Source organism: Streptomyces sp. NPDC006450 (assembly GCF_040612195.1).
GTDB lineage: Bacteria > Actinomycetota > Actinomycetes > Streptomycetales > Streptomycetaceae > Streptomyces.
This window is the reverse complement of the sequence record NZ_JBEXPT010000037.1, coordinates 1-50,852: the sequence shown is the minus strand read 5'-3', so window position 1 is coordinate 50,852 and position 50,852 is coordinate 1. Positions and strand designations below refer to the sequence as shown.

General features: G+C 72.5%; 40 protein-coding genes, 1 tRNA gene, 1 rRNA gene and 1 pseudogene. 26 read left to right on the top strand and 17 right to left on the bottom strand.

What is annotated here, in order from left to right; genetic code table 11:
• From rrf to ABZY57_RS14595, 4 genes are all read left to right on the top strand, one after another.
• Positions 1-93 (top strand): 5S ribosomal RNA (gene rrf, locus ABZY57_RS14610); the annotation flags it as partial.
• A gap of 5 nt (positions 94-98) precedes the next feature.
• A tRNA-Thr gene (locus ABZY57_RS14605) sits at positions 99-174 on the top strand.
• Positions 175-272: 98 nt separating this feature from the next.
• Positions 273-911: a hypothetical protein gene (locus ABZY57_RS14600; RefSeq protein ID WP_356511703.1), complete on the top strand. Its 639-nt coding sequence runs from the start codon at positions 273-275 to the stop codon at positions 909-911.
• A gap of 183 nt (positions 912-1,094) precedes the next feature.
• Positions 1,095-1,295: a hypothetical protein gene (locus ABZY57_RS14595; RefSeq protein WP_356511701.1), complete on the top strand. Its 201-nt coding sequence runs from the start codon at positions 1,095-1,097 to the stop codon at positions 1,293-1,295.
• Between the two features lie 20 nt (positions 1,296-1,315).
• Here the strand turns inward: ABZY57_RS14595 and ABZY57_RS14590 are convergent, their stop codons facing one another.
• Positions 1,316-3,838 carry a SpoIIE family protein phosphatase gene (locus ABZY57_RS14590; RefSeq protein WP_356511699.1) on the bottom strand — a complete coding sequence of 841 codons (2,523 nt, stop codon included), beginning with the start codon at positions 3,836-3,838 and terminating at the stop codon, positions 1,316-1,318.
• A gap of 212 nt (positions 3,839-4,050) precedes the next feature.
• Between ABZY57_RS14590 and ABZY57_RS14585 the strand changes: the two genes are divergently transcribed.
• From ABZY57_RS14585 to ABZY57_RS14545, 9 genes are all read left to right on the top strand, one after another.
• Complete coding sequence (locus ABZY57_RS14585) at positions 4,051-9,603, top strand: HAMP domain-containing protein (RefSeq protein WP_356511698.1); 5,553 nt, start codon at positions 4,051-4,053, stop codon at positions 9,601-9,603.
• Between the two features lie 229 nt (positions 9,604-9,832).
• Positions 9,833-10,519, top strand: coding sequence for a response regulator (locus ABZY57_RS14580; RefSeq protein WP_254386099.1), 687 nt, complete (start codon positions 9,833-9,835; stop codon positions 10,517-10,519).
• Positions 10,520-10,706: 187 nt separating this feature from the next.
• The gene (locus ABZY57_RS14575) at positions 10,707-13,514 is read left to right on the top strand and encodes a DNA translocase FtsK (RefSeq protein WP_356511695.1); all 2,808 of its coding nucleotides are present in this window, start codon (positions 10,707-10,709) and stop codon (positions 13,512-13,514) included.
• A gap of 203 nt (positions 13,515-13,717) precedes the next feature.
• Positions 13,718-14,614 carry a RodZ domain-containing protein gene (locus ABZY57_RS14570; protein WP_356511693.1) on the top strand — a complete coding sequence of 299 codons (897 nt, stop codon included), beginning with the start codon at positions 13,718-13,720 and terminating at the stop codon, positions 14,612-14,614.
• Positions 14,615-14,727: 113 nt separating this feature from the next.
• Positions 14,728-16,221 (top strand): 30S ribosomal protein S12 methylthiotransferase RimO, encoded by a 1,494-nt coding sequence (rimO, locus tag ABZY57_RS14565; protein ID WP_356511691.1) that lies wholly within the window; start codon positions 14,728-14,730, stop codon positions 16,219-16,221.
• The gene (gene pgsA, locus ABZY57_RS14560; RefSeq protein WP_327255230.1) at positions 16,218-16,874 is read left to right on the top strand and encodes a CDP-diacylglycerol--glycerol-3-phosphate 3-phosphatidyltransferase; all 657 of its coding nucleotides are present in this window, start codon (positions 16,218-16,220) and stop codon (positions 16,872-16,874) included. The genes rimO and pgsA overlap by 4 nt, the downstream gene beginning before the upstream one ends.
• A gap of 47 nt (positions 16,875-16,921) precedes the next feature.
• On the top strand, positions 16,922-17,476 hold the full coding sequence (locus ABZY57_RS14555; RefSeq protein WP_356511713.1) for a CinA family protein: 555 nt from the start codon (positions 16,922-16,924) through the stop codon (positions 17,474-17,476).
• A 109-nt stretch (positions 17,477-17,585) separates the two neighbouring features.
• Positions 17,586-17,966 (top strand): helix-turn-helix transcriptional regulator, encoded by a 381-nt coding sequence (locus ABZY57_RS14550; RefSeq protein WP_112451800.1) that lies wholly within the window; start codon positions 17,586-17,588, stop codon positions 17,964-17,966.
• A gap of 272 nt (positions 17,967-18,238) precedes the next feature.
• Positions 18,239-18,601, top strand: a complete 363-nt coding sequence (locus tag ABZY57_RS14545; RefSeq protein ID WP_356511711.1) for a hypothetical protein — start codon at positions 18,239-18,241, stop codon at positions 18,599-18,601.
• 543 nt (positions 18,602-19,144) lie between these two features.
• Here the strand turns inward: ABZY57_RS14545 and ABZY57_RS14540 are convergent.
• The 3 genes from ABZY57_RS14540 to ABZY57_RS14530 form a co-directional block, all read right to left on the bottom strand.
• Positions 19,145-19,912: an SDR family NAD(P)-dependent oxidoreductase gene (locus tag ABZY57_RS14540; protein ID WP_356511688.1), complete on the bottom strand. Its 768-nt coding sequence runs from the start codon at positions 19,910-19,912 to the stop codon at positions 19,145-19,147.
• A gap of 36 nt (positions 19,913-19,948) precedes the next feature.
• The gene (locus ABZY57_RS14535; protein WP_356511686.1) at positions 19,949-20,794 is read right to left on the bottom strand and encodes a DNA-formamidopyrimidine glycosylase family protein; all 846 of its coding nucleotides are present in this window, start codon (positions 20,792-20,794) and stop codon (positions 19,949-19,951) included.
• A 487-nt stretch (positions 20,795-21,281) separates the two neighbouring features.
• Entirely contained in the window at positions 21,282-25,910 is a 4,629-nt protein-coding gene (locus ABZY57_RS14530; RefSeq protein ID WP_356511684.1) for a DEAD/DEAH box helicase, read from the bottom strand.
• A gap of 80 nt (positions 25,911-25,990) precedes the next feature.
• Here ABZY57_RS14530 and ABZY57_RS14525 point away from each other — a divergent pair, with 80 nt between their 5' ends.
• Entirely contained in the window at positions 25,991-26,926 is a 936-nt protein-coding gene (locus tag ABZY57_RS14525) for an AraC family transcriptional regulator (RefSeq protein ID WP_356511682.1), read from the top strand.
• On the opposite strand, the gene ABZY57_RS14520 is transcribed toward ABZY57_RS14525, so the two are convergent.
• On the bottom strand, positions 26,923-27,726 hold the full coding sequence (locus tag ABZY57_RS14520; RefSeq protein WP_356511680.1) for a DUF4037 domain-containing protein: 804 nt from the start codon (positions 27,724-27,726) through the stop codon (positions 26,923-26,925). The two genes, ABZY57_RS14525 and ABZY57_RS14520, sit on opposite strands and share 4 nt — an antisense overlap.
• A 65-nt stretch (positions 27,727-27,791) precedes the next feature.
• On the opposite strand from ABZY57_RS14520, the gene ABZY57_RS14515 reads away from it, so the two are divergent.
• Complete coding sequence (locus ABZY57_RS14515; RefSeq protein WP_356511678.1) at positions 27,792-28,547, top strand: AzlC family ABC transporter permease; 756 nt, start codon at positions 27,792-27,794, stop codon at positions 28,545-28,547.
• Positions 28,544-28,852: an AzlD domain-containing protein gene (locus ABZY57_RS14510; protein WP_243331856.1), complete on the top strand. Its 309-nt coding sequence runs from the start codon at positions 28,544-28,546 to the stop codon at positions 28,850-28,852. Before ABZY57_RS14515 ends, ABZY57_RS14510 begins: the two co-directional genes overlap by 4 nt.
• Here ABZY57_RS14510 and ABZY57_RS14505 read toward each other — a convergent pair.
• On the bottom strand, positions 28,821-29,795 hold the full coding sequence (locus ABZY57_RS14505; RefSeq protein WP_356511675.1) for a hypothetical protein: 975 nt from the start codon (positions 29,793-29,795) through the stop codon (positions 28,821-28,823). The two genes, ABZY57_RS14510 and ABZY57_RS14505, sit on opposite strands and share 32 nt — an antisense overlap.
• Before the next feature lie 81 nt (positions 29,796-29,876).
• Here ABZY57_RS14505 and ABZY57_RS14500 point away from each other — a divergent pair, with 81 nt between their 5' ends.
• A complete protein-coding gene (locus tag ABZY57_RS14500) occupies positions 29,877-30,071 on the top strand; it encodes a DUF3046 domain-containing protein (RefSeq protein ID WP_214955542.1) in 195 nt (64 codons plus the stop codon).
• Positions 30,072-30,246: 175 nt separating this feature from the next.
• A complete protein-coding gene (locus ABZY57_RS14495; RefSeq protein ID WP_356511709.1) occupies positions 30,247-31,512 on the top strand; it encodes an AI-2E family transporter in 1,266 nt (421 codons plus the stop codon).
• Here ABZY57_RS14495 and ABZY57_RS14490 read toward each other — a convergent pair.
• Both ABZY57_RS14490 and ABZY57_RS14485 read right to left on the bottom strand, forming a co-directional pair.
• A complete protein-coding gene (locus ABZY57_RS14490; RefSeq protein WP_356511673.1) occupies positions 31,460-32,221 on the bottom strand; it encodes a Clp protease N-terminal domain-containing protein in 762 nt (253 codons plus the stop codon). The genes ABZY57_RS14495 and ABZY57_RS14490 overlap by 53 nt on opposite strands.
• Before the next feature lie 46 nt (positions 32,222-32,267).
• Positions 32,268-32,885 carry a 2'-5' RNA ligase family protein gene (locus ABZY57_RS14485; RefSeq protein ID WP_356511671.1) on the bottom strand — a complete coding sequence of 206 codons (618 nt, stop codon included), beginning with the start codon at positions 32,883-32,885 and terminating at the stop codon, positions 32,268-32,270.
• A 184-nt stretch (positions 32,886-33,069) separates the two neighbouring features.
• On the opposite strand from ABZY57_RS14485, the gene recA reads away from it, so the two are divergent.
• The 3 genes from recA (at position 33,070) to ABZY57_RS14470 (ending at position 37,516) form a co-directional block, all read left to right on the top strand.
• Positions 33,070-34,188 carry a recombinase RecA gene (recA, locus tag ABZY57_RS14480; RefSeq protein ID WP_356511669.1) on the top strand — a complete coding sequence of 373 codons (1,119 nt, stop codon included), beginning with the start codon at positions 33,070-33,072 and terminating at the stop codon, positions 34,186-34,188.
• Between the two features lie 3 nt (positions 34,189-34,191).
• Positions 34,192-34,827 (top strand): recombination regulator RecX, encoded by a 636-nt coding sequence (gene recX / locus ABZY57_RS14475; RefSeq protein WP_356511667.1) that lies wholly within the window; start codon positions 34,192-34,194, stop codon positions 34,825-34,827.
• 133 nt (positions 34,828-34,960) lie between these two features.
• Positions 34,961-37,516, top strand: coding sequence for an ABC transporter permease (locus tag ABZY57_RS14470; protein WP_356511665.1), 2,556 nt, complete (start codon positions 34,961-34,963; stop codon positions 37,514-37,516).
• Positions 37,517-37,693: 177 nt separating this feature from the next.
• Here the strand turns inward: ABZY57_RS14470 and ABZY57_RS14465 are convergent, their stop codons facing one another.
• From ABZY57_RS14465 to ABZY57_RS14430, 8 genes are all read right to left on the bottom strand, one after another.
• Positions 37,694-38,086, bottom strand: coding sequence for a rhodanese-like domain-containing protein (locus tag ABZY57_RS14465; protein ID WP_356511707.1), 393 nt, complete (start codon positions 38,084-38,086; stop codon positions 37,694-37,696).
• Positions 38,077-38,604: a cysteine dioxygenase gene (locus tag ABZY57_RS14460; RefSeq protein WP_356511662.1), complete on the bottom strand. Its 528-nt coding sequence runs from the start codon at positions 38,602-38,604 to the stop codon at positions 38,077-38,079. The genes ABZY57_RS14465 and ABZY57_RS14460 overlap by 10 nt, the downstream gene beginning before the upstream one ends.
• 79 nt (positions 38,605-38,683) lie before the next feature.
• Complete coding sequence (locus ABZY57_RS14455; RefSeq protein WP_311318651.1) at positions 38,684-38,770, bottom strand: putative leader peptide; 87 nt, start codon at positions 38,768-38,770, stop codon at positions 38,684-38,686.
• A gap of 32 nt (positions 38,771-38,802) precedes the next feature.
• A complete protein-coding gene (locus tag ABZY57_RS14450) occupies positions 38,803-40,401 on the bottom strand; it encodes an FAD-dependent monooxygenase (protein ID WP_356511660.1) in 1,599 nt (532 codons plus the stop codon).
• Positions 40,402-40,613: 212 nt separating this feature from the next.
• Positions 40,614-41,489 (bottom strand): amino acid ABC transporter permease, encoded by an 876-nt coding sequence (locus ABZY57_RS14445; protein WP_356511658.1) that lies wholly within the window; start codon positions 41,487-41,489, stop codon positions 40,614-40,616.
• Positions 41,486-42,160: an ABC transporter permease subunit gene (locus ABZY57_RS14440; protein WP_356511656.1), complete on the bottom strand. Its 675-nt coding sequence runs from the start codon at positions 42,158-42,160 to the stop codon at positions 41,486-41,488. Before ABZY57_RS14440 ends, ABZY57_RS14445 begins: the two co-directional genes overlap by 4 nt.
• A 116-nt stretch (positions 42,161-42,276) precedes the next feature.
• Complete coding sequence (locus ABZY57_RS14435; protein WP_356511654.1) at positions 42,277-43,131, bottom strand: glutamate ABC transporter substrate-binding protein; 855 nt, start codon at positions 43,129-43,131, stop codon at positions 42,277-42,279.
• A 92-nt stretch (positions 43,132-43,223) separates the two neighbouring features.
• Positions 43,224-44,009: an amino acid ABC transporter ATP-binding protein gene (locus ABZY57_RS14430; RefSeq protein WP_356511652.1), complete on the bottom strand. Its 786-nt coding sequence runs from the start codon at positions 44,007-44,009 to the stop codon at positions 43,224-43,226.
• 283 nt (positions 44,010-44,292) lie between these two features.
• Between ABZY57_RS14430 and ABZY57_RS14425 the strand changes: the two genes are divergently transcribed.
• The 3 genes from ABZY57_RS14425 to ABZY57_RS14415 all read left to right on the top strand — a co-directional run bounded on the left by ABZY57_RS14425 (position 44,293) and on the right by ABZY57_RS14415 (position 47,777).
• Positions 44,293-45,054 (top strand): response regulator transcription factor, encoded by a 762-nt coding sequence (locus tag ABZY57_RS14425; RefSeq protein ID WP_356511650.1) that lies wholly within the window; start codon positions 44,293-44,295, stop codon positions 45,052-45,054.
• A 13-nt stretch (positions 45,055-45,067) separates the two neighbouring features.
• The gene (locus tag ABZY57_RS14420) at positions 45,068-46,486 is read left to right on the top strand and encodes a HAMP domain-containing sensor histidine kinase (protein ID WP_356511649.1); all 1,419 of its coding nucleotides are present in this window, start codon (positions 45,068-45,070) and stop codon (positions 46,484-46,486) included.
• 373 nt (positions 46,487-46,859) lie between these two features.
• Positions 46,860-47,777 carry an ROK family protein gene (locus ABZY57_RS14415; protein WP_356511705.1) on the top strand — a complete coding sequence of 306 codons (918 nt, stop codon included), beginning with the start codon at positions 46,860-46,862 and terminating at the stop codon, positions 47,775-47,777.
• An 18-nt stretch (positions 47,778-47,795) separates the two neighbouring features.
• Here ABZY57_RS14415 and ABZY57_RS14410 read toward each other — a convergent pair whose 3' ends face one another.
• The gene (locus ABZY57_RS14410; RefSeq protein WP_356511647.1) at positions 47,796-48,791 is read right to left on the bottom strand and encodes a TAXI family TRAP transporter solute-binding subunit; all 996 of its coding nucleotides are present in this window, start codon (positions 48,789-48,791) and stop codon (positions 47,796-47,798) included.
• 113 nt (positions 48,792-48,904) lie between these two features.
• Here ABZY57_RS14410 and miaB point away from each other — a divergent pair, with 113 nt between their 5' ends.
• Together miaB and ABZY57_RS14400 are read left to right on the top strand one after the other, a co-directional pair.
• Positions 48,905-50,422: a tRNA (N6-isopentenyl adenosine(37)-C2)-methylthiotransferase MiaB gene (gene miaB / locus ABZY57_RS14405; RefSeq protein ID WP_356511645.1), complete on the top strand. Its 1,518-nt coding sequence runs from the start codon at positions 48,905-48,907 to the stop codon at positions 50,420-50,422.
• A 91-nt stretch (positions 50,423-50,513) separates the two neighbouring features.
• Positions 50,514-50,852: pseudogene (locus ABZY57_RS14400) on the top strand (hypothetical protein); the annotation flags it as partial.

The window sequence follows — 50,852 nt, the reverse complement described above, 5'->3', positions numbered from 1 at the left end:
CGCCCGGTTTACATTCCGAACCCGGAAGCTAAGCCTTTCAGCGCCGATGGTACTGCAGGGGGGACCCTGTGGGAGAGTAGGACGCCGCCGAACAACCCGCCCTTTTAGCTCAGTCGGTAGAGCGTCTCCATGGTAAGGAGAAGGTCAACGGTTCGATTCCGTTAAAGGGCTCCAAAACGAGAAGGCCCCCGCCATTGGCGGGGGCCTTTTTGCGTTTTCCCACGTATCCTTCCTGTTGATCTTGAGAATGTGCTGGATGGGGAGGACGCGTGATGTCGGATCAGACTCCGGCCGAGGCCGAGTTCGAACAGGCCTGGGCCGACGAGAGGTATACCCGGGCGGTTCTGCCGGACGTGGACGTGAACCGGATCCTGGACGAGCGGTACGTCACCGGGGCGCCCGTGGCCCTGGACCGGGCCGGGCTCTGGGACATGGAGGTCCGCAAGGCCGGCAATCCGGGTGCCTTCATTCCGAACGTCGTCCAGGAGGGATCCGCCTCCGCCTGGGTGCCGGGCCGGGAGGGCGCGGAGCTGGGGAACGAGTTCGTCAGGCAGTCGCGGCAGAGGCTGTGGCTCCAGCCGGGTGAGTACGGGCTCGTGCTCGAAGAGACGCACCTGAACCACGACCGGCAGGTGGTGACCTTCCTCGGCCGGGAGACCTTCTCCGACCTGCAGGGCCGCCCCCTGCACGCGGACGACCGCCAGCCGCTGTTCCACGTACAGCACGGGGTCGCGGGGACGGATGAGCAGCCGGTCAACACCTGGCGGATCGTCCTGCTGACCGATGAGCCGGACGAGCGGATGGTGCAGGTCTTCGACCGGATGGCCAGGGATCCGTGGCTGCCCGAGTTCGTCGAGCTGTACGTCCGGAACGTGCTCGGGACCGGGCTGACGCGCAGGGACGCCGTCTGAGGGGCGCCGTCTGAGGGACGACGACGAAGGGCCTCCGCCTCTGAGCGGGGGCCTCTTCGTGTCCAGGGGGTTCCGGGCCTCCTCGTCAAGCCCCGAATCCTCGGGCCGTGACCAGGGGCGGGGTGCGGGGCGCAATGGGATCAGCAGGAGTTCCCGGCCCCTCGACCCGCGGGAGGAACGCTCATGAGTACCGAACGGATCCGACACCTCGCCCGCACCTTCAAGGCGTCCTTGGCTGCCGACCGAGCCTCCCCGTCTCCGTGCCCCACCCGCTTCATCACCGGCCGCGACGAGGTCGTGGTCGTCGACACGGGCAGTACGCCCTGGACGGGGGAGATGGCAGCCCCGTCCTTCATGATCCTGGTGGCGAGACCCCGCCGGTAGGCGGCGTGGCGCGGCGGTGCTCAGTCGCCGTCGCGCTGCTGGGGGATGCGGAAGGCGAGGATGGCCATGTCGTCGGAGGCGGGCTCGGCGGCGAAGCGTTCCACCGCGCGCAGGACGCGGGAGGCGACGGCGCCGGCGGTGAGGCCCGTACAGGTGGTGAGGACCTCGGTGAGGCCGTCGTCGCCGAGCATGCGGGTGCCCTCGCGGCGTTCGGTGACGCCGTCGGTGACGCAGAGGAGGACGTCGCCCGGGTCCAGGGTGAGGGTCTGCTCGTAGAGGTCCAGGTCATCGATGACGCCGAGCAGGGGCTGCGGGTCGGCGGCGGGGGTCACCTCGCCGTTCGGGCGCAGGCGCAGTGGCAGGGGGTGGCCCGCGCAGACGACCTTCATGTGGGCGCCGCCGTCCGGCTGGGGGTGCAGCTCGCCGTAGAGGAGGGTGAGGAAGCGGCTGCGGTCGCCCTCGTCGAGGATCGCCGCGTTGAGGCGTTCCAGTACGGCCGGGCCGCCGAGGCCCTCGCGGGCCAGGAGGCGCAGGGCGTGGCGGGCGAGGCCGGTGACGGCGGCGGCCTCCGGGCCCGTACCGCAGACGTCGCCGATGGCGAACCCGTAGACGCCGGGGCGGATCGGGAAGACGTCGTAGAAGTCGCCGCCCACCTCGTTGCCCTCGCCGGCGGCGCGGTAGATGACCTCGACCTCGATGCCGGGGATGGTGGGGGAGCCGGGCGGCAGCAGGCTGCGCTGGAGGGAGCGGCTGATGGCGGTGCGCTCGGAGTACAGGCGCGCGTTGTCCAGGGCGAGGGCGGCCCGGCGGGAGAGGTCCTCGGCGAGTTCGAGGATCTCCTGCCGGAAGTGCTCCTCGGAGGGCTTGCCGAGGGTCAGCATGCCGATGACGCGGTTGCGGGCCAGGAGCGGGAGGACCACGGTCTCGCCGCCGACCGCGATGGTGGTCTCCGGCCAGGGGCGGGCGCCGGCCTCGCGGACCGGCTCGGGCGGGCAGACCTGGGAGAGCAGCGCCTTGAGGCCGTCGATGCGTTCCTCGTCCTCGTGCAGGACGTACGAGAGGAACGGGTCGGAGGTCGGGTCGGCGATGGTGTAGACGGCGCACCAGGTGGCGAGGGTGGGGACGGTCATCTGGGCCATGAGGGCCAGGGTCTGGTCCCGGTCGAGGGTGCCGGCGAGGAGGTCGGAGGCCTCGACGAGGAAGGAGAGGGAGCCGCGGCGCAGTCGTTCGAGCTCGCCGAGGCGGGCCGATTCCACGGCGAGGGCGATGCGGTCCGCGGCGAACTGCAGGCGCAGGGCGTCGTCGTTGGAGTAGCGGCCGGGGATCTCGGCGGCCACACCCAGGGAGCCGGTGAGGCGGCCCTCGACCTTGAGGGGGACGGTGATGGCGGAGCGCATGCCGGTGGCTTCCAGCAGGGGTACCGCTCCGGGGACGACGACGAGGTCCTCGTGCACGGCGGGCATGCGGGCGCTGCCGTACCGGTTGGTGCCGGCTTCGACGGGGACGCGGGCGAAGCGCTGGCGGGTGGAGGGCAGGCCGGTGGTGGAGCGGACCTCGAGCTCGGTCTCGTCATCGGTGGCGAGGAGGAGGAAGGCGGCGTCGGCGTCGAGGAGGTCGCGGGCGCGTTCCACGGTGCGCTGGAGGAGGCCGTCGAGGTCGTCGGGGGCGGGGGAGCCGATGAAGATCTCGAAGGGGTCCGTGGGGCGGGCCTCGGTCAGGTGGCCGCCGTCCATGGGGACCCGCGCGGGGCTCTGCAGCAGGGCGCGCTCGTCGTCGTGCACGAGCAGGCAGACGATGGAGGGCTCGCCGTGGGCATCGCGGACCCGCAGGTGGGAGGCGTAGATCGGGATGACGCGGCCGTCGGCGCCGCGGATGCCGTAGCTGCCCTCCCAGCGGGACAGGCGCAGGGCCTCGGCGATGCCGGTGCCGGTGCCGGGGGTCTGCGGCCAGGCGGCGAGTTCGGCGAGCGGGCGGCCGACCGCCTTCGAGGCGAGGTGGCCGAAGATGATCTCGGCGTCCTCGTTCCAGGCGGAGACGGTGCCGGCGGAGTCGATCTGGAGGACGGCGACGCGGACCCGGCTGTCGGCCAGGGGGAGGAGCTGGTCGGGGACGACGGGTCCCGCGGAGCGGGTACCGACCGGACGGTCCGGCAGGTCGAGCCGGAACCACACGTGCTTGTGCGTGGCCGTGTACTCGACGCCCCAGCGGGTGGCGAGGGCGGCGCAGAGCATGAGCCCGCGGCCGTTCTCGCGGTCGGGGTCCGCGTAGGGGCGCTCGCCGGGGTGCTGGAGCGGGAGCTCGCGCTCCGGGTAGCGGTCGGCGACCTCGACCCGTACGCCGTCCTCCGTGCGCAGGCACAGGACTTCGGCGCGGGTGCCGGCGTGGACCACGGCATTGGTGACGAGTTCGCTGGTGAGGACCACCGCGTCGTCGATGATGTCCGCGAAACCCCATCCCTGGAGGGTGTCGCGGACGAATGCGCGGGCAGCGGCGACCGAGCGCCCTTGTGGATCGAAACTGGCAGCCGCCCGTGCCGTGATCACAAGTCTCCTTCGACGCGGTGGACAACGGATGCCAGGTTACTTACCTTCACGGTCGCCATGGTGCCGTCGTCGGGGAATCCACCCACAGGGTGTGGCCGGTGTGCGATGGTGCCGGAGTGTTATGGCCGGGTTCGGCCGGGGTGAAACACTGGGCAGGCTTGGAGTCCGTAGTTAATGGACACAGCGTCGATGGGCACAGTCTGATGAACAAGATGCCCGGTGGAACAGTGGTCGACCCTTTCGGGAGGGACACGGTGGAGGCTGGCGCGGCGGTGCGGCGTACGGGAACGCGCCCGAAGGGAGGACGCTCCCGGCGGGGCGTGACGACGGAAGTCGATACCGCGGCCCTGAACAGGCTGCTCACGGCGCTGGTCTCGATGCGGGACGGTAACTTCCGCAAGCGGCTGACGGTGTCCGGCGACGGAGTGATGGCGGAGATCGCCGCCGTCTACAACGAAGTGGCCGACCGCAATCTCCACCTGACCGGGGAACTGTCCCGGGTGCGGCGGATGGTGGGCCGCGAGGGCAAGCTCAGCGAACGGCTGGAAACGGGTGCCTGCGAGGGCTCCTGGGCGGCCGCGATCGACGCCTCGAACCAGCTCGTGGACGACCTGGCCCGCCCGGTGTCCGAGGTGGGCCGGGTGCTGTCGGCGGTCGCCGAGGGTGACCTCGACCAGCGCATGGACCTGCGGACCCAGGCCGCGGAGGGTGCCGGGCACCCGCTGCGCGGGGAGTTCCTCAAAGTCGGGCGGACGGTCAACAACCTGGTCGACCAGCTGTCCGCGTTCACCGACGAGGTGACGCGGGTCGCGCTGGAGGTGGGTACCGAGGGCAAGCTCGGTGGCCAGGCGCAAGTGCGCGGAATGTCCGGATCCTGGAAGGATCTGACCGACTCCGTCAACACGATGGCGTACCGGCTCACCGCCCAGGTGCGTGACATTGCTCTCGTCACGACGGCGGTCGCCAAGGGCGATCTGTCGCGCAAGGTCACGGTGCACGTGGCCGGCGAGATGCTGCAGCTGAAGAACACCGTGAACACGATGGTGGACCAGCTCTCCTCGTTCTCCTCCGAGGTGACCCGCGTGGCCCGCGAGGTGGGTACGGAGGGTGAGCTCGGCGGCCAGGCGAAGGTGCCCGGGGTCGCGGGCGTGTGGAAGGACCTGACCGACTCCGTCAACACGATGGCGGGCAACCTGACGGCCCAGGTGCGCGGCATCGCGCAGGTGACCACGGCGGTGGCCAACGGCGACCTGTCGCAGAAGGTCCGGGTCAGCGCGCGCGGCGAGGTCGCGCAGCTGGCCGAAACGATCAACCAGATGACCGAGACGCTGCGGACCTTCGCGGACGAGGTCACGCGCGTGGCCAGCGAGGTCGGCGCGAAGGGCCTGCTGGGCGGGCAGGCGCAGGTGCCGGGCGCGGCCGGGACGTGGAAGGACCTCACCGACTCGGTGAACACGGTCTTCCGCAACCTCACCACGCAGGTGCGCGACATCGCGCAGGTGACGACGGCGGTGGCCAACGGCGACCTGTCGCAGAAGGTCACCGTGAACGTGGCCGGCGAGATGCTGGAGTTGAAGAACACCGTCAACACGATGGTGGACCAGCTCCAGTCCTTCGGTGCCGAAGTGACGCGGGTGGCCCGTGAGGTCGGCGTCGAAGGTGAACTGGGCGGGCAGGCGCAGGTGCCGGGCGCGGCCGGGACCTGGAAGGACCTCACCGACTCGGTGAACACCGCCTTCCGCAACCTCACCGGGCAAGTGCGCAACATCGCCCAGGTGACGACGGCGGTCGCCAACGGCGACCTGTCGCAGAAGGTCACGGTCGACGTCTCCGGCGAGATGCTCCAGCTGAAGAACACCGTGAACACGATGGTGGACCAGCTGTCCTCCTTCGCCGACCAGGTCACGCGGATGGCGCGGGACGTGGGCACGGAGGGCCGGCTCGGCGGCCAGGCGCGGGTCGAGGGGGTGTCCGGCACCTGGAAGGAGCTCACCGACTCCGTCAACTTCATGGCCGGGAACCTGACGTCCCAGGTGCGCCAGATCGCCCAGGTGACCACCGCCGTGGCACGCGGAGACCTCTCCCAGAAGATCGACGTGGACGCGCGCGGCGAGATCCTGGAGCTCAAGAACACCATCAACACGATGGTCGACCAGCTTTCGGCGTTCGCCGAGCAGGTGACCCGGGTGGCCCGGGACGTGGGTACGGAGGGCCGGCTCGGCGGTCAGGCGCAGGTGCCCGGTGTGGCCGGCGTGTGGCGCGATCTGACGGACTCGGTGAACGGCATGGCCGGGAACCTGACGTCCCAGGTGCGCAACATCGCGCAGGTCGCCACCGCGGTGGCGCGCGGTGACCTGTCGCAGAAGATCGAGGTCGACGCCCGGGGCGAGATCCTGGAGCTGAAGAACACCCTCAACACCATGGTCGACCAGCTGTCGAACTTCGCGGAGCAGGTGACCCGGGTGGCCCGGGAGGTGGGTACCGAGGGCATCCTGGGTGGCCAGGCCGAGGTGAAGGGCGTCTCCGGGACCTGGAAGGACCTCACCCAGTCCGTCAACTTCATGGCGAACAACCTGACGTCGCAGGTCCGCAACATCGCCGAGGTGACCACGGCGGTCGCCATGGGCGACCTCTCCAAGAAGATCACGGTCGACGCGAAGGGCGAGATCCTCGAACTGGTCACCACCGTGAACACGATGGTGGACCAGCTGTCGTCCTTCGCCGAGCAGGTGACGCGGGTGGCCCGGGAGGTGGGTACCGAGGGGATCCTCGGCGGCCAGGCCCGGGTGCGCGGGGTCACCGGCATCTGGAAGGACCTCAGCGACAACGTCAACACCATGGCCGGCAACCTGACCGCCCAGGTGCGCGGGATCGCCCAGGTCTCGACCGCGGTGGCCAACGGCGACCTGACGAAGAAGGTCACCGTCGAGGCCCGCGGCGAGGTCGCGCAGCTCGCCGACACCGTGAACACCATGGTCAAGACCCTGTCCTCCTTCGCCGACGAGGTCACGCGCGTGGCCCGTGAGGTGGGTACGGAGGGCCGCCTGGGCGGCCAGGCACACGTGCCCGGGGTCTCCGGGACGTGGAAGGACCTCACCGACTCGGTGAACTTCATGGCCTCCAACCTCACCGGCCAGGTGCGGCAGATCGCCATGGTCACGACCGCCATCGCCAAGGGCGACATGACCAAGAAGATCGACATCGACGCCCGCGGGGAGATCCTGGAGCTCAAGACCACGATCAACACGATGGTCGACCAGCTCTCCTCCTTCGCCGACCAGGTGACCCGGGTGGCCCGCGAGGTGGGTACCGAGGGCATCCTCGGCGGCCAGGCCCGGGTCCGGGACGTCGACGGCACCTGGCGGGACCTGACCGAGTCCGTGAACGAGATGGCCGGAAACCTCACCCGTCAGGTGCGCGCCATCGCGGCCGTCGCCACCGCGGTGACGCGGGGCGATCTCAACCTGAAGATCGACGTGGACGCGGCCGGCGAGATCCAGGTCCTCCAGGACAACCTCAACACCATGATCGCCAACCTGCGCGACACCACCTTGGCCAACAAGGAGCAGGACTGGCTCAAGGGCAACCTCGCCCGCATCTCCGCCCTGATGCAGGGCCGTCGCGAGCTGGACGACGTGGCCTCGCTGATCATGAGCGAGCTGACACCGGTGGTCTCGGCGCAGCACGGCGCGTTCTTCCTGGCGCTGCCGGCGGGCGGTACCACCGAGATCGGGACGGACGGGGGCGCGGACGGTTCGTACGAGCTGCGGATGCGCGGGAGTTACGCGTACGCCGGCGGGCAGATGCCGATCTCCTTCCGGCCGGGCGAGGGACTGATCGGGATGGTCGCCGAGGAGAAGCGGATGGTGCTCATCGAGAACACCCCGCCCGGCTACCTGAAGATCTCCTCCGGGCTCGGCGAAGCCCCGCCGGCACACGTGATCGTGCTGCCGGTGCTCTTCGAGGGGAAGGTGCTCGGCGTCATCGAGCTGGCCTCCTTCCAGCCCTTCACGCAGATCCAGAAGGACTTCCTCAGCCAGATCGCCGAGATGATCGGTACGAGCGTCAACACCATCTCCGTCAACTCCAAGACGGAGATGCTGCTCAAGCAGTCACAGGAGATGACCGAGCAGCTGCGGGAGCGTTCCGACGAGCTGGAGAACCGGCAGAAGGCCCTCCAGGCCGCCAACGCCGAGCTGGAGGAGAAGGCCGAGCTGCTGGCCCAGCAGAACCGGGACATCGAGGTGAAGAACACCGAGATCGAGGAGGCCCGGCAGGTCCTGGAGGAGCGTGCCGAGCAGCTCGCGGTCTCGATGCGGTACAAGAGCGAGTTCCTGGCGAACATGTCCCACGAGCTGCGGACCCCGCTCAACTCCCTGCTGATCCTGGCCAAGCTGCTCGCCGACAACGCGGACGAGAACCTCTCGCCCAAGCAGGTGGAGTTCGCCGAGACCATCCACGGCGCCGGCTCCGACCTGCTCCAGCTGATCAACGACATCCTCGACCTGTCGAAGGTCGAGGCCGGGAAGATGGACGTCTCGCCGACCCGGATCGCGCTGGTCCAGCTCGTCGACTACGTGGAGGCCACCTTCCGGCCGCTGACCGCCGAGAAGGGCCTCGACTTCTCCGTGCGGGTCTCCCCGGAGCTCCCGGCGACCCTGCACACCGACGAGCAGCGGCTGCTCCAGGTGCTGCGCAACCTGCTGTCGAACGCGGTGAAGTTCACCGACACCGGGGCGGTGGAGCTGGTGATCCGGCCCGCCGGGGCCGATGTGCCCATCGCGATCCGCGAACAGCTCCTGGAGGCCGGTTCGCTGAGGGAGGCCGACGCCGACCTGATCGCCTTCTCGGTGACCGACACCGGGATCGGGATCGCCGCGAGCAAGATGCTGGTGATCTTCGAGGCGTTCAAGCAGGCCGACGGGACCACCAGCCGCAAGTACGGCGGCACCGGTCTCGGACTGTCGATCAGCCGGGAGATCGCCCGGCTGCTGGGCGGGGAGATCCACGCGGCGAGCGAGCCCGGCCGCGGGTCGACCTTCACGCTGTACCTGCCGCTGCATCCGAGCGAGCTGCCCCCGCAGGGGTACGCGCCGCCGGCGCCCGGCGGGGCGCGCGGGGAGCTGTACCGCCGCCCGGCCGCCGAGGAGGCGCGGCCCGAACTGCCGGCGGCTCCGGTGGCGCAGGGCCCCGTAGCGCCCGTGGGGCCGACGGCGCTGCCGCGGGCCGGGGAACCGGTCGGGCAGGGGTCGTCGGCGTTGTTCCGGCGGCGCCGCAAGGCGATGGCCGAGCCGCCGCTGCGGGCGGAGGTGCCCGGGCAGGGGGACGCGGACGCGTGGGCCGTCGACGAGCCGCTGCCCCAGGCGCCGCGGACGTACGACTTCCACGGCGAGCGGGTGCTGATCGTGGACGACGACGTGCGCAACGTCTTCGCGCTGACCAGCGTGCTGGAACAGCACGGGCTGGCGGTGCTGTACGCGGAGAACGGCCGGGAGGGCATCGAGGTCCTGGAGCAGCACGACGACGTGGCGCTCGTGCTGATGGACATCATGATGCCGGAGATGGACGGGTACGCGACGACCTCGGCGATCCGGCGGATGCCGCAGTTCGAGGGGCTGCCGATCATCGCGCTGACGGCGAAGGCGATGAAGGGGGACCGGGAGAAGGCGATCGAGTCCGGTGCCTCGGACTACGTGACCAAGCCGGTCGAGCCCGACTACCTCCTGTCGGTCATGGAAGGGCACATGCGCGGGGCCGGGGCGTGACCGGGCGGGCGGAGGGGAACTCCCGAGGGAACCTTCTGCCCTTCCACCACGTTTCCGCTACGTGCGCTGTGACATCTTGGTGACAGGGTGTGGCGATCTCGGGACTGGGGCTACGATGACCGGCACAAGGACGGACGGCGCAAGGATGCCGTCCTCTGGGGCGGGGCCCGGCGAACAGGCCGGAGCCAGGAGCCGGGGAGGCCCCATGCCGGGGCGAGGAGGACAGGGCATGGTGCAGAAGGCCAAGATCCTCCTGGTCGACGACCGGCCGGAGAATCTGCTGGCGCTGGAGGCCATCCTCTCCGCGCTCGATCAGACACTGGTCAGGGCGTCGTCGGGGGAGGAAGCGCTCAAGGCGCTGCTGACGGACGACTTCGCGGTCATCCTGCTCGACGTGCAGATGCCGGGCATGGACGGCTTCGAGACGGCCGCGCACATCAAGCGGCGTGAACGGACCCGGGACATCCCGATCATCTTCCTCACGGCGATCAACCACGGACCGCACCACACCTTCCGCGGGTACGCGGCGGGCGCGGTGGACTACATCTCCAAGCCCTTCGACCCGTGGGTGCTGCGGGCCAAGGTCTCGGTGTTCGTCGAGCTGTATACGAAGAACTGCCAACTGCGCGAGCAGGCGGCGCTGCTGAGGCTCCAGCTGGAGGGCGGCAGCTCCAACGGCGCGGTGGACGGCTCCAAGGAGACGGCCGGCCTGCTGGCCGAGCTCTCCGCGCGGCTCGCCGCGGTGGAGGAGCAGGCGGAGGCGCTGACCAAGCAGCTCGGCGAAGAGGCGGCCGATCCCTCGGTGGTGGCCACCGCGGCCCATCTGGAGCGCAAGCTCACCGGACTGCGGCGGGCGCTCGACGCGCTGGAGCCGGGGACCGGCGGCGGGGCTCCCGTCCTGCCCGCTCAGGGCTGAGCTCCGCGCAGCCCCCGGCCGGCGCGGCGGGCCGCTTGGCGGTCCGTCAGGTCTGGCGGGGCGTCATGGGAGGCCACCGGTACGGGCCGAGGGCGCGGGCGTCTCCCTCCGGCACTCGGAACGACACGAACGGGTGAAGGGGTGGGCACGCGTGTCCACCGGCGCGCGCACCGGTAACCTCGGGCGCATGGCCTCAAGTACGTCCGGTAAGGGTTCCCAGAGCACGGCGGGCACCGCGAAGGGCCGCACCGGCCGTACGACGGCGCCGGCGAAGAAGGCTGCCCCAGCCCGCAAGCCGCCCGCCAAGAAGGCGGCGCCCGCTGCCAAGCGCGGCTCCGTCAAAAAGGTCGCGCCCAAGCCCGCGCCGTCCCCCACCGGGGGAGTGCTGCGGCTGCTGCGCGCCTTCTGGCTCGGCATCGCGCACGCGGTCGGCGCCATCTTCCGCGGCATCGGCCAGGGTGCGAAGAACCTCGACCCGGCCCACCGCAAGGACGGCCTCGCCCTGCTGCTGCTCGCGCTCGCTCTGATCGTCGCCGCCGGGACCTGGTCGAACCTGAGCGGGCCTGTCGGGGACCTGGTGACCATGCTGGTCACCGGCGCCTTCGGGCGGCTCGACCTGCTCGTGCCGGTCCTGCTCGGCGTCATGGCGGTACGTTTCATCCGCCATCCCGAACAGGCCGACGCCAACGGCCGCATCGGCATCGGGCTCTCCGCGCTGGTCATCGGAGTCCTGGGGCTCGTGCACATCGCCTGCGGAGCCCCCGGGCGCGACGAGGGCACCACCGCGATGCAGAACGCGGGCGGGCTGATCGGCTGGGGCGCCTCGAAGCCGCTGATCTTCACGATGGGCGCGCCGCTGGCCGTGCCGATGCTGGTGCTGCTCACCGTCTTCGGGCTGCTGGTGGTCACCGCGACCCCCGTCAACGCGATCCCGCAGCGGCTGCGGAGCGCGGGGATCCGCCTCGGGGTCATCGCTCCGAACGAGTACGACGCGGAGTACGCGCAGTACCGGGACCCCGAGGGCGCGGCCTCGGCCGCTGCCGCCGACCGGCACGACGCCGAGCAGCGGCGGGCCCGTTCCGGCGCCGCCGGGCCGGGAGACCCGGCGGGCGCCGCCGAGGAGGAGGCGCTCGCCCGGCGGCGGCGCCCCCGGCGGTCCGCGGGCCGGCCCGCCATGGACCGAGGGATGGACCCCGTCGACGTGGCCGCGGCGGCCGCCGCCGCGCTGGACGGGGTGGTGTACGGCGGGATGCCGCCCTCCCCGCTGGTCGCCGACCTCACGCAGGGCATCTCGGCGGAGCGCGAGGGCACGGATGTCACCGCTCCGGTGCCGGCGGCCCGGGAGGAGGGGCCCGCCCGCGAGGAGCAGCCGGCCCGCGAGGAGAAGTCCGCCGCCGCGGGCCCGCCGCACGACACCACCGCGGCGGCCTCCGGGACGCTGTCCGTTCCCGACCTGACCAAGACCCCGCCCCAGACCCAGGCGCTGCCGCCCCGCGCCGAGCAGCTCCAGCTGCGCGGGGACATCACGTACTCCCTGCCCTCGCTGGACCTGCTGGAGAAGGGCGGGCCGGGCAAGACCCGCAGCGCCGCTAACGACGCGGTCGTGGCCTCGCTGACGAACGTGTTCATGGAGTTCAAGGTCGACGCCAAGGTCACCGGTTTCACCCGTGGGCCGACGGTGACCCGCTACGAGGTCGAGCTGGGCCCGGCCGTGAAGGTCGAGCGGATCACGGCGCTGGCGAAGAACATCGCCTACGCCGTGGCCTCGCCCGACGTGCGCATCATCAGCCCCATCCCGGGCAAGTCGGCGGTCGGCATCGAGATCCCGAACACCGACCGCGAGATGGTCAACCTGGGGGACGTGCTCCGGCTGGCGGACGCCGCCGAGGACGACCACCCGATGCTGGTGGCGCTCGGCAAGGACGTCGAGGGCGGCTACGTCATGGCCAACCTGGCGAAGATGCCGCACGTGCTGGTCGCCGGAGCCACCGGTTCCGGTAAGTCCTCCTGCATCAACTGCCTGATCACCTCGGTGATGGTGCGGGCCACGCCGGAGGACGTCCGGATGGTGCTCGTGGACCCCAAGCGGGTGGAGCTGACGGCGTACGAGGGCATCCCGCACCTGATCACGCCGATCATCACCAACCCCAAGCGGGCGGCCGAGGCGCTGCAGTGGGTCGTGCGCGAGATGGACCTGCGCTACGACGACCTGGCGGCCTTCGGGTACCGGCACATCGACGACTTCAACCAGGCGATCCGCGACGGCAAGATCAAACTGCCGCCGGGCAGCGAGCGGGAGCTCAGCCCGTACCCGTACCTGCTGGTGATCGTCGACGAGCTGGCCGACCTGATGATGGTGGCCCCGCGCGACGTGGAGGACTCGATCGTCCGCATCACCCAGCTGGCCCGCGCGGCCGGCATCCACCTGGTCCTCGCGACGCAGCGGCCCTCGGTGGACGTGGTGACCGGTCTGATCAAGGCGAACGTGCCCTCGCGCCTCGCCTTCGCGACCTCCTCGCTCGCCGACAGCCGGGTCATCCTCGACCAGCCGGGTGCGGAGAAGCTCATCGGCAAGGGCGACGGTCTGTTCCTGCCGATGGGCGCGAACAAGCCCGTACGGCTCCAGGGCGCGTTCGTCACCGAGGACGAGATCGCCGGGATCGTGCAGCACTGCAAGGACCAGATGGCGCCCGTCTTCCGCAACGACGTCACCGTCGGGCAGAAGCAGAAGAAGGAGATCGACGAGGAGATCGGCGACGACCTGGACCTGCTGTGCCAGGCGGCCGAGCTGGTCGTCTCGACGCAGTTCGGGTCCACGTCGATGCTCCAGCGCAAGCTGCGGGTCGGGTTCGCGAAGGCCGGACGGCTGATGGACCTGATGGAGTCGCGGGGGATCGTCGGACCGAGCGAGGGGTCCAAGGCGCGCGACGTGCTGCTGAAGGCCGACGAACTCGACGGCGTGCTCGCGGTGATCCGGGGGGAGACTCCCGAGTAAGGGACAAAGGATCGGGGGCAACCGTTTCCCCCGGTCGCGTGTCTAGTTGAGGGAGGTGGCGGTCTTTCCGGGTCGCCGCACCGTGCGGGAGCCCCTTGGCCATTCGTATGGCGTAGGGAGGTGCCCCTCCGGTTGCTCCACCCTTTCGTCACCCCCCTAGACTGGACATCCAGCAGGTGGCTACACGCTCGAAAGGCGCCCTCGTGTCCATCGGCAACGCCAACTCCCCCGAAGATGAGCAGCCTTCGACCGACGACCGGTCCGAGGACCGCCTCGTCGAACGCTCCGTCGAAGAGCCGTCCATCGGGACGGCCCTCAAGAAGGCCCGGATCGCCGCCGGGCTGACCGTCGACGAGGTCAGTTCCACCACCCGCGTGCGCATCCCGATCGTGCACGCGATCGAATCCGACGATTTCACGCGCTGCGGCGGCGATGTCTATGCCCGCGGCCACATCCGTACGCTCGCCCGTGCCGTACGACTCGATCCGGAACCCCTGATCGACAGCTACGACGCGGCCCACGGCGGCCGGCCGGCACCCACCCCCGCCGCGCCGATGTTCGAAGCCGAGCGGATCCGCCCCGAACGGCAGCGGCCCAACTGGACCGCCGCCATGGTCGCCGCCATCGTCGCCGTGATCGGCTTCGTCGGCTTCACGGCCTTCGGTGGCGCCGACGACAAGGCCAAGCGGCCGGTGGCGGAAGGTTCCGCCTCGCCGAAGCCCGCACCCACCCCCAACGCCTCCAAGCCCTCGGTCCAGGCGCCGCCGGCACCTACGGCTCCCAAGCCGGAGCCCTCGGACAGCGCCATCGCCGCCGCGCCCAAGGACCTCGTCACGGTCGTCCTGACGGCCAACGACGGCGAGAGCTGGATCTCGGCCAAGGACCACAGTGGCCGGCTCCTCTTCGACGGCACCCTCGAACAGGGTCAGTCGAAGACGTTCACGGACAAGGAGTCCATCGACCTGGTGCTCGGTGATGCCGGGGTCGTGAAGCTCTTCGTGAACGGCAAGGAGATCAAGGACGAGTTCCAGCCCGGACAGGTGGAACGTCTCACATACACCAAGGACGACCCGCGTCAGGGCCAGGCCCAGGCGGGCTGACCAGCAGGGAATAAAACGTTCCGGATCCCCGGAGTGCCGCGCCGCACTCCGGGGATCTTGTCGTCCGGGACGGGAGGCGGGGGCCGGTGCCGGGACGAAGTAGTCTTGAGTCCATGCCCGAACGCCGTACCGTCGCCCTTGTCACTCTTGGCTGCGCCCGTAACGAGGTGGACTCGGAGGAGCTCGCAGGCCGCTTGGCGGCGGATGGCTGGGAGCTCGTCGAGGACGCCGCCGATGCGGACGTAGCCGTCGTCAACACCTGCGGCTTTGTCGAAGCCGCCAAGAAGGACTCCGTAGACGCCCTGCTGGAGGCCAACGATCTCAAGGATCACGGCCGCACGCAGGCCGTCGTAGCCGTCGGCTGTATGGCCGAGCGCTACGGCAAGGAACTTGCCGAAGCGCTCCCCGAGGCCGACGGCGTGCTCGGCTTCGACGACTACGCCGACATCTCCGACCGCCTCCAGACCATCCTCAACGGCGGCATCCACGCCTCCCACACCCCGCGCGACCGGCGCAAGCTGCTGCCGATCAGCCCGGCCCAGCGCCAGGACGCCGACGTGGCCCTGCCGGGCCACGCGCAGGAGCCCGAGGCGGCTCCGGCCGACCTCCCCGAGGGCGTCGCTCCCGCCTCCGGTCCGCGTGCGCCGCTGCGCCGCCGGCTGGACAAGAGCCCGGTCGCCTCGGTCAAGCTCGCCTCCGGCTGCGACCGGCGCTGCTCCTTCTGCGCCATCCCGTCCTTCCGCGGCTCCTTCATCTCCCGCCGCCCCAGCGACGTGCTGGGCGAGACGCGCTGGCTCGCGGAGCAGGGCGTCAAGGAGATCATGCTGGTCTCCGAGAACAACACCTCGTACGGCAAGGACCTGGGCGACATCCGCCTGCTGGAGACCCTGCTGCCCGAGCTGGCCGAGGTGGACGGCATCGAGCGCGTCCGCGTCAGCTACCTCCAGCCCGCCGAGATGCGGCCCGGCCTGATCGACGTACTCACCTCGACCCCCAAGGTCGTCCCGTACTTCGACCTCTCCTTCCAGCACTCGGCCCCCGACGTGCTGCGCGCCATGCGCCGCTTCGGTGACACCGACCGGTTCCTGGAACTGCTGGACACCATCCGCAGCAAGGCTCCGACGGCTGGCGTCCGGTCCAACTTCATCGTCGGCTTCCCCGGCGAGAAGGAGTCGGACTTCGCCGAGCTGGAGCGCTTCCTCACCAGCGCGCGCCTCGACGCCATCGGCGTCTTCGGCTACTCCGACGAGGACGGTACCGAGGCCGTCACCTACGAGAACAAACTGGACGCCGACACCATCGCCGAGCGCCTCGCCCACATGCAGCGCCTCACCGAGGAGCTCACCTCGCAGCGCGCGGAGGAGCGGATCGGAGAGACGCTGGAGGTGCTCGTCGAGACGGTCGTCCCGATCGACGAGGCGGAGGACGGCGAGGGAGCCTACGGGCGCGCTGCCCACCAGGCGCCCGAGACCGACGGCCAGGTCGTCTTCACGGACGGCGCGGGCCTGGTCCCGGGGCGTATCGTCACGGCGAAGGTGGTCGGCACCCTGGGTGTGGACCTGGTGGCGGAGCCCCTGGGCGTGGATCTTGAGGAGGCGGCCGGATGACCGGAGCCCCGGCATCTGCGGCGGGCGGGACCGGCCGCCGGCCCGCGCCCGGCGCGAAGCTGGGCGCCGCGGCGGTCAATCAGGCCAGTCTGTGGAACATCGCCAACATCCTGACGATGATCAGGCTGGTCCTGGTGCCGGGATTCGTGATGCTGCTGCTCGCCGACGGGGGCTACGACCCCGTCTGGCGGGCGCTGGCGTGGGCGGCGTTCGCCGTCGCCATGATCACCGACATCTTCGACGGGCATCTGGCCCGTACGTACAACCTGGTCACCGACTTCGGCAAGATCGCCGACCCCATCGCCGACAAGGCGATCATGGGGTCGGCATTGGTGTGTCTGTCCTGGCTCGGCGATCTGCCCTGGTGGGTGACCGGAGTGATCCTCGGCCGGGAACTCGGGATCACGCTCATGCGTTTCTGGGTCATCAGGTACGGGGTGATCCCGGCGAGCCGGGGCGGGAAGCTGAAGACCCTGACCCAGGGCGTGGCGGTGGGCATGTACGTGCTCGCGCTGACGGGGCCGCTGGCGACGCTGCGGTTCTGGGTGATGGCGGCCGCCGTCGTCCTGACCGTCGTCACCGGTTTGGACTACGTCCGGCAGGCCGTCGTGCTCCGGCGCAAGGGGCTCGCCGCGGAGCGTGCCGCGCGGTGAACCTGCCGGGGGATGACGCGGTGGTGCAAAAGGCGGGTGGATCTTCGGTGGCCGATGAAGCGCCCCGGAATGCCGCAGGGGCCGCCGGTGACCGTGGGGCGGTTGCGGCCGATGTGCTGCGACTCCTTGCGGAGAGTAACGATACGGTCGCTGTCGCGGAGTCGCTGACCGGCGGCATGGTGGCCGCGGAGCTCACGGCCGTCCCGGGCGCCTCCCGGTCCTTCCGCGGGTCCGTCACGGCGTACGCGACCGAGCTCAAGCATCAGGTGCTGGGCGTGGACGCAGGGCTGCTCGCGGCCGAAGGGGCGGTGAACCCGCAGGTCGCGGAGCAGATGGCGGCCGGAGTGCGCCGCGTGCTCGGCGCCTCCTGGGGCATCGCGACCACCGGGGTGGCCGGTCCCGATCCGCAGGACGGACAGCCGGTGGGAACCGTTTTCATCGCCGTGGCGGGCCCCGGGGGCAGGAAAACGGCCCGGCTGCGGTTGAAAGGCTCCCGCGCGGAAATCCGTAGGGAGAGTGCACGGACAGTGCTCGAGCTGCTCGCGAGCGAACTCCGCGAGAATCTGCGGGGGCAGGATACGGAACAGGACGGGGGGATTTGATGTTTGCAGCCCTGAGTGAACACGACATCGCTCCCCGCACGGCCGCCGCGCGAGGCGGTACGGTGGGGCGTGAAGGTTACGGCTACACGGTCAGAGGAGGGAGCCACCGATGATTCTGCTCCGTCGCCTGCTGGGTGACGTGCTGCGTCGGCAGCGCCAGCGCCAGGGCCGTACTCTGCGCGAAGTCTCCTCGTCCGCCCGAGTTTCGCTCGGCTATCTCTCCGAGGTGGAGCGGGGGCAGAAGGAGGCATCTTCCGAGCTGCTCTCCGCGATCTGCGACGCGCTTGACGTACGGATGTCAGAGCTGATGCGGGAAGTCAGCGACGAGCTTTCGCTCGCCGAGCTGGCCCAGTCCGCCGCGGCGAGCGAACCGGTGTCCGCACCGGTCCGCCCGATGCTCAATTCGGTATCCGTGGCCTCGGTCACGGGTGGCCCGGAACGGGTGACCATCAAGGCGCCCGTGGAAGCGGTGAACGTCGTAGCCGCGTGACGTGTGCGTGAGCGTCTGCCTGTGCGCGTGTGTTGTGTGCGTGCGTGCTGAGCGTATGAGTGTGGCCGGAGCCCCGGCCGGTGCCCCTTGGGTGCCGGGCGGGGCTCCTTGCCGTTCCGGGTGGGGGCGTGGGTGCCGGTGTGGCGCGGGGGCCCTGTGGGGCGGCGATGAGGCCCTGTGGGGCGTTGCGGGCGGGGTGCGGGTACGGGCGGGGTGCGGGAGGATGGGCCCGTTCGGGTCTCCGGCCCCTGGAGGTGGCCGTGCGGCGGTTGCTGGGTATACCCGTGGGTCCGGCCCTCGCGCTGTCGGTGGGCGTCCTGTGGTGGTGGGCCGTCCTGCGGCTCGTGCTGGCGCCGGCCGAGGCCGGGCCGGTGGAGGGTGCGGTCGCCGTCGGAGGCTGGGGGCTGGGGCTGCTGCCGGTTCACTGCGTGCCCGGGCCGGCGGGCCGCCGTCGCCGTGGGGCGGCGAGTGGCGTGCGCGGTGACGGGGGCGGGGGTGGGGCCGGGGGTGGTGGCCGAGGCGTCGATGGCAGTGGCGGGGAGTGGGCTGCGTCCGGGTCGGTGGCGGTCGGGGAACCTGGGGCGGTGCCGCCGGGGGGCCGGGCGCCGGGGGGCGGGGAGTCGGGGGCCGGGTAGACACGGACGGCGGGTGGTTGGCGCCCTGCTCGAGTGGCCGAGGGGCGGCGTGACCGGGTGGCGGCGTGGCCGAAGCCCCCGTTGGTCGCCTGGCGCCTGGTGCTACGGGTTCCGTAGGCGGGGGTGGGGGACTTGGACATGGGGACGAAGCATGACGATGGATCGGCCTGATCGGCCGTCTCTGGCGAGGGCGAGGCGCGGTTCCTGGCCGCAGGCCGAGACGGGTGCCGGGGAGGTCCCCAGGAGCCGTCCGGCCGGGCGCGCCTGGTGACCGCGCTGTGGTGTGGTGTCCGGGTGATCGGGTGCCCTGCGGTTGTGGCTGCGGGGCTGGTGCCGGGTGGTTGGTAGCCCTGCGCGTGTGGCGGCGTGGTCAGTGCCGCCCTGGTGGGGGCCGGGTGGTGGAGGTCGGGTAGTCGGGGCCGCGTGGTCGGGTGCTGCGGTGGAGGCGGCGTGGTGGGCGTCGGGTGGTGGGGGCGGCGTGGTGGCGACACTGTGGTGGGTGTCGGGTGGTGGCGTGGTGGGTGGTGGGGGCGCCGGGGGTGGTTACCAGGGCATGGAGACTCCTCCGTTCGGGCGAAGGATCTGGCCCGTCATGAAGGACGAGGCGTCCGAGGCGAGGTAGAGCACGGCCTGGGCTATGTCCTCGGGCTCCCCCACGCGGCGCAGCGGGGACATGCGCGTCATCATCGCCTCGGTCTGCTCCTGGACCTCGGGGCTGTGCCGGCCGGTCATCGGGGTGCGGATCCAGCCGGGCGCGACGGCGTTGACGCGGATGCCGTGGGGGCCGGCCTCGGTGGCGAGGGTCTTGGTCAGCTGGACGACGGCGGCCTTTGAGGCGCTGTAGCAGAGCAGGCCGGGCTGGGCGGCGTCCACGGCGCCGGAGGCCATGGTGATGATCGAGCCGGGCCGGCCGGCCGCGATCATGGCGCGGGCCGCCTCCTGGCAGGTGCGGAGCACACCCTTGAAGTTGATGTCCAGGACCCGGTCGAGGTCCTCGTCGGACGTCTCCAGGACGCTGCTGCTGTGCATGATCCCGGCGATGGCGGCGGTGATGTCGAGCGGGCCGGCCTGTGCGATCGCCGTCCTGATCGCGGCGCGGTCGGTCACGTCGAGGGGGTGGGGGGTGGCCCGGCCGCCGGCCTTGGCGATCAGTTCGACGGTCTCCTCCAGGCCCTGGGCGTCGCGGTCCGCACAGTGCACGGTGGCTCCGGCCTCGGCGAGGAGTGCGGCGGTGGCCCGGCCGATGCCGCTGGCGGCGCCGGTGATCAGGGCGGTCCGGCCGGTGAGTTCGTACGCGCTGGGTGTAGGCATGCGGGGACGGTACGACCGGATCTGACGGGGCGTCAACTAAGGCGTCGGGCCGGATTGGCAGCGGGGACACCAGTAGGTGGGGCGGTCGTCCTGGGGGGCCTCGCGGACGGGGGTGCCGCAGCGCAGGCAGGGGCGGTGGGCGCGGCCGTAGACGAACAGGTCCTGACCGGGGCGGCGGCTGCCGGTGGTGTTGCGGCGGCTGGCCTTCTTGTTCGCGTCGAGGAGCCGGTGCGCGGCGGCGGCGAGGCGGGTGAGGGTGCTCGGCGGCAGATCGCCCACCGGAGTCCAGGGGGTGACCTGGGCGAGGAAGCAGAGCTCGGCCTTGTAGATGTTGCCGATGCCGGCCAGGTTGCGCTGGTCGAGGAGGGCCTCGCCGAGGGGGCGGGCGGGGGCGGCGAGGAGGTTCGCGGCGGCGGTGGCCTCGTCCCAGTCGGGACCGAGGAGATCGGGGCCGAGGTGGCCCACGGCGCGGTGCTCGTCCGCGGTGCGGAGCAGTTCGACGACGGGGAGGCGGTAGCCGAAGGCGGTGTGGGTGGCGGTGCCGAGGATGACGCGGATCTCGTGGGCCGGTCCGCCTTTGGGGATGCCGGTGGTGCTGGCGGGGGTGGTGGGGAAGATGCGCCAGGTGCCGTCCATGCGGAGGTGGGTGTGGAGGGTGAGGAGGGGGTGGGGGGTGGCGCCTGCCTCGTCGTCGGGTGCCGGTGGGTGGCCGAAGCGCATGAGGAGGTGCTTGCCCCGGGGGACTACCTCGAGGGTGGTGAAGCCGGTGAGGTCCGCGGTGGCGAAGCGGGGGACGCGGAGGTCTGAGCGGGTGAGTTCCTTGCCTGCGAGGGCTTCGCGGAGTCGGGCCGCGGCGCGGTAGATCGTGTCTCCTTCGGGCATGCGTTCATTCTCCTGCGGAGTCGGGCTGGTGGGGTGGGGTGCCGTTGCGCGGTGCTTGCTCCCCGCCCCGCCCTTCCTCCGTTCCCCGGGGCTGCGCCCCGGATCCCGTTCTCGGGCTGCGCCGTGGACTGCGTTCCCGCCAGGGGCGGTGGACCCCGCCCGCGCTGTGCGGTGGCCCCCGTTCCGGCCTGGGCCGTGGGCCCCTTCCCCGGGCCCCGCTCTCCGGGCCCCGTTCTCCGGGCCCCGCCCCGGGCTCTGTCGCCGGGCTTGGCCCTGGGCCCTGGGGCGGGGCCGTGGGACACGTCCCGGGGGCTGCGCCCGGCGCTGGGGACCTGTCGGCGGGGTACTGGGACCCGGGCCCCGGACTCTGTCGCCGGGGTGTGTCCCGGAGTCGGGCTCTGGGCTGGGGTGCTGGGGCGGGGCGCGGGTGTTCTCGGGGTTTGCGGTGCGGCGGTGCCCGGGGTGGTTCCGGGCGGCGGACGGGTGGTCAGCGGCGGAGGCGGAGGCCTTGGGGGGTGGCGTGGAAGCCGGTGGCTTCGATGGGTGGGGCGTAGGGGGACGTGAGGGAGGGGGTGGCGTTGATGCGTTCCAGCGTGAGGGTGGGGAGGGTGCCCTTGTGGGAGGCCGTGGTGAGGGCTGCCACGGCGGCTGTGAGGCGGGGGTCGTCCGGGCCGGGCCAGGCGAGGAGGGTTTTGCCGCCGCGCTCCAGGTAGAGGGTGAGTTCGCCGTCGACCAGGACCACCAGGGAGCCGGCCTTGCGGCCCGGCTTGTGGGTGGCACCGGACGGGGGCTCCGGCCAGGGGAGGGCCGCTCCGTAGGCGTTCGCCGGGTCGGCGGCTGCCAGGACCACCGCGGCCAGCGGGGGCGGGGTCCGCTCGGCGGCGCGGAGGCGGTCGACCGCGCCGTCCATGGCGAACTGGGCCGCGCCCAGGCCTTCGACCACGTAGCCCCTGCGGGCCTGGCCGCTGTCCTCGAAGGCGGACAGGACCCGGTAGACCGCGCTGAAGCCGCCCTCCACGCCTTCCGCGGCCACCGCGCCCCGGGTCACCACCCCGTGGCGGTCCAGCAGGGTGCGGGCCAGGGCGTGTGCGCGGTGGGTCGGGTCCGGGGCGTGGACCGGGAGCAGGGACCAGCGGCCCGACACCGTGGGCGGGCCCGTACGGGAGGCGGGGGTGCTGAGGGTGCCGTAGCGGCCGCGGGGGATCGTACGGCGAGCGCGGTGGGCGGTGGCGCCCGCCGTGCGGCCCGAGCCGAGGAGGGAGCGCAGGGGGGCCAGGGTGTCGTTCGTCAGGCGGCCGGACCACGCCAGGTCCCAGACGGCGGAGGAGAGGTCCGCGTCGGAGGCGTCCGGGTGCAGGGCGCGGACACGGTCCGTGAGCTGGCGGAAGAACAGGCCGTAGCCGCCGGAGAGGGCGGAGAGGACCGCTTCGTGGAGCGGGCTGAGCTCCAGGGGGTGCGGCTGGGGGAGGAGGAGCGGGGCCGCCTCCGCGAGGTAGAGGGAGATCCAGCCGTCCTTGCCCGGCAGGGCGCCCGCGCCCGCCCAGACCACTTCGCCGGTGGTGGTGAGCTCGTCCAGGAGGGTCGGTGAGTAGTCCGCCACGCGGGAGGGGAGGATCAGCCGTTCGAGGGCGGAGGCGGGGACCGCGGCGCCCTGGAGCTGCTCGATCGCGCGGGCCAGGCCGTCGACGCCGCGCAGGGCTCCGCCCAGGTGCTGCCACTGGGGGAGGAAGGTGGCGAGGGAAGCCGGGGGGACCGGTTCCAGTTCCTGGCGCAGGGCCGCCAGCGAGCGGCGGCGCAGCCGGCGCAACACCGTCGCGTCGCACCATTCCTGGCCGATGCCCGCCGGGTGGAACTCGCCCTGGACCACCCGCCCGGCCGCCGCGAGCCGGTGCAGTGCGCCGTCCGTCACGGCCGTGCCCAGCCCGAAACGGGCGCCGGCGGTGACCGTGGTGAAGGGGCCGTGGGTGCGGGCGTACCGGGCCAGGAGGTCGCCGAGGGGATCCTTCACCGGCTCGGTGAACGCCTCCGGGACGCCCACCGGGAGCGCCGTGCCCAGTGCGTCGCGCAGCCGGCCCGCGTCCTCGATGGCCGCCCAGTGGTCCTCGCCGCCGATCCGCACCCGGATCGCCCGGCGGGACGCGGAGAGGGACGGAGCCCACTCCGGTTCCGCGCCGCGGGCGGCCAGTTCCGCCGGGGTGAGCGGGCCCAGCAAACGCAGCAGGTCGGCGACCGACTCGGCGTCCTTGGCCCGGCGGTCCTCGGTCAGCCACTGGAGCTCCCGCTCCAGCTCCGTCAGCACTTCCGGGTCGAGCAGCTCGCGGAGCTCCGCCTGGCCGAGCAGCTCGGCCAGCAGCCGGGAGTCCAGCGACAGCGCGGCCGCCCTGCGCTCGGCGAGCGGCGAGTCGCCCTCGTAGAGGAACTGGGCGACGTACCCGAAGAGGAGGGAGCGGGCGAAGGGGGAGGGCTCGGGGGTCGTGACCTCGACGAGGCGGACCCGGCGTGCCTCGATGTCCCCCATCAGCTCGGTCAGGCCGGGCACGTCGAAGACGTCCTGCAGGCATTCCCGTACGGCCTCCAGCACGATCGGGAACGAACCGAACTCGGAGGCCACCTGGAGCAGTTGTGAGGCGCGTTGGCGCTGCTGCCACAGGGGGGTGCGCTTGCCGGGGCTGCGGCGCGGCAGCAGCAGGGCGCGCGCCGCGCACTCGCGGAAGCGGGAGGCGAACAGTGCGGAGCCGCCCACCTGGTCCGTGACGATCTGCTGGACCTCCCCGTGCTCGAAGGCGACGTCCGCCGCGCCCAGCGGGGGCTTCTCGTCGTCGAAGTCGAAGTCGAATGACGTGGAGGTGGAGGTGGTGGAGGAGGCGTAGGAGCTGTTCCGCGCCGGGTCGTGGTCCAGGAGGTCCATGTTCAGCAGGTCCGCGTCCGGGAGGCGGAGCACGATGCCGTCGTCGGCGTGCATGACCTGCGCGTCCATCCCGTACCGCTCGGAGAGCCGGGCGCCGAGCGCCAGTGCCCACGGGGCGTGCACCTGGGCGCCGAAGGGGGAGTGGACGACGACCCTCCAGTCGCCGAGCTCGTCGCGGAACCGCTCGACGACGATGGTCCGGTCGTCCGGTACGTGGCCGCAGGCTTCGCGCTGTTCGGCGAGGTAGGCGAGGACGTTCTCGGCGGCCCAGGCGTCCAGGCCGGCCGCGAGGAGGCGCAGTCGGGCGTCCTCGTCGGTCAGGCCGCCGAGCTCGCGCAGGAAGGCGCCGACCGCGCGGCCCAGTTCCAGCGGGCGGCCCAGCTGGTCGCCCTTCCAGAACGGGAGCCGCCCCGGGACCCCGGGGGCGGGGGTGACCAGGACGCGGTCGCGGGTGATGTCCACGATCCGCCAGGAGGTGGTGCCCAGGGTGAAGACGTCGCCGACGCGGGATTCGTAGACCATCTCCTCGTCGAGCTCGCCGACCCGGCCGCCGCCCTTCTTGGGGTCCGCCCCGGCGAGGAAGACGCCGAAGAGGCCGCGGTCCGGGATGGTTCCGCCGGAGGTGACCGCGAGCCGCTGGGCGCCGGGCCGGCCGGTGATCGTACCGGCGACGCGGTCCCACACCACCCGGGGCCTGAGCTCGGCGAACGCGTCCGAGGGATAGCGGCCGGCCAGCATGTCCAGGACCGCCGTGAAGGCCGAGTCCGGCAGCGCGGCGAAGGGGGCCGCCCGCCGCACCAGAGCGAGCAGGTCGTCGAGCTGCCAGGTGTCCATCGCGGTCATCGCGACGAGCTGCTGGGCGAGGACGTCCAGTGGGTTGGAGGGGATCCGCAGGGACTCGATCGAGCCCGTGCGCATCCGCTCGGTGACCACGGCCGCCTGGACGAGGTCGCCCCGGTACTTGGGGAAGACGACTCCGGTGGAGACCGCGCCCACCTGGTGCCCGGCCCGGCCCACCCGCTGCAGCCCGGAGGCCACCGACGGCGGGGACTCCACCTGGATGACGAGATCGACGGCGCCCATGTCGATGCCGAGCTCCAGGCTGGAGGTGGCGACCACGGCGGGCAGCCGGCCCGCCTTCAAGTCCTCCTCCACCAGCGCCCGCTGCTCCTTGGACACCGAGCCGTGGTGGGCGCGGGCCAGCAGCGGGGGAGCGCCCTGGGCGGCGCCCGACTGGGCCATGATCTCGGCCGGGGGCGGGCCCTCGGGCAGCGGGCCGCCGGTGGCCCGCTCGTACGCGATCTCGTTGAGCCGGTTGCACAACCGCTCGGCGAGACGGCGGGAGTTGGCGAACACGATGGTGGACCGGTGGGCCTGGACGAGATCGGCGATCCGCTCCTCCACGTGCGGCCAGATGGAGGGCTTGTCGCCGCCCTCCTTGCCCTCGGTGGCGGGGGAGCCGCCCAACTCGCCCATGTCCTCGACCGGGACGACCACCGACAGGTCGAACTCCTTGGTGGAGGGCGGCTGGACGATCTCCACCTTGCCGCGCGGAGCGAGGTAGCGGGCCACCTCCTCCACCGGGCGGACCGTCGCCGACAGCCCGATCCGGCGCGCGGGGCGGGGCAGCAGCTCGTCCAACCGCTCCAGGGACAGCGCGAGATGGGCGCCGCGCTTGGTCCCGGCGACCGCGTGCACCTCGTCCAGGATCACCGTCTCGATCCCGGCCAGGGCCTCGCGGGCCGCCGAGGTCAGCATCAGGAACAGCGACTCGGGGGTGGTGATCAGGATGTCCGGCGGCCGGGTCACCAGCGCGCGCCGCTCGGCCGGCGGGGTGTCGCCGGAGCGGATCCCGACCCGGATCTCCGGCTCGGGCAGGCCCAGGCGCACCGATTCCTGCCGGATACCGGTCAGCGGGCTGCGGAGATTGCGCTCCACGTCCACGGCCAGGGCCTTCAGGGGCGAGATGTACAGCACCCGGCAGCGCTTCTTCGGCTCGGCCGGGGGCGGGGTCGAGGCGAGCTGGTCGAGGGCGGCGAGGAAGGCGGCCAGGGTCTTGCCGGAGCCGGTGGGGGCCACCACCAGCACGTCCGAGCCCGCCCCGATGGCCCGCCAGGCACCCTCCTGGGCGGAGGTGGGCGAGACGAAGGCCCCCGTGAACCAGGAACGGGTCGCGGGGGAGAACGAGTCGAGCGCAGTACCGGACATGCCCCCATCGTGCACCCGCCCACTGACAACCGGCCGGACCTGTGGAAACACCCCGGCCGGGCCGGGCGCAGAATGGGGGGATGGGGACGGGGACCGGAGCGGACGAGGGCCGCCGGGAGTGGGCGCGGCACTGGCAGTACGCGGAACTGCCCGGGCTGGACCTCCTGCGCGCCCACTACGTGCGCCACACCTTCCCGCGCCACGCCCACGACGGGTACGTCATCGCGGCCGTCACCGGCGGCGTCGAGGAGATCGGCCTGCCGGGAGACACCCTGCGCGCCGGGCCCGGCAGCGTGGTCCTGATCAACCCCGAGGTCCCGCACACCGCCCGCGCCGGGGTCCCCGACGGCTGGGCCTACGCCACCCTCTACCCCTCCCGGGCCCTGATCACCGAGGTCGCCACCGAGATCGGCACCCTGCGCGGGACCCCCGGTTTCACCGCCGACATGGTCGCCGACCCGCAGGCCTCGCGGGCCATCACCGAGGTCCACCGGGCCGCCGAGGCCGGCAACGCGCTGGCCGCCGACACCCTGCTGCGCGGGGTGGTGGCGCGGATGCTGACCCGGCACGCCGGGCCGCTGCCGGCCCGTACGGCGGGCCGTGCGGGCGCCGCCGACGCGGAGCGGGCCCGGGCCGTACTGGAGGAGCGGATGGGGGAGCCCCCGTCGCTGGAGCAGCTCGCGGCGGAGCTGGGCACGAGCCCCTTCGCCCTGCTGAGGGCCTTCCGGGACCGGTACGGCATGCCTCCGCACACCTGGCTGACCGACGCCCGGGTACGACGGGCGCGCCGGCTGCTCGACGCCGGGATCCCGCCGGCGGAGGCGGCCGTCACCGTCGGCTTCACCGATCAGCCGCACCTGAACCGGCACTTCACCCGCATCGTGGGGGTGCCGCCGGGGGCGTACCGGCGGGGGCGCGGCGGTGCGCCGGGCAGCGCGGTGGGCCCGGGGCCGGCCGGCCCCGGCCGGGCCGTCCCCTTCGGGCCCGACCGGCAGGATCCGGAAGGGGCGGCTTAGTCCGCCAGCCCCGCGCGGGTCTCCTCGATCAGGGTGCGGGCCTCGGTCACCGTCGCCGTCAGGGACTCGGCGGTGGTGCCCTGGGCGCCGAGCAGGGACCGCACGCGCGGGCCGAAGGAGGGCGGCGCGCAGGGCAGGAGCTCGGCGGCGGACAGGGCGCCCTTCTCGTTGAGGCACCAGCGGCGGTCCGCCGCGTACAGGGCCTGGACGAGGATGCCGAAGGCGCGGGACAGGCACAGCGAGACGTACAGGGCGTCCGCGCGGGCCGCGCCCTTCGCGGCGCCCGCTGCGAGGAACTCCGCCTCCCACGCCCCGGCTATCAGGGCCTTCCGGAGGGGCTCCGGGTAGGCCGAGACCGCGGTGCGCAGGGCCGTCAGTTCGCCCGTCGGGTCCGCGAGGACCTGCCCCAGGGCCGCCTCGCCCGGGTAGCAGGGCGACCAGAAGCCGAGTGGGTGGCCCGGCTGCACGCCCACCTCGTAGCGGCCCTCGCGGCAGTCCTGCCACACCCGCTCCACCCGGTCCAGGTCGCGCAGGATCCAGTCCACCGCCACCCCGTCGACGCGCAGCCAGGCCCCGCCGTTGACCCAGGGGCCCCAGCAGCCCGGGCCGGCCACCTCCACGTCCGGGCCGGCCAGTGCGTCCAGTGCGGCGAGGTCGAGGGTGCCGCGGTAGTAGACGCCGAGGTCCCAGTCCGATTCGGGGCGGTGCTCGCCGCGGGCCCGGCTGCCGCCGAGCATGACTCCGCGTACGCCGGGCACCTGGGCCAGCCGGTCCGCCATTTCCTTGATCGTCTCGTGCATGGTGCAAGAACGTACAAGACCGGGACGCGCGGCCTGCGTAATTTCGGGGCGTGGGAGAACAACGGATGGTCATACGAGAAGAACCCGGACAGGGACCCGGCCAGGGACCCGGACGGGAACCCGGCCGGGACTTCCCCGGCGGGGCGCCCGCTGCGGACAAGCCGCGCGCCGCCGTGGTCCGGGACGCGCTCGGCGTCGGAGTGGCGGTCGGCCTGTCCGGGTTCGCCTTCGGGGTGACGGCCGCCGGGTCCGGGATCAGCACCCTGCAGGCCTGCGTGCTGAGCCTGCTCGTGTTCACCGGGGCCTCGCAGTTCGCGCTGGTCGGGGCACTGGCCGCCGGCGGGAACCCCTTCACGGCCGCCGCCGGGGCCTTCTTCCTCGGGACCCGCAACGCCTTCTACGGGCTGCGGCTGTCCCAACTGCTCGCGCTGCCCAAGGGCGTACGGCCGTTCGCCGCGCACTGGGTGATCGACGAGACCACCGCCGTGGCCCTGACCCAGCCCGACCGGAAGTCGGCCAGGCTCGGCTTCACCGTGACGGGGCTGGCCCTCTACGTCCTGTGGAACCTCACCACCCTGCTCGGCGCGCTCGGCGCCGAGGCCATCGGGGACACCAGGGCGTGGGGGCTGGACGCCGCCGGGCCCGCCGTGTTCCTCGCGCTGCTCGCGCCGATGCTGAAGACCGGCACCGAGCGGGCCGTCGCCGCGCTCGCCCTCGTCCTCGGGCTGGGCCTGCTGCCCGTACTGCCCGCCGGGGTGCCCGTGCTGATCGCGGCGCTGGCTGCGCCGATCGTGCTGTGGATGAAGGGACGCCGCTCGTGAACGTCTGGATCGCCATCGGGCTCACCGTCGTCGGCTGCTACGCCGTGAAGCTCGCCGGACTGCTCGTCCCCGCCGGGGCCCTGGAGCGGCCCGCGGTGCGCAAGCTCGCCGCGCTCCTGCCGGTCGCGCTGCTCGCCGCGCTCACCGCGCAGCAGACCTTCGCCACCGGGCAGGAGCTCGTGCTCGACGCCCGCGCCGCCGGGCTCGCGGCCGCCGGGGTCGCGCTGCTGCTGCGGGCCCCGTTCCTCGTCGTGGTCGCGGCGGCCGTCGCCGTCACCGCGGGGCTGCGGGCCCTGGGAGGCTAGGTCCGCCGGGGAGCCGGCCGTACGCGCGCAGGGTCAGCAGCGCCTCCAGCGTGACGATCGGGCGCCTCTCGAGCGAGCTTCCCGGCGCCCAGGCCCCTCGGTGCACCGGCCAGCCTCCGTCCGGCTGCTGCAGGCCGGCCAGGAAGCGCAGCGAGCCGTACAGCTCCGCGTCCGTGAACCAGCCGCGGGCGAGGGACTCCGGGCGGGGCGCGAAGTCGTACGGGTACAAGTGCTCGCCCGGCGCGAGGCCGGGCACCTGCGGGTAACCGTCCTGCCGCGCGGGATCCAGTACGACGAGCCGCTGCTCGCGGACGAGGCGCCCCAGCCGGTCGGCGGCCACCGCGGCCCGGGCCCGGTCGGGGACCCCGTCGAGGAAGGCCACCGCGCTCTGGATCTCGTACGGGTGCCAGTGGCGCAGGTTCTCCACCCGGTCCCAGCAGAAGTCCGTCGCCCGGAACAGCCACGCGTGCCACACCCGGTTGCGGTGCAGGATCCCGACGACGGGGCCCGTGGCCAGCAGGTCGCCCGGCGGATCGTCGTGCAGCCGGTGGTGGGGGGCGGCCGGGTAGCCGCCGGAGGCCGGAGCCGTCGCCGGAAGCGCACCCTCCGGGGTGGAGACCCGGAGCAGGTGGGCGCAGAGCCGCTCGATGCGCTGTCCGGCGCAGCGGCCCAGGCCGTCCAGGACGCGCAGGGCGTGGGCGGTGTGCAGCGGGTGGCTCAGCGGACCGCGCAGATCCGGGTCGAGGGCGTGGCCGTAGCCGCCGTCCGCGCCGAGATAGGCGCCGAGGGCGGCATCGACCGGGTCGGCGTCCCCGCCGAGGAAGTGGAACGCGAACCGCCGCTGCTCCAGCACGCGGGCCGTGAGCCAGATGAACTGCTCGGCGCGGGCCGGCGCACTCGTCGCCGTCGGCGCCGCCGGGGCGCAAGCTTCGTCTCCAGGCATGCCAGGAACCGTAGGGGCCCGGGCGGAGCCGAGGTGGCCCGAACGGGGAGGGTGCACTCTCCGGGGCGGGATACTGGAGGCATGCGGTTGACGATTTTCTGGGAGCGGATGGCCGAGCACTTCGGCGCGGGCTACGCGGACTCCTTCGCGCGGGACCACGTCATGACGGAGCTCGGGGGACGCACGGTCCACGAGGCGCTGGACGCGGGCTGGGAGGCCAAGGACGTGTGGCGCGCGGTCTGCTCGGCCGTGGACGTGCCGGCTTCGCTGCGCTAGCAGGGCAGCGCGAGCAGGGCGGCGCGAGCAGGGCGGCGCGAGCAGGGCGGGGGCGACCTGTGCGCGGGCCGGCGGCGGGCCGGGGCGAGGCCCGGGCGAGCACTTCGCGGGCGGGCCTGAGCGACCGCTTCGCGGTTCGTGGCACCCGTGGGACAGACTTGGCGGCGTGGCAGCCATCGATGAGACGACCGACCAGCCCGAAGGCCCCCGGGGCGCGCCCGCGCCCGGCCCGGCGACCCCGGCGGACGCGGGAGATCCCTCGGCCGACGCCCCGCGGGCGGCGGGTCCCCGGGCGGGGGACCCCGGAGCGCCGGGTCCCGCCGGTGGTGCGGTGGCGGACACGCGGATGCCGCGCTGGCTCCCGCGCGCCGTGGTCCTCGTACTGGCCCTGGTGGCCTGTTTCCAGCTCGGCAGTTGGGCCTTCCACCAGCTCATCGGCCTGCTGGTCAACATCCTGATCGCGTTCTTCCTCGCGCTCGCCATCGAACCGGCCGTGGCCCGGATGGCGGCCCGCGGCCTGCGCCGCGGGCTCGCCACCTTCCTGGTGTTCCTCGGGGTGTTCGTCGCGGCCGTCGGATTCGTCGTCCTGCTCGGCTCCGTGCTCGCCGCGCAGATCGTCGACCTGGTGGAGGGCTTCCCCGGCTACCTCGACTCGCTGATCGGATCGATCAACGACACCTTCCACACGGACCTGTCCCGGCTGGAGATCCAGGACAGCCTGCTGCACTCGGACTGGCTGCAGAAGTACGTGCAGAACAGCGCGACGGGCGTGCTCGACGTGTCCGCCACCGTGCTCGGCGGACTGTTCAAGCTGCTGACGATCGGTCTGTTCTCCTTCTACTTCGCCGCCGACGGGCCGCGCCTGCGCCGCGCGCTGTGCTCCGTACTGCCGCCCGCGAAGCAGGCGGAGGTGCTGCGGGCCTGGGAGATCGCCGTCACCAAGACGGGCGGATACCTCTACTCGCGCGGGCTGATGGCGCTGATCTCCGGGATCGCGCACTACATCCTCTTCGCGGTGCTGGGCGTGCCGTACGCGCCCGCGCTCGCCGTGTGGGTGGGGCTGGTGTCGCAGTTCATCCCCACCATCGGCACCTACCTGGCGGGCGCGCTGCCGATGCTGATCGCCTTCACGGTCAATCCCTGGTACGCGCTGTACGTCCTCGGATTCGTGGTGGTGTACCAGCAGTTCGAGAACTACGTGCTCCAGCCGAAGCTGACCTCGAGGACGGTGGACATCCACCCGGCGGTGGCCTTCGGATCGGTCATCGCGGGCACCGCCCTGCTGGGCGCGGTCGGGGCGCTCATCGCGATCCCGGCCGTCGCCACGATGCAGGCCTTCCTCGGCGCGTACGTGAAGCGGTACGCGCTGACCGGAGACGCGGACGCCTCTACTTCCCGGGCTCGTCCGAGGCGCCGAGTACGGATGCCAGGGCGTCGTTGACCCAGTTCTCGACGCCGTCCTTGTCCGCGCCGAGGCCGCTGAGCGGACCCGTGCCGTTCTCCAGTTCCAGGAGCGCGAGCAGGATGTGCTCGGTGCCCACGTAACCGTGGCCGAGGCGCAGGGCCTCGCGGAACGTGAGCTCCAGGGCCTTCTTCGCCGAGGCGTCGAAGGGGATCAGGTCGGGAACGTCCTCCACGGCCGGGGGCAGGGCGGCGGTCACGGCGGCGCGTACGTCCTCGGCCGCGATTCCCTGGGCGGCGACCGCGTGGGCGGCGAGGCCGTCGGGCTCGGCGAGAAGTCCGAGGACGAGGTGCTCGGTGCGGATCTCGGTGTTGCCGGCGGCGCGGGCCTCGTTCTGTGCGGTGACCACCACGTTGCGGGCGCGGGGGGTGAAGCGGCCGAAGCCCTGGCCGGGGTCGAGTCCCGCGTCGCCCTCCTTGTCGGCCTTGGGGACGAAGCGCTTCTGGGCGGCCTGGCGGGTGACGCCCATGCTGCGGCCGATGTCGGTCCAGGAGGCGCCGGAGCGGCGGGCCTGGTCGACGAAGTGGCCGATGAGGTGGTCCGCGACGTCCCCGAGGGCCTCGGCGGCGACGACGGCGCCGCTGAGCTGCTCCAGGGTGTCGCTGTGGACCTTCTTGATGGCCTCGATGAGGTCGTCGAGGCGTACCGGATTGGTCATGCGAACGGGTTCCACCGAAGGGTTCGTCATAGGTGCAACCCTAGGTTGACAGCCGCGGAGCGTCAACCCGGGGTTGTCACTTGGTGCGTTCCCGCAGGGGGAAGCTCGCGCGCTCGTGCCAGGCCGTCCCGTCGTAGGCCACCAGGTCGACGGAGCGCACGCGGGTGCTGAGGGGGAGCCGTCCGCCCAGGTCCGCCTCGGCTGCGTCCAGGTCCGCCTCCAGGGCCCGCTGGGCCACCGTGAGGTGCGGGACCGGGTCCGGATAGCGGCCGCCGTAGGGGCGGACCTCCGGCCAGCGCTCGGTGACCGCGCGGGTCAGCATGCGCAGCGGGGCGTCGGGCTCCGGGGCGAGGTAGAGCATCCCCGGGAACCGGCCGGTCCGCTCGAAGCGCAGGTCGAAGGCGTGGTGGGGGCGCAGGGCCGCGGCGATCCCGGCGTGGACGGAGGCGTCGATCAGGTCCTCCTGGAGGAACGGGTAGAGCACGCTCACGTGCGCCGGCACCCCGGCTCCGGCCCTCGCCGCGGGGTCGATCCGGTCCCGCCAGGGCCCGACGGCGGGCTCCGCTTCGGGTATCCGCACGATGAGTGCGGTGCGTCCGGCGGGGAACATGCTGGAGGTGGCGCCCGCGCTGTCTGCGCTGCTCGTGCTGCGCGCGGTGCCTGTGCTGCCCGTGGTGTCTGCGGTGTCCGTCACGGGAGTGGATCATGCCACCCGCCGGTGTGGCGTACGGGTCCGGCGTGGCGCGCTTGACACGGAAATCGAACACGCATTCTTATGGGTTATCCACAGTCGAACCGGGCGTGGGACCGCGTTGTCAGTGGCAGGCGTTAGCGTCAATGGCGTGAAGCGATCGACTCAAGCAAATCGGGTGGAACCCATGGCAGGCAACGACCGCGAGAAGGCTCTCGAAGCCGCGCTCGCACAGATTGAACGGCAGTTCGGCAAGGGTGCCGTGATGCGTCTCGGCGACAAGCCGAACGACCCCATCGAGGTCATCCCCACCGGATCGACCGCGCTCGACATCGCGCTCGGCGTCGGTGGACTGCCGCGCGGCCGTGTGATCGAGGTCTACGGGCCGGAGTCCTCCGGTAAGACGACCCTGACCCTGCATGCCGTGGCCAACGCGCAGAAGGCCGGCGGCACCGTGGCCTTCGTGGACGCCGAGCACGCGCTCGACCCCGAGTACGCCAAGGCCCTCGGCGTCGACACGGACAACCTCATCCTGTCCCAGCCGGACACCGGTGAGCAGGCGCTGGAGATCGTGGACATGCTGGTCCGCTCCGGCGCGCTGGACCTCATCGTCATCGACTCCGTCGCGGCCCTCGTGCCCCGCGCGGAGATCGAGGGCGAGATGGGCGACTCGCACGTGGGTCTCCAGGCCCGTCTGATGAGCCAGGCCCTCCGGAAGATCACCGGTGCGCTCAACCAGTCCAAGACCACCGCGATCTTCATCAACCAGCTCCGCGAGAAGATCGGTGTGATGTTCGGCTCGCCGGAGACCACCACCGGTGGCCGCGCGCTGAAGTTCTACGCCTCCGTGCGCCTCGACATCCGGCGCATCGAGACCCTGAAGGACGGCACGGACGCGGTCGGCAACCGCACCCGCGTCAAGGTCGTCAAGAACAAGGTCGCGCCGCCCTTCAAGCAGGCCGAGTTCGACATCCTCTACGGCCACGGCATCAGCCGCGAGGGCGGCCTGATCGACATGGGCGTGGAGCACGGCTTCGTCCGCAAGGCCGGTGCCTGGTACACGTACGAGGGCGACCAGCTCGGCCAGGGCAAGGAGAACGCGCGGAAGTTCCTCTGCGACAACCCGGCCCTCTCCGACGAGATCGAGCGGAAGATCAAGGAGAAGCTGGGCGTCGGCATCCGCAAGGACGCCGCCGCGACCCCCACGGCCGAGGCCGGCGCGGACGCGTCCGCCGAGACCGCCGCGGTGCCCGCTCCCGCGTCGAAGGCCAAGACCGCGGTCAAGGCCGCCGTCGCCAAGAGCTGACCCGTGTGGGAGCAGGAAAGGGGCGGCGCGGACGGCGCTGAGGACCGCCGCGAGGGCAGTCGCCGGGGCCGCCGCGAGAGCGGCGGCCGGGGAGGCCGTCGTGCGGAGGGCCGTGAGGGCCGGGAGGACCGCCCGGAGCTGCCGCCCCAGAGTCCCGAGGAGCAGGCGCGGGCGATCTGTCTGCGCCTGCTCACCGGGATGCCACGCACCCGGCGCCAGCTCGCGGACGCCCTGGCCAAGCGGGACATCCCCGACGAGGTGTCGGAGCAGGTCCTCTCCCGGTTCGAGGAGGTGGGCCTGATCGACGACGCCGCCTTCGCCGGGGCCTGGGTCGAGTCCCGGCACCGGGGCCGGGGGCTGGCCCGCCGGGCACTGGCCCAGGAGCTCCGTACCAAGGGGGTGGCACCCACCCTTGTACAGGAGGCCCTGGAACAGTTGGACTCCGACCAGGAGGAGGAGACCGCCCGGGAGCTCGTGGAGCGCAAGCTCCGCGCGACCCGGGGCCTGGAGCGGGACAAGCGGATCCGGCGCCTCGCCGGAATGCTCGCCCGCAAGGGGTACCCCGAGGGCATGGCCCTGCGGGTGGTCCGCCGCGCACTGGAGGCGGAAGGCGAAGACGCCGAAGACCTGACGATCTGACGATCCGATGGGGCGACCCGCAGCCCCCGGGGCCGAGGGGCGCGCCCCTCGGGTGTGGGTGGGGTTAGCCCCCGCCCGGGGACGCCGGGGCGCTCCAATGTCCCGAGACAGCCCGGGCGGCAGAGTTTCCCCCATGAAGCTGCGCTACGCACTCCAGACCGTCAGAGACCGCAAAGCCGGTTTCCTCGGCGGCTTCCTCGCGCTGTGGTGCGCGGCGGCCCTCGTGACCGCCTGCGGAACCCTTCTGGAAACGGGACTGCGCGGGACGATCGCCACCGAGCGCTACGCGGGCGCCCCGGTGGTCGTCTCCGCCGACCAGAACGTCCACGCGACGACGGTCAAGGTGAAGAAGGGCGACAAGCCGAAGGTCAAGACGAAGCACAAGGCCAAGCCCGTCGCCGAACGCGCCTGGCTGCCGGTCGCCACCGTGGACACCGTCCGCGCGGTGCCCGGAGTCGAGCGGGCCGTCCCCGAGCTCACCTTCCGGGCCGTGCCGCTCACCAGGGGCGGACAGGGCGGCGACGGCGCGAAGCCCTCGTACGGGCACGCCTGGAGCTCGGCGGCGCTGACCCCCTTCACGCTCGCCGAAGGCCGCGCCCCCCAGGGCGGTGCCGAGGTCGTCGTCGACCGTGGACTCGCCGCCCGCGCGGCACTGAAGCCCGGATCCGAGCTCACCGTGCAGTCCACCGGCGCGCCCAAGACCTATGCGGTCAGCGGGATCGCCGCCGCGGCCGGCGGGAGCCTCGCACACCAGAGCGCGCTGTTCTTCGGTGACGCCGAGGCGCAGCGGCTCGCCGCCCGCGACGGCCGGGTCAGCGCCATCGGGGTACGGCCCGGGGCCGGGGTCGACGCGAGCGAGCTGGCCGGGCGGATCCGGCAGGCGCTCCAGGGCACCACCGCGCAGGTGGCCACCGGCGACGAGCGGGGCCCGGTGGAGTTCCTCGACGCGGCCGACGCCCGGATCAAGCTGGTCTCCATGGGCGGCGCGATGGGCGGCACCTCGCTCCTCGTGGGGGTCCTCGTGGTCGTCGGCACCTTCTCCCTGTCGGTCCAGCAGCGTCACCGCGAGCTCGCCCTGCTCCGCGCCATCGCCGCCACCCCCGCGCAGCTGCGGAGCATGATCGGCCGCGAGGCGCTGCTCGTCGGGCTGGCCGCCGGAGTCGCCGGAGCCCTCGCCGGGCTGCCGCTGGCCGCCTGGCTGCACGGCCGGTTCGCCGACGCGGGGGTCGTCCCCGTGACCCTGGAGCGCACCGCCGGGATCTTCCCCATGATCGCGGCCGTCGGCGCGAGCCTGCTCGGAGCATGGGCCGCGGCCCGGATCACCGCACGGCGGGTGGCCCGCGTCCGCCCCGCCGAAGCACTGGCCGAGGCGGCCGTCGAGCGGAGCCGGCCCACGTGGGAGCGGCTCGTCGCCGGGGCGCTGCTGCTGGCGGCCGGGGTGGTGCTGGTCGCCGTACTCAGTACCTTGCGCACCGAACCGGCGTCGACTCCGGTCACCTTTCTCGCCGTCGTGGTCCTCGCCGGAGCCGTCTCGCTGCTGGGCCCGCTGATCGTCAAGGGCGCGGCCGCGCTGCTCGCCGGGCCGCTGCGGCTGGCCGGTCCGGGCGGCCGGCTGGCCACCGCGAACCTGCGCGGCAACGCGACCCGGATGGCCTCCGCCGTCACCCCGCTCACCCTGCTGATCGGGATGGCCTGCACCGTGCTCTTCGTCACCCCGACCCTCGGCGACGCCGCCCGGGCGCAGGCCCGTGAGGGCGTACGGGCCGAGTGGGTGCTCCAGGGCCGGGGGCCGGGGGTTCCCGGCGCCGCGGCCGAGCGGATCCGCCGGACCCCCGGGGTCCTGGCGGCCACCGAGATCGTGCACACGTCGATCCGGGTGGGGCTGACGAAGTACGCGGCGCAGGGCGTCACCCCGGCCGGGCTGGACCGGACCTGGGACCCGGGAGTGACGGCCGGGAGCCTGGCGGGGTTCGGGGAAGGGAGCGCCGCGGTGAGCGAACTGGCCGCGGACCAGCTGAACCTGAAGCCGGGCAGTCCGCTCTCGCTGACGCTGGGGGACGGCACACCGGTGACCCTGACCGTGTCCGCGGTGTACGCGCGGGGGCTGGGCTTCGGGGACGTGACGCTGCCGCACGGTCTGGTCGCCGCGCACGTCGACGACCCGCTCGCCTCGAGCGTGCTGGTGGCGGGGCCGTTGATGCGGGAGGCACTCGCCTCGGCGGTACGGGACCACCCGGGCGTGGCCGTGCTGTCGGCCGCCGAAGCGGACGGCGCACGGGCGGAGCGGCAGGCGGCCGGGTCGGAGATCAACCTGCTGGCGATGGGTCTCGTCCTGGCCTTCACCGCGATCGCGGTGGCCAACACCCTGGCGATGTCCACGGGGGAGCGGCTGCGGGAGTTCGCGATGCTGAGGCTCGCGGGGGCGACGCGCCGACAGGTGCGGGGGATGCTGCGGGTGGAGGCGCTGGCGGTGCTCCTGATGGGAGTGGTGCTGGGGTCCGGGATCTCGCTGGCGGTCCTCACCGCGTTCAGCGTGGGCATGACGGGGGCGGCGGCCGCGGTGGTGCTTCCCCTGGTGTACGGGGTGGTCGTGGGCGGGGCCGGACTGGTGGCGCTGTGCGCTACGGGCTTCGCCGGGCGGGTGGCGATGCGGCCGCGCCCGGTGGACCTCGCGGCGGCCAAGAGCTGACTCCCGGGGGGCCGCCCGGTCCCCGGCCCCGTACGGAGCCCCGGCGCCCGCGCCGTGCGCGCCGCCGCGCGGGGCGGAGTTCCCCTCCCCCGCCCTTCCACCGTTGCCCGGGCTCCGCCCGGACGCGCAAAGCCCCTGGGCTCCGCCCCGGACCCCGCGCATCGAACGCCGGCGCGTTCAGGAAGGAGCGGGGATGGTGGGCAGGCCGGCGGACTTCCAGGCCTGGAAGCCGCCCGTGAGGTCCGTCGCGTGGGGGAGGGACAGGGCGTGCAGGGAGGCCGCCGCGAGGGTGGAGGCGTACCCCTCGTTGCAGATGACGATGATGCGGACGTCGTGGTCCACCGCCTCCGGGAGGCGGTGGGAACCTTCGGGGTCGAGGCGCCATTCCAGTTCGTTGCGCTCGACCACCAGCGCGCCCGGGATCAGTCCGTCCCGCTCGCGCAGGGCCTGGTAGCGGATGTCGACCAGCAGGGCCCCGGCCAGGGACTCCGCGTGCGCCTGGGCCGGGTCCACGCGGGTGTACGTGGTCCGCAGCCGGTCGACGAGGGCGTCGATGCCGCTCACTGCCAGTCCGCCGGACGCTCGACCTGCTCCAGCGTGAGCACCGGGCCGGTGCGGCTGTAGCGGCGGATCAGGGGGAGCGGCGGGTGGTACGCGTGGACGGAGATCGCGTGCTCGGTCGCGGACTCGTTGAGCACCTCGTGCACGTGGTGCTCGCCGAAGGCCCGCCCGGTGCCCGCGTCCAGTCCGCGCGTGCGGTCCACGTCGGGCGCCAGGGAGAGGGACTGCCAGCCCTCCGCCGGGAGGCGGACCGCCAGGGAGTTCTCCGTGAGGCGCCCGCGCGCGGTGGTGAACGCGCCCCGGGACTCGGCGTGGTCGTGCCAGCCGGTGCCGGTGCCGGGCGGCCAGCCGATCAGCCAGGCCTCACTGCCGCCCGGACCGTCGAGCCGGATCCACGTCCGGCCCTCGGGGTCGAGGGGGAGGGAGGCGATCAGTTCGGGGTCGGAGGCGACGCGCTGGGTGAAGGCGAGGAGGTCCGCCGCCGAGAGAGCGGCGGCCGGTGCCGGGGCGTGCGTGGGTGCAGACATGGAGGATGACCGTCCTGGGGGTTCGCGGGAGTGCGCGGCGGATCCACGAAGGCGCGCGCAGGGAAGACGAATCGGCGAATCAGCAGGAAGGGCGACAGACGCAGCCCGCGTAGCGGAGCAGGTCCATGTGGACCCTCCGCCACAGGCGCACGTCGTTGCCGGTCATGTCCGCGAGTGAAGCACGACTCGCCTGGAGGGTCAATCGATCATCGGTGTAGCGGTCGGCACACCGGCGGACGGCAGGCCCCGGGGTGCCGGGGCCGGGGCAGCGGTCGCCGGGCCGCGCCGGACCGCGTCCGCGGCCTCGTACAGCTCGGCGGGGTGGACCCCGGCGAACGTGGCCGCCAGGTGCCCGTCCGGTCGTACGAGGAGCACGGTGTGCGCCGCCGCCCCGGGGTAGCCGTCCGCCACGAGCAGCTCCGCCCGGACCGGCAGCGCGGCGACCGCCGCCGCGAGGCGGGGCATCAGGCCGGCGCCCATCCAGTGCCGCCGGTCCCAGACCCCGGTGCCCGGGGCGACGAGGACGACGAGCAGCCGGCCCCGCCCGAGCTGGTCGCGCAGCGGCACCGTCGAGCCGTCGGGCGCGGTCACCGGGACGTTCTCCACGGGCCCGCCCGGCTCGGTGGCGGTGGGCACGTCGTGGACCGCCACGGGCGGGGCGTACACCGGCTCCGCGCCGAGCGGGCCGCGCCCCAAGTGGCCGTCGGTCAGCAGCAGTTCGGCGGCACGCGAGGCGCCGGGGAGGTAGGTGCGCAGGCCGCCCCCGGCACGCAGTACGGGCATGGCCTGGTCGGCGGCGCGCAGCCGGGCGGCCACCGCCCTGCGGCGCTCGGCCTCGTAACTGTCGAGGAGTTCCTCGGAAGCCCCCTGGTGCCAGGCGAGGGAAAGCTTCCAGGCGAGGTTCTCGGCGTCCCGGAGCCCCTCCTCGACGCCCTGGGTGCCGAGCGCGCCGAGCAGGTGCGCCGCGTCCCCGGCGAGGAAGCAGCGGCCGTCGCGCCAGCGCCGGGCGAGCCGGTGGTGCAGGGTGTGGACCCCGGTGTCGAGGAGCTCGTACGGGGGCGTCGTGCCCCCGCACCACAGCGCGAGGCTGTCGCGGATGAGGGTCACCAGAGCGTCGGGGGTGACCAGGTCCCCGCGCGCCGGGAGCAGCCAGTCCAGCCGGTACACCCCGTCGGCCAGCGGCCGGGCGGTGACCTCGTCGGGCGGGCTCCGGTGCAGCAACGCCTCGCCGGGCCAGGGGAGTTCGGTGCGCAGGGCGGCCACGGCGTGGCGCTCGACGGCGGTGCGGCCGGGGAAGCGGATGCCGAGCAGCTTGCGCACGGTGGAGCGGGCTCCGTCGCAGCCGACCAGGTGGCTCCCGCGCCACCACGTGGTCTCGGCGCCCCGGGTGTGGGCGGTGACCCCGCGGCCGTCCTGTTCCAGGGAGTCGAGCTTGCTCTCGGTGATCAGCTGGATCTGCGGGTGCGCCGTGGCGGCGTCGCGCAGTCCGCGGGTCAGGGCGTGCTGGGGCAGGTGGATCGGGGCCGGGCCGTCCTCGAAGGTGATCCGCTGGGACTCGCGGCCGCGCCGCATGGTGCGCCAGGCGGCGAAGTACGCGCCCTCGTCGCGCAGGGTCGTGCAGCCCAGCCGGTGCACCATGGCGGCGGTGTCGGCGTGCAGGGCGACGGTGCGGGCGGGGCGGGGTTCGTCCTTGCCGGACCCCTCGTCGAGCACGACGCAGGGCACGCCCTGGCCGGCCAGGGCGAGGGACAGGGACAGCCCGACGGGCCCCGCGCCGACGACGATCACCGGGTCCATGATGTGGCTCCCGGTGTCCGGTATGTGATCACAGAACGTATGCAACCCACTGGAGGTGCCTGCGTCAAGTGACGCCGGTCCGGACAATGCCGTGTGGTGCGGCGGATGAGTTCCGCCGCACCACACGTGTCCCGCCAGTGTACTGACCGGCTGTCAGGCCGGGTGCCGGACGCGGGTTCGAGCGCATGTCCGATGCCGCGCCGGGAGGGCGGTCAGGCGCCGGTGTTCTCGCCCCCGTCGATCTGACTCACCGGCACGATCGCGTCGGTGGTCCGCTTCGACTTGCGCAGGCGGCCTTCCAGCCAGGAGGCAAAGCTGGTGAGGGCGAAGTTCACGACGATGAAGATCGCCGCGATCACGATCAGGGTCGGGATGGTGTTGCTGTAGTTCGCCGAGATCTGCCGGTACGTGGACAGCAGCTCGGCGAAGCCCAGCACCGCACCGCCGATCGCGGTGTCCTTGAGGATCACGACGAGCTGGCTGACCAGCGCCGGCAGCATCGCGGTGACCGCCTGCGGGAGCAGGACGTAGGTCATGACCTGGCCCTTGCGCATGCCGATTGCCTTCGCGGCGTCGGTCTGGCCCTTCGGCAGCGACTCGACGCCGGCCCGGACGATCTCGGCGATGACCGCGGAGTTGTACAGGACCAGCCCGGTGACCACGGCGTACAGCGGCCGCACCGCGGAGTCCACGCCCGTGTACTGCACGAAGAAGGCGGAGCCGAAGAGCATCAGCATCAGCACCGGGATGGCCCGGAAGAACTCGACCCAGGCGCCCACGGCGCTGCGTACCCACGCGTGGTCGGAGAGCCGGCCGATGCCGAGCAGGGCACCGAGGGGCAGGGCGATCACCATGGCGATGGCGCCGGCCCGCAGTGTCTCACCGAGCCCGGGGAGCAGGAAGGTCGTCCACACCTGGCTTTCGGCGAAGAAGGGGCTCCACTTGTCGGCGTCGAGCTGGTTCTTGTCCGCCAGGGCGGACAGCACCCACCACGTGATGGCTGCGGCCACCACGAGGAAGACGCCGCTGTAGATCCAGTTGCGGGCCTTGGCCCGGGGGCCGGGGGCGTCGTACAGCACCGAGGTCATCGCTTCACCGCCACTCGCTTGGCAACCCAGCCCAGGAGCAGGCCGGTGGGCAGGGTCAGAAGGACGAATCCGAGGGCGAAGACGCCGAAGACGGCGAACAGGTCCTGCGGCTCGTTCTCGACCATCTCCTTCATCAGCAGCGCGGCTTCGGCCACGCCGATCGCCGCGGCCACCGTGGTGTTCTTGGTGAGGGCGATCAGAACGTTGGCGAGCGGTGCGACGACCGCCCGGAACGCCTGCGGGAGCACGATCAGGGTGAGGGTCTGGACGAAGCTCATGCCCAGGGCGCGGGAGGCCTCGGCCTGGCCGACCGGGACCGTGTTGATGCCCGAGCGGAGCGCCTCGCAGACGAAGGTTCCGGTGTAGGCGATGAACCCGAGCACCGCGAGCCGGAAACCGATCTCCTTGAACGTGCCGCCGCCGAGGGTGACGCCGAGGGTCTGGTTGAGGCCCAGCGAACAGCCGATGATCAGCACGGTCAGCGGGGTGTTGCGCACGAGGTTGACGTACGCGGTGGCGAAGCCCCGCATCAGCGGGACCGGGCTGACCCGCATCCCGGCCAGTACGGTGCCCCAGATCAGGGACCCGACGGCCGAGTAGAGGGTGAGCTGAACCGTCACCCAGAAGGCTCCGAGCACGTCGTACTGCCCGGAATCAAGAAAATCGAACACGATGGCCTGCGCTCTCCCCAGGATGGCCAGGTTGGCCGGTGGGGCACGGCGCCGCCCGCGGCAGGCGGGCGGCGACGGTCCTCACCGATGGATCGGCCGGCGGACCGGCCGCCGGGTCAGCTGCCTTCGGTGACCGCGGGAGCCGGCTCGTTCTTGTAGCCGGACGGGCCGAAGTTCTTCTTTACGGCCGCTTCCCAGGCGCCGTCCGCTTCCATCTTCTTGATGGCGGCGTTGACCTTGGTCTGAAGCTCCTTGTCGCCCTTCTTCAGGCCGATGCCGTAGTTCTCGTTGCTCAGGCTCAGCCCGACCAGCTTGAACTTGCCCTTGTTCTTGTCCTGCGAGGCGTAGCCGGCCAGGATCGAGTTGTCCGTGGTCAGGGCGTCGACGGTCTTGTTCTCCAGGCCGGTCAGGCACTCGGAGTAGCCACCCAGCTGCTGCAGGTCGGCCTCGGGGGCCAGCTTCGTCTTGACGTTCTGCGCCGAGGTGGAGCCGGTGACCGAGCAGAGCTTCTTCTTGTTGAGGTCCTCGGCCTTGGTGATCGAGGTGTCGTCGGCGCGGACCAGCAGGTCCTGGTGCGCGAGGAAGTACGGGCCGGCGAAGTCGACCCGCTCCTTGCGCTTGTCGTTGATCGAGTAGCTCGCCACGACCAGCTTCACGTCACCGTTGGAGATCAGGTTCTCGCGCTCGGCGCTGACGGCCTGCTTGAACTCGATCTGGTCGGGCTCGTAGCCGAGCTCCTTGGCCACGTAGGTCGCCACGTCCACGTCGAAGCCCGTGAACTTGCCGTCGGGGGTCTTGAGGCCCACACCCGGCTGGTCGAACTTGATGCCGATGACGATCTTGTCCTTCTTGGCACTGCCCGACGCGCCGGCGTCGCTGCCGGACTTTTCGCTGTCGCCGCCACAGGCGGTCGCGGTCAGGGCGAGAGCAACGGCGACGGCGGCGGCCGCGCCGACCTTGGAGAGCTTCATGGTGGACTTCCCTCGAAGTGAGACGTGAGACAGACGTGAAGTGAGACGTGCTGGACGACGATCCGTCACCGGATCACTACCAGATACGAAGGTCAGTGGTGCAGGATCTTCGAGAGGAAGTCCTTGGCCCGGTCGCTCCGCGGGTTGCTGAAGAACTGCTCGGGCGTGGCCTCTTCGACGATCTTTCCGTCGGCCATGAAGACGACCCGGTTGGCGGCCGAGCGGGCGAAGCCCATCTCGTGCGTGACGACGACCATGGTCATCCCCTCCCGGGCGAGCTGCTGCATGACCTCCAGCACCTCGTTGATCATCTCCGGGTCGAGGGCCGAGGTCGGCTCGTCGAACAGCATCACCTTCGGGTCCATCGCCAGGGCGCGGGCGATGGCCACGCGCTGCTGCTGGCCGCCCGAGAGCTGCGCCGGGTACTTGTCGGCCTGCGAGCCGACACCCACCCGGTCGAGGAGGGACTTCGCCTTCTCCAGGGCCGCCGCCTGGTCCGTCTTGCGGACCTTGAGCTGGCCCAGCATCACGTTCTGCAGCACCGTCTTGTGTGCGAAGAGGTTGAACGACTGGAAGACCATGCCCACATCGGCGCGCAGCTTGGCCAGTGCCTTGCCCTCCGACGGCAGTTGCTTGCCGTCGACGGTGATGCTGCCCGAATCGATCGTCTCCAGGCGGTTGATGGTCCGGCACAGCGTGGACTTGCCCGACCCCGAAGGGCCGATCACCACGACGACCTCACCGCGGGCAATGCTCAGATCGATGTCCTGAAGCACGTGCAGCGCGCCGAAGTGCTTGTTGACGTTGCTCAGCACGACCAGGTCGTCCGCGGCACCGGCCGCGTCCCGCACGTCCTTGGTCACTGATACTCCGCTCATCGGCTTGGGGCTCCGTCCTCCTCGGTTGGGAGGACAGTAGTGACGTGGCGCGCACAGCGTCATCACATCTGAGGGAGAATTGAGCATAACGATCCGGCCTCGCGCCGATACGCTCCGTACCCGCAGGCTCCCGGCCCCGGCCGCGGCGTACCGGGTGCGTAACGGAAGCCCCTTCGGACCGGAACCGCCTTGACGTGGGAGTCGGCATGGGCGTGGATGCTTGGTGGTCCATGATGGCCGCCAGGCGAACGCGAAGAGATCAAGAGATGGAGAGGGGGACGACATGAGACTGCTGCTCGTCGAGGACGACGACCACGTCGCCGCCGCCCTGTCCGCGATCCTCGCCCGGCACGGCTTCAAGGTCACCCATGCCCGCAGCGGCGAGGAGGCCCTGCAGGCCCTTCTGTCGGCGGGCGCACCGCCCCTGGCCTCTCCCTACGGGGTGATCCTGCTCGACCTCGGCCTGCCCGACCAGGACGGCTACGAGGTCTGCGGCAAGATCCGCAAGCGCACCAGCACGCCCGTCATCATGGTCACCGCCCGGGCCGACGTGCGCTCCCGCATCCACGGACTCAACATGGGCGCCGACGACTACGTCACCAAGCCCTACGACACCGGTGAACTCCTCGCCCGCATCCACGCGGTGGCCCGCCGCACCGGAGCCTCCGAGGAGAGCGCCGCCACCGGCCCGGCCGGCACGCCCGGCGTGGTCAGCCTCGGGACCGTCGGCATCGAGCTGTCCACCCGCCGGGTCAGCGTGGACGGTGTCGACGTACCCCTCACCCGCAAGGAGTTCGACCTGCTGGCCCTGCTCGCGCAGCGCCCCGGCGTCGTCTTCCGCCGCGAGCAGATCATCAGCGAGGTCTGGCGCACCAGTTGGGAAGGCACCGGCCGGACCCTCGAGGTGCACGTGGCCTCGCTGCGGTCCAAGCTGCGCATGCCGGCGCTCATCGAGACCGTCCGCGGCGTGGGGTACCGGCTCGTCGTACCGCCCGCACCGGCGGCCTCCGGCCCGCCCGCCGCCTCCGCCCCGCCCGCCGTCTAGCGGCCACCCCGTCGTGCGCGCCCGTCTGCTCCCCCTGCTCGTCGTCCTGATGGCGGGCGTCCTGCTCGCCCTCGGCTTCCCGCTCGCGGTGGCCCTCGCGGCCGGGCAGCAGCAGCGGGTGGTCGTCGACCGGATCGACGACACGGCCCGCTTCGCCGCGCTCGCCCAGTTCGTCATCGACGCCGAGGGCTCGAAGTCCAGCGGAGCCGACGAACGCCGCGCGACCCTCCAGCACGAACTGGTCCGCTACCAGGAGCTGTACGGGATCCACGTCGGCGTCTTCCGCCGGAACGACGACGCCATCGCCCGGTCCCCCGGCGGGTGGGAGCTCCCGGGGGACGGGGAGGGCCGCAAGGCGTTCAAAGAGGCGCTCGCCGGACGGCGCAGCCACGACCCCCCACAGGTGTGGCCCTGGCAGAGCCGCGGCAAACTCATCGTCGCCTCCCCCGTCGTCCTCGACGGGGACGTGGTCGCGGTGGTCGCCACCGAGTCGCCCACCGACCAGATGCGCGGCCGGATCCTGCGCGGCTGGCTGCTCATCGTCGCCGGCCTCGGCGCGGCCATGCTCGTGGCCTTCGGCGCCGCCCTGCGGCTGACCAGCTGGGTGCTCAAGCCCGTGCAGACCCTGGACGCGGCCGCCCACGGCATCGCCACCGGGCGGATGAACTCCCGCGTCGCCGCGGGCGGCGGACCTCCGGAACTCAGGCGCCTGGCACGCTCGTTCAACGAGATGGCCGACAACGTCGAAGAGGTACTGGAACAGCAGCGGGCCTTCGTCGCCGACGCCTCCCACCAACTGCGCAACCCGCTCGCCGCGCTGCTCCTGCGGATCGAGCTGCTTGCCCTCGAACTGCCCGAGGGCAACGAGGAGATCGCCTCCGTACGGACCGAGGGAAAGCGCCTGACCCAGGTCCTGGACGACCTGCTCGACCTGGCCCTGGCCGAGCACGCCTCCGCCGAGATCAGCCTGATAGACATCGCGGGGCTGGCTGCCGAGCGGGTGACCGCCTGGCGCCCGTACGCCGAGGAGAAGGGCGTCCGGCTCACCGGGACGGGGCGGACCGCCGCCACCGGCTGGGCCGACCCGATCGCGCTGTCCAGCGCGCTCGACGCCGTCATCGACAACGCCCTCAAGTTCACGCCGGCGGGCGAGGACGTCGAAGTGGCGCTCTCCGTGGACGGCGACCGGGTGCTGATCGTCGTCGCCGACCGGGGTCCCGGGCTCACCGAGGAGGAGCTGCTGCGGATCGGGGACCGGTTCTGGCGCAGCGGACGCCACCAGAACATCAAGGGCTCCGGGCTCGGCCTCTCCATCTCCCGCATCCTGCTCGCCGCGGGCGGGGGCTCCCTCTCCTACGAGCAGAACCCGCCGCACGGGCTGCGCGTGACGGTGGCCGTCCCGCGCACCGATCCCTCCGCCGGCCCCGAGTGACCCGCAGGATCGACTGCTCGAACGCCCCGCATCAGAGGCTCCGGTCCAGGTGAGGGCGGCCTTGCCGGACTGCAGGGCCGAGGCGGACACGGCCGGTGTGCCCGGAGTACCCGGGCGGAGCCGCGCGGCGGCCTCGACGACGTGAGGGCGGTGGCCGGCGTGGCCGCCGCCGAGCGGGTCGCGGGAGGCCCGCCGAGGTCCCGCGAGAGCGAGCGGCCCGGGCTGGAGCCCCGTGAGAGTACGGCGCCGCCGCGGGCCGCATACTGAAACCGACCCCCTTCCTGGAGCGCCCCCCGTGACCACTCCCACCCCCACCTCCGCATTTCCCGCCCCCCGTGCCGGTGCGGCGGCCGACTCCGGCCCCACGGTCGCGATTGACATCGGCGGTACGAAGATCGCCGGAGCGCTGGTGGACGCCGACGGCGCCATGACGGCCACCACCCGCCGACCCACCCCGCGCGGCGCGGACGGAGACACCGTGTTCGCCGCCGTCGCGGAGGTCGTCGCGGAGCTCGCGCAGTCCCCGCTGTGGGACGCGGCCGTCCGGTGCGGGATCGGCAGCGCGGGCCCGGTGGACGCCGCGCGCGGCACGGTCAGTCCGGTCAACATCGGCGCCTGGCGGGGCTTCCCCGTACAGGCCCGGGTGGAGGCCGAACTCGTGCGGCACGGGGCGCGGATCCCGACGGTGCTGGCCGGCGACGGGGTGGCGATGACCGCCGCCGAGCACTGGCTGGGCGCCGCCCGCGGACACGCCAACGCGCTCTGCCTGGTGGTCTCCACCGGCGTCGGCGGCGGACTCGTCCTGAACAACCAACTGCACCCCGGCCCCACCGGGAACGCCGGTCACATCGGCCACATCAGCGTCGCCTTCGACGGGGAGCCCTGCGCCTGCGGAGGCCGCGGCTGCGTGGAGTCCCTCGCCTCCGGCACCGCCATCGCGGCCTGGGCCCTGGCCCAGGGGTGGGTCCCGGCCGGGGACGCCACCGCGGCCGGAGTGGCCGCCGCCGCTGCCGCGGGCGATCCCGTCGCCCTGGCGGCCTTCGACCGCGCGGGCCGGGCGCTGGCCGCCGCCATCGCGGCCACCGCCACCCTCGTCGAGACCGACATCGCCGTCATCGGAGGCGGGGTCGCCGCCAGCGGGGACACCCTCTTCGGGCCGGTCCGGGAGCACCTGGCCTCGTACGCGACCCTGTCCTTCGTCAAGGACCTGCAGGTCGTCCCGGCGGCCCTGGGCACCCACGCGGGCCTGATCGGGGCCGCCGCGGCGGCGACGATGCTGCTGCCGTCGTGACGGGAGCCGGGGTGCGCCCTACGGCTTGACCGAGCGGTAGTAGCGGGCCGCGCCGTCGTGCAGTTGCAGGGGATCCGTGTAGATCGCCGTCCGCAGGTCCACGAGCTGGGCCGCGTGCACCTCGCCCCCGATCTTGTCGCGGCTGTCGATCACCGTGCGCGTGAACTGCTCCGTCAGCTCGGCGCCCGCGTCCTCCCGGGTCACCAGCAGGTTCGGCACCGCGACGGTGGACACCGCCGAGGTGTTGCGGGCGCGCTCGTAGGCGTCCTGGGGCATCACCGCCGCCCGGTAGTAGCGCGCGGGGCTGCCACTGGCCTGGAGCGCCTCCACCAGGTCGCCGAGCTGGACGAGCCGGATCTCGAACCGCTCGGAGAGCTCCTTCACGGAGGTGGTGGGCAGTCCGCCCGACCAGAAGAAGGCGTCTATCCGGCCGGCCTCCAGCTCCGCCGGCACGGTGTCGATGCCGATGGCCACCTGGGTGACGTCGCGCACCGGGTCCAGTCCCGCCGCGGTGAGCATCCGCTCGGAGATCAGCCGCACCCCCGAGCCCGCCTGGCCGACGGCGACCCGCTTGCCCCGCAGGTCCCGGGTGGACTGGACGGGCGAACCGGCGGGCACCACGAGCTGGACGTAATCGTCGTAGAGGCGGGCCAGGCCGCGCAGCCGGTCCGCTCCGGGCTTCCGGTCGACCTGGTACTTGGCCACCGCGTCGGCCGTCGCCACCGTGAAGTCGGCCTCGCCCGCGGCCACCCGCTGCAGGTTCTGCTGCGAGCCCTCGCTGGTGTTCAGCTGGACCCGCACCCCGGGCACGTCCTCGGCGAGGGCCTGCTCCAGCAGCTGGCCGTAGCGGTGGTAGACCCCCCTCTGGACACCGGTGCTGAGGGTGATCCCACCCGTGAGCTCCGGCCGGCCGAAGGGCCGCAGCCACCAGACGAGGGCGCAGAGCACGGCCAGCACGGCCACCAGGGCCCGCAGGGCACGGCGCCTGCTGATCCGGGTCGGTACGAGAGGCATGGCCGCGATCCTGCCACCGACCCGCCGTCCTGTCACGGCCGGCCCGGGCCCGCCCGGCCCGCTCCGGCTCACGCCCGGCCCCGGCCGCCACGCCCGACCCGTACCCTTGCCGGGTGAGTACCGAGAGCGGCGAGGCGACTGTTGTGAAAACGTACGAGGTCCGGACGTACGGCTGTCAGATGAACGTGCACGACTCCGAGCGGCTGTCGGGCCTGCTGGAGGACGCCGGGTACGTCCGCGCGCCCCAGGGCTCCGACGGCGACGCCGACGTCGTCGTGTTCAACACCTGCGCCGTCCGCGAGAACGCCGACAACAAGCTCTACGGCAACCTCGGGCGGCTCGCCCCGATGAAGACCAAGCGCCCCGGCATGCAGATCGCCGTCGGCGGCTGCCTCGCGCAGAAGGACCGCGACACGATCGTGGACCGCGCCCCCTGGGTCGACGTGGTCTTCGGCACGCACAACATCGGCAAGCTGCCCGTCCTGCTGGAGCGCGCGCGCATCCAGGAAGAGGCGCAGATCGAGATTGCCGAGTCGCTGGAGGCCTTCCCCTCCACGCTGCCGACCCGGCGCGAGTCCGCGTACGCCGCCTGGGTCTCGATCTCCGTCGGCTGCAACAACACGTGCACCTTCTGCATCGTCCCGGCGCTGCGCGGCAAGGAGGAGGACCGCCGTCCCGGCGACATCCTCGCCGAGATCGAGGCGCTCGTCGCCGAGGGCGTCTCCGAGATCACCCTGCTCGGGCAGAACGTCAACGCCTACGGCTCCGACCTGGGCGACCGCGAGGCCTTCTCCAAGCTGCTGCGCGCCTGTGGCGCCATCGAGGGCCTGGAGCGGGTCCGCTTCACCTCCCCGCACCCGCGCGACTTCACCGACGACGTGATCGCGGCGATGGCCGAGACCCCCAACGTCATGCCGCAGCTGCACATGCCCATGCAGTCCGGATCGGACACGATCCTGAAGGCGATGCGCCGCTCGTACCGCCAGGAGCGCTTCCTCGGCATCATCGAGAAGGTCCGCGCCGCCATCCCGCACGCCGCGATCTCCACCGACATCATCGTGGGCTTCCCCGGTGAGACGGAGGAGGACTTCCAGCAGACCATGCACGCGGTGCGCGAGGCGCGCTTCGCGAACGCCTTCACCTTCCAGTACTCCAAGCGCCCCGGGACCCCGGCCGCCGACATGGAGGGGCAGATCCCCAAGGAGGTCGTCCAGGAGCGCTACATGCGCCTGGTCGCCCTCCAGGAGGAGATCTCCTGGGACGAGAACAAGAAGCAGGTGGGCCGGACCCTGGAGGTCATGGTCGCGGAGGGCGAGGGCCGCAAGGACGGCGCCACGCACCGGCTGTCCGGGCGGGCCCCCGACAACCGCCTGGTGCACTTCACCAAGCCCGACGAAGAGGTCCGCCCCGGTGACGTGGTGACCGTGGAGATCACCTACGCGGCTCCGCACCACCTCCTCGCGGAGGGCCCGACGGGGACGGTGCGCCGGACCCGTGCGGGCGACGCGTGGGAGAAGCGCAACGCGGCTCCGGCGCAGCCGAAGGGCGTCCTCCTCGGCATCCCGACCCTGGGCGTCCCCGCCCCCCTGCCGGTGACGACGTCGGGCTGCGCGGCGCCCGCCTCCTCCTGACGCGCGGGCACGCGGCGAGCTGACGCGTGGGCACGCGGCGAGAAGCAGGGACGGGCTCCGCGCCCACCCGGCGGAGGCTACGCTGCGGATCATGCTCGTAGCCGCCGCCGTCTGCCCCGCCCCGCCGATGCTCCTGCCGGAGCTCGCCACGGGAGCCGCCGCCGAACTCGGCGATGCCCGGACCGCGTGTTCCGACGCGCTGTCCGTGCTCGCCGCCTCCCGGCCCGATCTGCTCGTCGTGGTCGGAGCCTGCGACCCGGACCACCACGGTGCCTACCCCCAGGGCGCCCGCGGCACCTTCCGCGGATTCGGCGCCGGGGCCGACGTACGGCTGGGCGAGGGCGAGGAGGGACCGCGCCTGCTGCCCACCCCGCTCGCCGTCGGGGCCTGGCTGCTCGGCCGCGCCGGCTGGGGCGCCGCGCCTCTGGAG

Excerpts from the sequence above, each read along its gene's own strand:
- ABZY57_RS14600 (WP_356511703.1), top strand. The coding sequence starts at position 273 with ATGTCGGATCAGACTCCGGCCGAGGCCGAGTTCGAACAGGCCTGGGCC.
- ABZY57_RS14595 (WP_356511701.1), top strand. The coding sequence starts at position 1,095 with ATGAGTACCGAACGGATCCGACACCTCGCCCGCACCTTCAAGGCGTCC.
- ABZY57_RS14585 (WP_356511698.1), top strand. The coding sequence starts at position 4,051 with ATGCCCGGTGGAACAGTGGTCGACCCTTTCGGGAGGGACACGGTGGAG.
- ABZY57_RS14580 (WP_254386099.1), top strand. The coding sequence starts at position 9,833 with ATGGTGCAGAAGGCCAAGATCCTCCTGGTCGACGACCGGCCGGAGAAT.
- ABZY57_RS14575 (WP_356511695.1), top strand. The coding sequence starts at position 10,707 with ATGGCCTCAAGTACGTCCGGTAAGGGTTCCCAGAGCACGGCGGGCACC.
- rimO (WP_356511691.1), top strand. The coding sequence starts at position 14,728 with ATGCCCGAACGCCGTACCGTCGCCCTTGTCACTCTTGGCTGCGCCCGT.
- pgsA (WP_327255230.1), top strand. The coding sequence starts at position 16,218 with ATGACCGGAGCCCCGGCATCTGCGGCGGGCGGGACCGGCCGCCGGCCC.
- ABZY57_RS14550 (WP_112451800.1), top strand. The coding sequence starts at position 17,586 with ATGATTCTGCTCCGTCGCCTGCTGGGTGACGTGCTGCGTCGGCAGCGC.
- ABZY57_RS14540 (WP_356511688.1), bottom strand. The coding sequence starts at position 19,912 with ATGCCTACACCCAGCGCGTACGAACTCACCGGCCGGACCGCCCTGATC.
- ABZY57_RS14535 (WP_356511686.1), bottom strand. The coding sequence starts at position 20,794 with ATGCCCGAAGGAGACACGATCTACCGCGCCGCGGCCCGACTCCGCGAA.
- ABZY57_RS14530 (WP_356511684.1), bottom strand. The coding sequence starts at position 25,910 with ATGTCCGGTACTGCGCTCGACTCGTTCTCCCCCGCGACCCGTTCCTGG.
- ABZY57_RS14525 (WP_356511682.1), top strand. The coding sequence starts at position 25,991 with ATGGGGACGGGGACCGGAGCGGACGAGGGCCGCCGGGAGTGGGCGCGG.
- ABZY57_RS14520 (WP_356511680.1), bottom strand. The coding sequence starts at position 27,726 with ATGCACGAGACGATCAAGGAAATGGCGGACCGGCTGGCCCAGGTGCCC.
- ABZY57_RS14515 (WP_356511678.1), top strand. The coding sequence starts at position 27,792 with ATGGTCATACGAGAAGAACCCGGACAGGGACCCGGCCAGGGACCCGGA.
- ABZY57_RS14505 (WP_356511675.1), bottom strand. The coding sequence starts at position 29,795 with ATGCCTGGAGACGAAGCTTGCGCCCCGGCGGCGCCGACGGCGACGAGT.
- ABZY57_RS14500 (WP_214955542.1), top strand. The coding sequence starts at position 29,877 with ATGCGGTTGACGATTTTCTGGGAGCGGATGGCCGAGCACTTCGGCGCG.
- ABZY57_RS14490 (WP_356511673.1), bottom strand. The coding sequence starts at position 32,221 with ATGACGAACCCTTCGGTGGAACCCGTTCGCATGACCAATCCGGTACGC.
- recA (WP_356511669.1), top strand. The coding sequence starts at position 33,070 with ATGGCAGGCAACGACCGCGAGAAGGCTCTCGAAGCCGCGCTCGCACAG.
- ABZY57_RS14470 (WP_356511665.1), top strand. The coding sequence starts at position 34,961 with ATGAAGCTGCGCTACGCACTCCAGACCGTCAGAGACCGCAAAGCCGGT.
- ABZY57_RS14460 (WP_356511662.1), bottom strand. The coding sequence starts at position 38,604 with ATGTCTGCACCCACGCACGCCCCGGCACCGGCCGCCGCTCTCTCGGCG.
- ABZY57_RS14455 (WP_311318651.1), bottom strand. The coding sequence starts at position 38,770 with ATGACCGGCAACGACGTGCGCCTGTGGCGGAGGGTCCACATGGACCTG.
- ABZY57_RS14450 (WP_356511660.1), bottom strand. The coding sequence starts at position 40,401 with ATGGACCCGGTGATCGTCGTCGGCGCGGGGCCCGTCGGGCTGTCCCTG.
- ABZY57_RS14445 (WP_356511658.1), bottom strand. The coding sequence starts at position 41,489 with ATGACCTCGGTGCTGTACGACGCCCCCGGCCCCCGGGCCAAGGCCCGC.
- ABZY57_RS14435 (WP_356511654.1), bottom strand. The coding sequence starts at position 43,131 with ATGAAGCTCTCCAAGGTCGGCGCGGCCGCCGCCGTCGCCGTTGCTCTC.
- ABZY57_RS14430 (WP_356511652.1), bottom strand. The coding sequence starts at position 44,009 with ATGAGCGGAGTATCAGTGACCAAGGACGTGCGGGACGCGGCCGGTGCC.
- ABZY57_RS14425 (WP_356511650.1), top strand. The coding sequence starts at position 44,293 with ATGAGACTGCTGCTCGTCGAGGACGACGACCACGTCGCCGCCGCCCTG.
- ABZY57_RS14410 (WP_356511647.1), bottom strand. The coding sequence starts at position 48,791 with ATGCCTCTCGTACCGACCCGGATCAGCAGGCGCCGTGCCCTGCGGGCC.